53 protein-coding genes and 5 pseudogenes (2 of these 58 running past the window's edge) are annotated in these 57,671 nt (G+C 50.1%); 16 read left to right on the forward strand and 42 right to left on the reverse strand.

The genetic code is table 11. The features are described from left to right. The 4 genes and pseudogenes from ACMGG5_RS18675 to ACMGG5_RS18690 form a co-directional block, all read right to left on the reverse strand. A protein-coding gene (locus ACMGG5_RS18675; RefSeq protein WP_420278339.1) for a hypothetical protein crosses the window boundary here: on the reverse strand, window positions 1-1,757 show its 5' portion. 340 nt of this gene lie to the left of the window's left edge; only the first 1,757 of its 2,097 coding nucleotides appear in the window; it begins with the start codon at window positions 1,755-1,757; the stop codon falls past the left edge of the window. Window positions 1,758-1,770: 13 nt separating this feature from the next. After that, on the reverse strand, window positions 1,771-2,403 hold the full coding sequence (locus ACMGG5_RS18680; protein ID WP_420278340.1) for a hypothetical protein: 633 nt from the start codon (window positions 2,401-2,403) through the stop codon (window positions 1,771-1,773). Beyond that, window positions 2,400-4,208 (reverse strand): hypothetical protein, encoded by a 1,809-nt coding sequence (locus ACMGG5_RS18685; protein WP_420278341.1) that lies wholly within the window; start codon window positions 4,206-4,208, stop codon window positions 2,400-2,402. The genes ACMGG5_RS18680 and ACMGG5_RS18685 overlap by 4 nt, the downstream gene beginning before the upstream one ends. Window positions 4,209-4,474: 266 nt before the next feature. Then, a pseudogene (locus tag ACMGG5_RS18690) lies at window positions 4,475-5,662 on the reverse strand (Y-family DNA polymerase); the annotation flags it as partial. Window positions 5,663-5,752: 90 nt separating this feature from the next. Here ACMGG5_RS18690 and ACMGG5_RS18695 point away from each other — a divergent pair. Continuing rightward, window positions 5,753-6,205 (forward strand): hypothetical protein, encoded by a 453-nt coding sequence (locus ACMGG5_RS18695; RefSeq protein WP_061715024.1) that lies wholly within the window; start codon window positions 5,753-5,755, stop codon window positions 6,203-6,205. 62 nt (window positions 6,206-6,267) lie between these two features. Here the strand turns inward: ACMGG5_RS18695 and ACMGG5_RS18700 are convergent, their stop codons facing one another. The 10 genes and pseudogenes from ACMGG5_RS18700 to ACMGG5_RS18745 form a co-directional block, all read right to left on the reverse strand. After that, window positions 6,268-6,876 (reverse strand): DUF2441 domain-containing protein, encoded by a 609-nt coding sequence (locus ACMGG5_RS18700; protein WP_420278342.1) that lies wholly within the window; start codon window positions 6,874-6,876, stop codon window positions 6,268-6,270. Between the two features lie 34 nt (window positions 6,877-6,910). Beyond that, entirely contained in the window at window positions 6,911-7,378 is a 468-nt protein-coding gene (locus ACMGG5_RS18705; RefSeq protein ID WP_061715022.1) for a lysis protein, read from the reverse strand. Next, window positions 7,375-7,869, reverse strand: coding sequence for a lysozyme (locus ACMGG5_RS18710; RefSeq protein ID WP_420278343.1), 495 nt, complete (start codon window positions 7,867-7,869; stop codon window positions 7,375-7,377). The genes ACMGG5_RS18705 and ACMGG5_RS18710 overlap by 4 nt, the downstream gene beginning before the upstream one ends. Then, a complete protein-coding gene (locus ACMGG5_RS18715; protein WP_061715020.1) occupies window positions 7,847-8,071 on the reverse strand; it encodes a class II holin family protein in 225 nt (74 codons plus the stop codon). The genes ACMGG5_RS18710 and ACMGG5_RS18715 overlap by 23 nt, the downstream gene beginning before the upstream one ends. A gap of 122 nt (window positions 8,072-8,193) precedes the next feature. Next, entirely contained in the window at window positions 8,194-8,916 is a 723-nt protein-coding gene (locus tag ACMGG5_RS18720) for a hypothetical protein (RefSeq protein ID WP_420278344.1), read from the reverse strand. Between the two features lie 144 nt (window positions 8,917-9,060). Next, a pseudogene (locus tag ACMGG5_RS18725) lies at window positions 9,061-9,894 on the reverse strand (antitermination protein). Then, window positions 9,891-10,253 (reverse strand): crossover junction endodeoxyribonuclease RusA, encoded by a 363-nt coding sequence (gene rusA, locus ACMGG5_RS18730; protein WP_420278345.1) that lies wholly within the window; start codon window positions 10,251-10,253, stop codon window positions 9,891-9,893. The pseudogene ACMGG5_RS18725 and the gene rusA overlap by 4 nt, the downstream one beginning before the upstream one ends. After that, the gene (locus tag ACMGG5_RS18735) at window positions 10,210-10,455 is read right to left on the reverse strand and encodes a hypothetical protein (RefSeq protein ID WP_420278346.1); all 246 of its coding nucleotides are present in this window, start codon (window positions 10,453-10,455) and stop codon (window positions 10,210-10,212) included. Before ACMGG5_RS18735 ends, rusA begins: the two co-directional genes overlap by 44 nt. Window positions 10,456-10,459: 4 nt before the next feature. After that, window positions 10,460-11,062, reverse strand: a complete 603-nt coding sequence (locus ACMGG5_RS18740; RefSeq protein WP_420278347.1) for a DUF1367 family protein — start codon at window positions 11,060-11,062, stop codon at window positions 10,460-10,462. Window positions 11,063-11,362: 300 nt separating this feature from the next. Continuing rightward, window positions 11,363-11,674, reverse strand: coding sequence for a DinI-like family protein (locus ACMGG5_RS18745; RefSeq protein WP_420278348.1), 312 nt, complete (start codon window positions 11,672-11,674; stop codon window positions 11,363-11,365). A 463-nt stretch (window positions 11,675-12,137) separates the two neighbouring features. Here ACMGG5_RS18745 and ACMGG5_RS18750 point away from each other — a divergent pair, with 463 nt between their 5' ends. Both ACMGG5_RS18750 and ACMGG5_RS18755 read left to right on the forward strand, forming a co-directional pair. Then, window positions 12,138-13,091, forward strand: a complete 954-nt coding sequence (locus tag ACMGG5_RS18750; protein ID WP_061715017.1) for a lysozyme inhibitor LprI family protein — start codon at window positions 12,138-12,140, stop codon at window positions 13,089-13,091. A 390-nt stretch (window positions 13,092-13,481) separates the two neighbouring features. Next, entirely contained in the window at window positions 13,482-14,264 is a 783-nt protein-coding gene (locus tag ACMGG5_RS18755) for a hypothetical protein (RefSeq protein WP_420278349.1), read from the forward strand. 314 nt (window positions 14,265-14,578) lie between these two features. Here ACMGG5_RS18755 and ACMGG5_RS18760 read toward each other — a convergent pair whose 3' ends face one another. The 6 genes and pseudogenes from ACMGG5_RS18760 to ACMGG5_RS18785 form a co-directional block, all read right to left on the reverse strand. Further along, window positions 14,579-15,337 (reverse strand): HNH endonuclease, encoded by a 759-nt coding sequence (locus tag ACMGG5_RS18760; protein ID WP_061715015.1) that lies wholly within the window; start codon window positions 15,335-15,337, stop codon window positions 14,579-14,581. A 96-nt stretch (window positions 15,338-15,433) separates the two neighbouring features. Continuing rightward, window positions 15,434-16,384, reverse strand: a complete 951-nt coding sequence (locus ACMGG5_RS18765) for an FRG domain-containing protein (RefSeq protein WP_420278350.1) — start codon at window positions 16,382-16,384, stop codon at window positions 15,434-15,436. A gap of 1 nt (window position 16,385) precedes the next feature. Further along, window positions 16,386-17,522, reverse strand: a complete 1,137-nt coding sequence (locus ACMGG5_RS18770; protein WP_420278351.1) for a hypothetical protein — start codon at window positions 17,520-17,522, stop codon at window positions 16,386-16,388. Between the two features lie 324 nt (window positions 17,523-17,846). Continuing rightward, entirely contained in the window at window positions 17,847-18,074 is a 228-nt protein-coding gene (locus tag ACMGG5_RS18775) for a hypothetical protein (protein ID WP_061715012.1), read from the reverse strand. Continuing rightward, a complete protein-coding gene (locus tag ACMGG5_RS18780) occupies window positions 18,071-18,373 on the reverse strand; it encodes a hypothetical protein (protein ID WP_061715011.1) in 303 nt (100 codons plus the stop codon). Before ACMGG5_RS18780 ends, ACMGG5_RS18775 begins: the two co-directional genes overlap by 4 nt. 159 nt (window positions 18,374-18,532) lie before the next feature. Beyond that, window positions 18,533-19,156: pseudogene (locus ACMGG5_RS18785) on the reverse strand (replication protein P); the annotation flags it as partial. Here ACMGG5_RS18785 and ACMGG5_RS18790 point away from each other — a divergent pair. The 5 genes and pseudogenes from ACMGG5_RS18790 to ttcA form a co-directional block, all read left to right on the forward strand. Further along, window positions 19,156-19,479: pseudogene (locus ACMGG5_RS18790) on the forward strand (enterohemolysin); the annotation flags it as partial. The pseudogenes ACMGG5_RS18785 and ACMGG5_RS18790 sit on opposite strands and share 1 nt — an antisense overlap. Window positions 19,480-19,517: 38 nt before the next feature. Next, window positions 19,518-19,760 carry a DUF4060 family protein gene (locus tag ACMGG5_RS18795; protein ID WP_420278352.1) on the forward strand — a complete coding sequence of 81 codons (243 nt, stop codon included), beginning with the start codon at window positions 19,518-19,520 and terminating at the stop codon, window positions 19,758-19,760. A 70-nt stretch (window positions 19,761-19,830) separates the two neighbouring features. Continuing rightward, window positions 19,831-20,043, forward strand: a complete 213-nt coding sequence (xisR, locus tag ACMGG5_RS18800; RefSeq protein ID WP_073961537.1) for an excisionase family protein — start codon at window positions 19,831-19,833, stop codon at window positions 20,041-20,043. Window position 20,044: 1 nt separating this feature from the next. Then, window positions 20,045-21,124, forward strand: a pseudogene (locus ACMGG5_RS18805) (Arm DNA-binding domain-containing protein); the annotation flags it as partial. 35 nt (window positions 21,125-21,159) lie between these two features. Then, window positions 21,160-22,095 carry a tRNA 2-thiocytidine(32) synthetase TtcA gene (ttcA, locus tag ACMGG5_RS18810; protein WP_061715008.1) on the forward strand — a complete coding sequence of 312 codons (936 nt, stop codon included), beginning with the start codon at window positions 21,160-21,162 and terminating at the stop codon, window positions 22,093-22,095. Between the two features lie 42 nt (window positions 22,096-22,137). Here the strand turns inward: ttcA and dbpA are convergent, their stop codons facing one another. The 4 genes from dbpA to ACMGG5_RS18830 all read right to left on the reverse strand — a co-directional run bounded on the left by dbpA (window position 22,138) and on the right by ACMGG5_RS18830 (window position 26,276). Further along, complete coding sequence (gene dbpA, locus ACMGG5_RS18815) at window positions 22,138-23,511, reverse strand: ATP-dependent RNA helicase DbpA (protein ID WP_267214929.1); 1,374 nt, start codon at window positions 23,509-23,511, stop codon at window positions 22,138-22,140. Window positions 23,512-23,538: 27 nt separating this feature from the next. Then, the gene (locus ACMGG5_RS18820) at window positions 23,539-23,724 is read right to left on the reverse strand and encodes a hypothetical protein (protein ID WP_420095142.1); all 186 of its coding nucleotides are present in this window, start codon (window positions 23,722-23,724) and stop codon (window positions 23,539-23,541) included. 270 nt (window positions 23,725-23,994) lie between these two features. Further along, complete coding sequence (zntB, locus tag ACMGG5_RS18825) at window positions 23,995-24,978, reverse strand: zinc transporter ZntB (RefSeq protein ID WP_024907164.1); 984 nt, start codon at window positions 24,976-24,978, stop codon at window positions 23,995-23,997. A gap of 155 nt (window positions 24,979-25,133) precedes the next feature. Beyond that, a complete protein-coding gene (locus tag ACMGG5_RS18830) occupies window positions 25,134-26,276 on the reverse strand; it encodes a methyl-accepting chemotaxis protein (protein WP_148769246.1) in 1,143 nt (380 codons plus the stop codon). 456 nt (window positions 26,277-26,732) lie between these two features. Between ACMGG5_RS18830 and ACMGG5_RS18835 the strand changes: the two genes are divergently transcribed. The 4 genes from ACMGG5_RS18835 to ACMGG5_RS18850 all read left to right on the forward strand — a co-directional run bounded on the left by ACMGG5_RS18835 (window position 26,733) and on the right by ACMGG5_RS18850 (window position 31,186). After that, the gene (locus tag ACMGG5_RS18835; RefSeq protein ID WP_420278353.1) at window positions 26,733-28,862 is read left to right on the forward strand and encodes a putative bifunctional diguanylate cyclase/phosphodiesterase; all 2,130 of its coding nucleotides are present in this window, start codon (window positions 26,733-26,735) and stop codon (window positions 28,860-28,862) included. A gap of 92 nt (window positions 28,863-28,954) precedes the next feature. Then, complete coding sequence (locus ACMGG5_RS18840; RefSeq protein WP_024907161.1) at window positions 28,955-30,187, forward strand: sensor domain-containing diguanylate cyclase; 1,233 nt, start codon at window positions 28,955-28,957, stop codon at window positions 30,185-30,187. Between the two features lie 74 nt (window positions 30,188-30,261). Continuing rightward, window positions 30,262-30,402 carry an Ecr family regulatory small membrane protein gene (locus ACMGG5_RS18845; protein ID WP_032647852.1) on the forward strand — a complete coding sequence of 47 codons (141 nt, stop codon included), beginning with the start codon at window positions 30,262-30,264 and terminating at the stop codon, window positions 30,400-30,402. Window positions 30,403-30,619: 217 nt separating this feature from the next. Beyond that, window positions 30,620-31,186, forward strand: a complete 567-nt coding sequence (locus ACMGG5_RS18850) for a DJ-1/PfpI family protein (protein ID WP_032647513.1) — start codon at window positions 30,620-30,622, stop codon at window positions 31,184-31,186. Window positions 31,187-31,319: 133 nt separating this feature from the next. Here ACMGG5_RS18850 and ACMGG5_RS18855 read toward each other — a convergent pair whose 3' ends face one another. The 3 genes from ACMGG5_RS18855 to ACMGG5_RS18865 all read right to left on the reverse strand — a co-directional run bounded on the left by ACMGG5_RS18855 (window position 31,320) and on the right by ACMGG5_RS18865 (window position 36,042). After that, complete coding sequence (locus tag ACMGG5_RS18855; protein WP_061715005.1) at window positions 31,320-31,658, reverse strand: STAS domain-containing protein; 339 nt, start codon at window positions 31,656-31,658, stop codon at window positions 31,320-31,322. 89 nt (window positions 31,659-31,747) lie between these two features. After that, entirely contained in the window at window positions 31,748-34,165 is a 2,418-nt protein-coding gene (locus ACMGG5_RS18860) for a glycogen/starch/alpha-glucan phosphorylase (RefSeq protein WP_420278354.1), read from the reverse strand. Window positions 34,166-34,425: 260 nt separating this feature from the next. Further along, entirely contained in the window at window positions 34,426-36,042 is a 1,617-nt protein-coding gene (locus ACMGG5_RS18865; protein WP_248164827.1) for a peptide ABC transporter substrate-binding protein, read from the reverse strand. A 185-nt stretch (window positions 36,043-36,227) separates the two neighbouring features. Here ACMGG5_RS18865 and mpaA point away from each other — a divergent pair, with 185 nt between their 5' ends. Then, window positions 36,228-36,941: a murein tripeptide amidase MpaA gene (gene mpaA, locus ACMGG5_RS18870; RefSeq protein ID WP_024907156.1), complete on the forward strand. Its 714-nt coding sequence runs from the start codon at window positions 36,228-36,230 to the stop codon at window positions 36,939-36,941. On the opposite strand, the gene ycjG is transcribed toward mpaA, so the two are convergent. Continuing rightward, window positions 36,932-37,897 carry an L-Ala-D/L-Glu epimerase gene (gene ycjG / locus ACMGG5_RS18875; protein ID WP_024907155.1) on the reverse strand — a complete coding sequence of 322 codons (966 nt, stop codon included), beginning with the start codon at window positions 37,895-37,897 and terminating at the stop codon, window positions 36,932-36,934. The two genes, mpaA and ycjG, sit on opposite strands and share 10 nt — an antisense overlap. A gap of 107 nt (window positions 37,898-38,004) precedes the next feature. On the opposite strand from ycjG, the gene tpx reads away from it, so the two are divergent. Together tpx and ACMGG5_RS18885 are read left to right on the forward strand one after the other, a co-directional pair. After that, window positions 38,005-38,511: a thiol peroxidase gene (gene tpx, locus ACMGG5_RS18880; protein WP_023335907.1), complete on the forward strand. Its 507-nt coding sequence runs from the start codon at window positions 38,005-38,007 to the stop codon at window positions 38,509-38,511. Window positions 38,512-38,786: 275 nt separating this feature from the next. Beyond that, entirely contained in the window at window positions 38,787-39,995 is a 1,209-nt protein-coding gene (locus ACMGG5_RS18885; protein WP_420278355.1) for an aldose 1-epimerase family protein, read from the forward strand. A gap of 37 nt (window positions 39,996-40,032) precedes the next feature. On the opposite strand, the gene tyrR is transcribed toward ACMGG5_RS18885, so the two are convergent. The 3 genes from tyrR to ACMGG5_RS18900 form a co-directional block, all read right to left on the reverse strand. Then, window positions 40,033-41,574 (reverse strand): transcriptional regulator TyrR, encoded by a 1,542-nt coding sequence (gene tyrR, locus ACMGG5_RS18890; RefSeq protein ID WP_148768895.1) that lies wholly within the window; start codon window positions 41,572-41,574, stop codon window positions 40,033-40,035. Window positions 41,575-41,686: 112 nt separating this feature from the next. After that, a complete protein-coding gene (locus ACMGG5_RS18895) occupies window positions 41,687-42,739 on the reverse strand; it encodes a YcjF family protein (protein WP_024907153.1) in 1,053 nt (350 codons plus the stop codon). Further along, window positions 42,736-44,133 carry a YcjX family protein gene (locus ACMGG5_RS18900; protein WP_024907152.1) on the reverse strand — a complete coding sequence of 466 codons (1,398 nt, stop codon included), beginning with the start codon at window positions 44,131-44,133 and terminating at the stop codon, window positions 42,736-42,738. The genes ACMGG5_RS18895 and ACMGG5_RS18900 overlap by 4 nt, the downstream gene beginning before the upstream one ends. A gap of 155 nt (window positions 44,134-44,288) precedes the next feature. Between ACMGG5_RS18900 and ACMGG5_RS18905 the strand changes: the two genes are divergently transcribed. Continuing rightward, entirely contained in the window at window positions 44,289-45,299 is a 1,011-nt protein-coding gene (locus ACMGG5_RS18905; RefSeq protein WP_024907151.1) for a LacI family DNA-binding transcriptional regulator, read from the forward strand. 34 nt (window positions 45,300-45,333) lie between these two features. On the opposite strand, the gene ACMGG5_RS18910 is transcribed toward ACMGG5_RS18905, so the two are convergent. The 11 genes from ACMGG5_RS18910 to ACMGG5_RS18960 form a co-directional block, all read right to left on the reverse strand. Next, entirely contained in the window at window positions 45,334-46,248 is a 915-nt protein-coding gene (locus tag ACMGG5_RS18910; protein ID WP_032647530.1) for an OmpG family monomeric porin, read from the reverse strand. Window positions 46,249-46,314: 66 nt separating this feature from the next. Further along, window positions 46,315-47,397 carry an ABC transporter ATP-binding protein gene (locus ACMGG5_RS18915; RefSeq protein WP_267214934.1) on the reverse strand — a complete coding sequence of 361 codons (1,083 nt, stop codon included), beginning with the start codon at window positions 47,395-47,397 and terminating at the stop codon, window positions 46,315-46,317. A gap of 13 nt (window positions 47,398-47,410) precedes the next feature. After that, window positions 47,411-48,076: a beta-phosphoglucomutase gene (gene pgmB, locus ACMGG5_RS18920; protein ID WP_032647535.1), complete on the reverse strand. Its 666-nt coding sequence runs from the start codon at window positions 48,074-48,076 to the stop codon at window positions 47,411-47,413. Next, a complete protein-coding gene (locus ACMGG5_RS18925; RefSeq protein ID WP_420278356.1) occupies window positions 48,066-50,345 on the reverse strand; it encodes a glycoside hydrolase family 65 protein in 2,280 nt (759 codons plus the stop codon). The genes pgmB and ACMGG5_RS18925 overlap by 11 nt, the downstream gene beginning before the upstream one ends. Further along, window positions 50,339-51,397 carry a Gfo/Idh/MocA family protein gene (locus tag ACMGG5_RS18930; RefSeq protein ID WP_420278357.1) on the reverse strand — a complete coding sequence of 353 codons (1,059 nt, stop codon included), beginning with the start codon at window positions 51,395-51,397 and terminating at the stop codon, window positions 50,339-50,341. Before ACMGG5_RS18930 ends, ACMGG5_RS18925 begins: the two co-directional genes overlap by 7 nt. 11 nt (window positions 51,398-51,408) lie before the next feature. Next, window positions 51,409-52,197 (reverse strand): sugar phosphate isomerase/epimerase family protein, encoded by a 789-nt coding sequence (locus tag ACMGG5_RS18935; RefSeq protein WP_248271899.1) that lies wholly within the window; start codon window positions 52,195-52,197, stop codon window positions 51,409-51,411. 17 nt (window positions 52,198-52,214) lie between these two features. Then, complete coding sequence (locus ACMGG5_RS18940; protein ID WP_090416712.1) at window positions 52,215-53,267, reverse strand: zinc-dependent alcohol dehydrogenase; 1,053 nt, start codon at window positions 53,265-53,267, stop codon at window positions 52,215-52,217. A gap of 28 nt (window positions 53,268-53,295) precedes the next feature. Next, a complete protein-coding gene (locus tag ACMGG5_RS18945; RefSeq protein ID WP_023335920.1) occupies window positions 53,296-54,138 on the reverse strand; it encodes a carbohydrate ABC transporter permease in 843 nt (280 codons plus the stop codon). Then, window positions 54,125-55,006: a carbohydrate ABC transporter permease gene (locus ACMGG5_RS18950; protein WP_022648300.1), complete on the reverse strand. Its 882-nt coding sequence runs from the start codon at window positions 55,004-55,006 to the stop codon at window positions 54,125-54,127. Before ACMGG5_RS18950 ends, ACMGG5_RS18945 begins: the two co-directional genes overlap by 14 nt. 22 nt (window positions 55,007-55,028) lie before the next feature. Further along, window positions 55,029-56,321: an ABC transporter substrate-binding protein gene (locus tag ACMGG5_RS18955; RefSeq protein ID WP_024907143.1), complete on the reverse strand. Its 1,293-nt coding sequence runs from the start codon at window positions 56,319-56,321 to the stop codon at window positions 55,029-55,031. 14 nt (window positions 56,322-56,335) lie between these two features. After that, on the reverse strand, window positions 56,336-57,671 hold the 3' portion of the coding sequence (locus ACMGG5_RS18960; RefSeq protein WP_420278358.1) for a sugar phosphorylase. Its footprint extends 350 nt past the window's final position; only the last 1,336 of its 1,686 coding nucleotides appear in the window; the start codon falls outside the window, past its right edge — the gene reads right to left on this strand; it ends in the stop codon at window positions 56,336-56,338.

Raw genomic sequence — 57,671 nt, forward strand, 5'->3', positions numbered from 1 at the left:
CTCTCGTAGCTTTCTCCTCTAATTTCCCGACGGATTGCAGATCCAGGGGCATAACAGAGAGTGGATATGCAATGTGGTGTAAAATTCATACCAGGCATAAGATGAATCGGAAATCCCTCTGTAAGACTATTTTGACCATCAATGACATAGTCAATATCGATTGGCAGAGAAGATTTATTAGTCAGAACCCCTTCTAATGCCATTATTGCTTTTTCAGTCCTTCCCAATGCAAAATTGATATTTAAAGTATGTTCATTCATACCCAAAAGAAGATGCCTCCACGTAATTGAAGCATCAATCCCATATGGCTGCGCCAACCTAATCATTGTTTCAGTGAACCGAGCACTGTCAACAACCATATCAATTGAGACAGTATTATCACGTTGAATATGTACATCGATATTTTTTAGCGCAATGCCAATGCCTAAATTCAAGGTACTAAAGTCTATATTACTTGCAGTAGTGATTACTGTTTTAGTATCAGGAAATCTCTTTCGAACTAGCGCCATTAAACTAGGATCAGCACTCAGATGGCCCAATAAATTAATTTTAATATCATTATTATTTTTTGTCATTACTCCAACACGAGATATGCCATCATCATTAATAGCGCTTAAAAGTATTTGATTTGGAACAACTAATATATGTGTAGCTGCTACATCTCTGATTACCGTTGCATGTAAAGGAGGGCTGCCATCTATTGGGAAAGACAGCTCTTCTACGATGTACTCTTTAGTAAGTAAATTTTCATATGTTTGTAAATCGGAGAGAGCTTGCCTAAATTCTGGGGATGTGAATGCAGCTGTCGGAGCCGACTGAATAATTCGTCGAGTGTCAGCAATAATTTGATATGCTTGAGAATAATTTCTGACTCCAATTGCAACCTGAACCATTGCACTGTGCCTAACTATCATTGTCTCGTACCATGGGGCAAGCATTTTGGTTGAAATATATTTTGCTGCAGCCGATACAGGCCCAACTACATCGGGCATGTTACTTCCATCGTATGGGCTTAATCTCGTCGTAACAAGGTACAATTCGCGTTTGACACGATCAGTTAACGGTTCTTCGGCTAGCCAGCGCGAATATGCCTCCCCTAGTCCTCCCCAAATCACATCAGCTTGCCCATCGTTAGCCAGACGTTGTATGCTGTTTCCTTGAGAAAAACCATTACTAATAATTTGTATGAATCTCTTGGGGATGGGTTTATCCTCACTGACTCCGCTCAACGCAGTTGCTCTGGCATGATTATATTCATCATCGGAAATGATCGTGTTTGTAAAAATATGCGTTACTCCTTCTCGGCCTTTTTGATGTGATGTGTCGGAAGGATTATCACCGCCTTGCTGTAATACCTTTAACGGTGGTCTTAGTTGCCCATCTGAAAGACCATTCACGATGATAGTATCGGCAACTATATATAAATCCCCTCCCCTTAAAGAATCAAAATCCATCAATCCCCTCAAACCCTCTATATCAACGACGGTTTTGGGCCCAATCTTAAGAGTAGATGCTATTACAACAATATCTTTGGCTCGGTGATTTATTTCGCGTATCGTTGAAATGTTTTTATTCGATATATCCAAAGTATCACCATAAATTACTATGGTGTTAAGTCCTTCAGCATCAATGGTTTCAGGTAATGGCGAGTCAAATGCATCGACCTCATGAGCCTCAACATCAGGTTGAGCTTCCGTATTGAAAGAGCAACATAACAGGTTTAGAAGCAATATTAGAACATAAGATTTTGGAGTCATATCAACAGAGACCTCATTGCAATAATGCATTAATTTCAGAGAAAGTAATACTACTCCCTGTCGCTTGTATTATTACTGTGGCTTTTTTTATTTTTAAAACATCATTGACGTCTGTAAGATCAAGCAAATTTATCATCTGTTCGAACTGTCGATAAGCCTGAACGTCTGGGCGGTTGTTATAGTTAGATAAATAGGAGTTAATATCATCCTCCTTACAAGGCAGGGAAGGCATACCTTGAGGTGGAGGTGGGGGTGGAGGTGGAGAACCAATACCAACAGATGGGTTTTCACCACTACCTGGAGCAGGAGGAGGTGGTTCAATATAAGTTCCTGGTTTAGGTATGAGTTCGCATGTTAGTGGTTCAGCGGCCAAAGATTCAAAACAATCTCTGGATTGGCCTGTGACAGATATTGCTTCTATAAGTTTTGCAAGAGCATCCACCCCCTTATTTGAGTATTTTGCATTAATACTGAATCCTCCAATGAGAGTTCTGCAAGTTGCAAATGGTATAACCCCAGATGGATTGTCTGTTGCAGCACCACAAAATGGGAGAGCCATCGGAACCGAAAATTCACGTAGATTATCATCTGCTCTCAAAGAGTTTAAAAAAAACACGAGCATAAATAGGAATACTCGCCAGCTCATAGTGACCTCAAAATGTCATCAAGAGATACGTCATGCATTCCGTCTGCATTAATAGTGAGGACATGGCTATCAGTCGCTCCGTTGTTCCGAGTAGCTTTTACTGTTAATTCTATTGGCTCCTCAGCATCTGGAGTGAAGAAGTACTCATCTGCAGGCGCTTGCCATATCCCATTCGCATTCAATGCCTGGAAAGTATAAGCACGAGATTTTTTCCCTGATTTTGCTTGAACTTGAATACGAACAACATCCCCCCCCATCTTTTGGAAAACTATGTCCGAAGGTGACAAATGCACACCTAATAGCTCATCTTTAACTTGTAATGTGGCAGATCCTTGCCCTGTCTTTACCGCACTCATGATAGTTACACTATCCTGCGGGGTGCTAAGAGTTTTTGTTATGTCTAACTCAACATCCTTTAACCCTTCTTTACCGTACTTATTTTCTATGCCAGCTAATGAAAAGCTAATCCTATCTGCTGCTTTGTTAGTCTGAATATTTTTCCATGTATTAGTGGAACGCAGGTACTGATATTGACCATTCGAAAAATCCTCGCTTCGTGCACGCAATTGAATAGAAAGATCGACACGATCTACGCCTTGTGGCACGTCAGGAAAGCTCAGGTAAATTCCGGGATTGGTCACGCCATCAACGACTGAAACAAGCTGTTTTTGTATTTCTTCCGGATAGCTACCAATACCGATAAATCCCTGTGCAACAGTAGTTCTCTCAACAATCATGGACTGCTCAAAACTTACCGTTTCTTGCTGTTTACGAAGCTCTGATACGCTTTTTACTGCAACAGAATACCCCGCACCTCCAAAATAGCCTCCAGTAGACGGTGTTCCTGCATTCAGTGGATCGATATGTTCCGGTGGTTTAAATGTCTCGAGGACCTGATCGTTGATTCTCTTCAAAACGGGAACCATTAAGGTGTCAAGCCTATCCTGAGAACATTCATTCGACGCTAGCATTTCGATTTTAAGTGCACCGGCGTTGACCAGTGCGTCTCGGATATCCATTGTTTCATGCGAATACGAACCACCGAAGAGCCCAAAGTAACTAGCTCGGGCAGCAATTTTTTCATTTTTGCTGTAAAAATCCCGAGCCTGCTGATAGTCAGATGTCACTTTGTAACCACATTTGGGCGTCATACCATTGTATGTAAACTGAACAGCAGTACGAATTCCTGTCGTTTTTTTTACCATATCATTGAAAACTGCCGTACCAAGCTGAGTTAGTTGGATGCTGAATGCCATCGTTTGTGATGCAAAAGTTGGCGCAGTCCCTGTTCCCTCTGCAGATCCAATAAGCTTTCCATCATCCGAATAGACGGAGACAGTCGCTGAATTAATCGGGAGGGCTGCGACTCGAATATGCTCAGCAACACTACTCCCAAGTCGTTGTGCAATAGCATCTTTTACTGCTTTCCTCATCGACTCAATAGCCTCAGGCGGCAACGAAAGACGGGCTGAAAAGTTAAGCACACCAGCCCTGGAGATATTGCCAGAACCTGGTGGATCCTGATAGTCGTAGCTAATCAAAGAGAACTCAGGCAATGTTTTCCCCCCAACTTGTTTGGTGAGCAAAACAGGCCTGCTTGGGATATAAAACCATTGATCCTCCTCACGTTCATCCCTGACGACAGTGATGTCCTCCTTCTGTTCTGTTCCAGTAGCATCTATGTAAGAAAATGCCACGGTATCGATAATATTTTCCGCTGCAATGCTAGTCTGTGCAAACGTATAGGGTGTGGCTAAATAGAACAACGAAAATAATGAAGAGGTCGCGAAACGAGGAAGAATCATTGATTTTCTCCATATTACATTTAGCAATTTTTATTAATGGTAGAAAATAAAATCAAAAAAGTAATAGCACATAGTTATTATTTTTATATTCGTCAAGAAACCGAAGCGAAGCTGGATATTAAATACTATTAATTTTAGTACATTACGTTAACTGTAACAGTCAGGGTTGACTGCTGAGAATACGCATGAATATATACTATATTATTGGGTTATCGCATCTAACATGTCCGTTGTTGGCACAAAGCGGACCAAAACATCAGGAATACTTATCGGACTTTTAGCAGATCTGAATATCTCGTCGTATATCGAGGCGACAACATTTCTCGCTTCATCTGCCACCGCTGCTGAATGCCCTGCCCAGCAAAGTAGAGCGTTCCTTTCCCGTCTCTGGCATTGAGTTGATCAAGAACCTCCATCAGTTTATCACTACCGGCCCGCGGCGCGTTTTCATCGAACAAGTTGAGCTGGGCTACCCCCTGACTGAAGAAATCACCCAGCATAATGCCGGCTTTCTGGTACCTGTGGCCATCCTTCCAGATTTTGTCCAGGCACTTTACCGCGGCGTTAATGATGTCGCGTGAATCCTGAGTGGGGGTAAGAAGCTTCATGGACGCATTGTTACCGTAATACGGCTCGTTAAGCGCAAAGGGAGAGGTTTTCACGAATGCAGAAATAAAGCGACAATACTGATGCTCGCCGCGAAGCTTTTCGGCGCCACGCGCCGCATAGCTGCAAATAGCTTGGCGCATCTGTTCGTACTCGGTAACGCGTTCACCGAACAACCTGCTGCAGACGATTTCCTGCTTTGCCGGTGCAAACTCTTCAAGATCGAGACAAGGCTCGCTACGCAACTCCCGGACTGTCCGCTCGAGCACAACGTTAAAGTGCTTCCTGATTATCCACGTGCTCTGCTCTGAGAGGTCCAGAGCCGTTTTAATACTCATGGCGTTAAGCTTCTTACTGATGCGCCTTCCAACGCCCCATACATCCTCAACAGGTACAATAGCCAACAATCGACGCTGGCGATCAATATTGGACAGGTCCACTACCCCGCCCGTTTGCCGCTGCCATTTCTTCGCGGCGTGGTTAGCCAGCTTGACCAGTGTCTTCGTCTGGGCAATGCCAACCCCGACAGTCAGATGCGTACGCTTCAGCACCGTAGCGCGGATCTCTTTACCGAAGTCAGTCAGGTCCCGGCAATTGCGAACACCAGTCAGGTCGCAAAAAGCTTCGTCGATGCTGTAAATTTCGACGCGAGGGCTCATTTCCTCAAGCGTCGTCATTACCCGGTTCGACATGTCTGCGTACAGCTCGTAGTTACTACTAAAACAAACAACACCAGCGCGCCGGAAAAGCTCCTTTTGCTTGAAGAATGGCTCCCCCATAGTGATTCCGACCGCTTTTGCTTCTGCGCTGCGTGCGATTACACAGCCATCATTATTTGAGAGAACGACAGGAACCGTTGCTGAAGCTCGCCCCAGTCCGGTTTTGCCATTAGATAACCTTTCAGTAAGTTGTTATGCTCATAAAAAAGGAGGTATTAGATGGACCCATTAATCATCAGTGTTTTAAAAGATGTAATATTAAAAGGTGCTGGTCTTTCACTTGAAAATTCAGTCTCAATCCGTAATGATTCTTCGACACCTGAGCAAGAGGCTGTTAGCGCAGAGGCACTCCTCGCTTACGCCAAAATTGAACAGGAGCTCACTATTACCAGAAGAACTTTAATTTCAGAAGTTGTAGAAATTGAAGAGTACTATGGCAAATCCCTAAAAGGCGGGGCGGCGGCAAAGGTAAACCATTCTGGATTCAATATTGGTGCATGCGGAGAGGGTGAAAGAGTTACAAAGCGTGTTATTCGCTTTACAGGTTTTAACTCACAAGTTGAATCCATATTGAATTCATTAGAGGCCTCCCTTTTGACAAAGCTAAAATTAGAAGTTTCATCAGCCAGTCAGTCCCATCAAAAATCACAACATAGTAGTAAAAAAGATTGATATTTATGCCATCACGATGTGTCTGCCCATTGTGATGGCAATAAAAAACCGCCTGAAGGCGGTTAAGAAATCAGATTTCCAATCTTCAAACTTCCCTCAAACAAGACTTCTTTCGAATTCTGATTGGTAATAATACCGCTCCAGTACTGCCTTGCTTTAATCAGTGTTTCGTCATAGGGCTCTATATCGCTCAGCAATAGCTCTTCATCGGCTGAGTGCAAAATACCACTGGGAACAACTTTGAACACGTTAATATCTTTCAAAGATTTACCGATGCGACTTAGCCAAAACTGTAAATTTTCTTCACCTTGAGCCAACCAAATACATTTTTGCCTGGATGGCAAATTGTTAAATTCAGATTTGCGGACATTTTCCAAGATAAGTTCTCGCGCGTAGTTACTAAAGTATTTGGCGGTCTCAAATCCCATTTTAGCAACATATTGAGAGTCGGGGTTGTTCATTCTATTTTCTTTAATTTCTTGTAAAACATACAAGCGACTTAACTGTCGCTGCCCCTCCTGAAATTTAACTGTTTCTTTGGGGTAGTTCGATGTTAAGTAATAATTGAAGTAGGGATTGATCTCAGATGTAGTTATAACATCACCAGTCTTCAATGGTTCATGCGTTGACCAAGGCCGGCTTTTCTTATCAGCTATGTGGAAGTAGTCCATGCGAGTCCGTCTTTTAGTTTGTCAAAAAATTATTCTACCTCAAACACTGCTCAATAATGTACTGCTGGAGATATCTCACTTTGGTTTGATCGATAAGGATTCCGGATCGGATACCGAGAACGTTTCGTCCAGCAACTGCAGAGAGTTCGACGGTGGCATCATCGCCCATGCTGGCGGCGAAGGTGGTTTGGGTTGCGGCTGACAATGAACACTTGCCTTTGACGAGCACCCGACCGCCGTTATCAAGCTTGCGCTGTAGAGCATCATTTTCAGCTTTAGCATCGGCTAACTCCCTCGTGTATTTGGCATCCAGTGCAGCGACATCTCGCTGACGGGTATGCATGTCTTTGATGGTGGCGTTCGCCAGGCTGAGTTTCTCAGTGGCTTTATCGCGCTGGTCTTTATAAGCGATGGCGTTGTCGCGGTAGTGGTTAACCGCCCAGGCCATGAAACCCAGCAGACAGATAAAGACAGCGCAGATGATGGCTTTTAAACGGCTCATTTCTGGCCCCACTCACAAACTTCCCGCTCAATCTCTCGGCGGGTTACCAGTCCCTTCCACTGCTTTCCACCGGCATATGTCCAACGCTGAAGTTCTTTGCATGCCCCCGGAATATCACCGGCATTCAATTTCTTCAGCAGCGTCGATCTGCTAAACGCTCCAGCTCCTACGTTGTAGGTGAAAGAGTAAAGTGCGGCACGAGTGGTTTCGGGAACATGGACCTTAATCAGCGGGTCGATAACTGCAGCAACCTTGCGCAGGTCGGATTGAAGCAAAGCGTCACATTCTTTATCGGTGTAGCGGTGGCCGCGGCGAACGTCAGCGCCGGTGTGGCCATCGCAAACAGTCCAGACGCCGACCACATCCTGATAAGCGTAATAGCGACGTCTTTCAAGACCATCCGCATTGCCCAGCATGACTGCTGCTATAGAGATTGCGCTGGCTCCGCCAACAATGGCACCCACCAGCTTATTTCTGAGTGTCTGGTTCATCTCGGCTCCTACTACGGCGGTTGTCTTCGCGGATTTTGAAGTAGAGATTTGTCAGGTACGTCATCACTGCAATGATGATGCCCACCAGCACGCCGATAGCGCTCCACTGCTCGGGACTGTAGGCATTCAGCATGCCGTTTAGGATGCTACCGGCTGAAGCGCCGTAAGCAGCACCGGTGGTTAATTTGTCCATGCTATACATACTCTCACCTCGCTTTGTGCGGGTGCTCTTGCTTGAAATTAAAAAAGGCCGCCGAACGGCAGCCTTAGAGAGATATATCAGTGTCTGGGGGATAATATTGTGATGCTTAAAGTTAAAAGATATTATGTGTTTCTTTTAGCTTTCTCCCAATCTTCTTTCAAAAGGCGCTGCATGTCACTAACAAATTGATTTAAATATTTATTAGCCTCTTCCCCATCCAAATCATAAATATTTTTAACCATGTCTTCTGAGTGTGTTTTTAATTGATTCATGGCATTTATAACTCTTATGTGATCAGCCCTTTCAGGATTAAGCATCAACTGAATGCGCGTTGAATGAAGTACTAATTGTATCATTGCCGTATGCAATTCAATCTTAGTCTTAGCAATCGAACTTAGAAGATCCGCCTTCTCATTCTGGGTAATAGCGGGTTGATTACTGGATTTAATTTCAAGAACATACTTTTGGCTTATGGATAAATATGTAACGGCACTAGCTACAAACTCAGCGGAAACCTCTCGAAGATCTTTTATCCATACAAGCCTGTTAGAAGCAATTACTTGAGCCTTTCTACTTTCTTCCGCTAGTTTAATTTGTGTATCTCTGCCATGCTCAATATCCCTCAATTGCACCGCTCGATCTTCTCGAAGAGTTTTATTACTGTTTTTAATTGACCACCATGCAATTAAAGCTGGTATCGCGGCTGCGATGAATGCACCAGCAACACTTGCAACAATAGTATCCCAGCCAAACCCGCTATCGGTTGTTACATCAATGTGCGGTATCTTTTCAATTAATAAGCCCAGATTTCCGGCTACCGGATATGGAATACCTTGCCAAGCCATAACACCTCCTTTTTTGAGGCATCATAACAAAAAACCCCGCTAAGGCGAGGTTTAGAATTTTAACCATGAACATAAAAAGCCCATCATTGGAGCAAAATTACCACAGATTCGGGAAAAATAAATAGCTCACGATAAAATAACGCCCTATTTAATTATCTGCTTCAGCTGCGCATCAGCCCACGCCTCTTCGATATCAAACTTGGTGATGAGCTGGTCGTAGAATGGCTTAACAGACTTCTTCCAGGTATCGAGGCGGATTGCATCCGTTATCTGGCACACCGCGGCGTAAGCCTCAGTGGAAGGAATTCGTTCATACCCCCGCCCGCAGCAGCGCTTACAGTCAGCCAGAACCGGCACACCCTGCCGTTCTGTAAGAGCCTGATTAACGGCTTTCCCGCGTCCATGGCAATCTCTACAAGCACAACTTACAACCTTCTTGCCCTTACACTGAGGGCAGAGAACGCGCGCTACCTCCCTGACCTGACTGCGCACCTCATAGTCGGAGGGGTGAATATCATCGACGCCCATGTTAAAGACATCTTCACGAATTTCTTCTCTTTTACCGGAGTGTGAGACTTCATGCTGAAAACCTTAGCGTCAATAAACCCTTCCCCATTGCACCCATCGCACTGCTTCACGCTGGCGGCGCTGCGGGAATAGTCCTCAAACGCGAAGGTGGCCAGCTGATGCATCACCAGTGGTTTAACCCCGGCATCCAGTTTGCGAAGCGCAGCAACCCGGTCGCATCTGGTCAGAGCGTACTGGGCCAGCAGTTCGATCGCCATCTCCCGGTCATTGTTGCTGATACCCATCTTCCCGAGAAAGGCGCTGTAACCCAAGGCTGCCCGCTCCTGCGTCATGCCCATAGCAGCCATGATATCCGTTCCGGTTAATGAGTCTGACGCCGTAGCGCGCGGAGAGTCGCTAATCATTGTCGATTTGGCGAAGTGATATTTTGAGGGTATTTTCAAGATTCATGCGGTCTCCAGCTCGGTAATGGTGAGTTCTATTTTCCCGCCCTTAACGACAGGCATTTTCACAACGCGATAGTCGACAACCTGGCAGTCATCCAGCCAGAATCCCGCCTTGGTTAAAGCGTCAAATGCAGCTTTCTGCAGATTATCCAGATCGCGGTGCCGGCGGTCGGGCATGTGACATTCAATCCGGATTTTGAGTGGTGCGGCCGTCCGGATATTAAGCCGGGCGCTTCGAATGACACTTGCGACCGCATAACGGTACGCAACACCATCAGCGCTAATGTGTGTGCGCCCGCGGTTGTGCCGGTAATACCGGTTATTGCTCGGCGGCCAGGGCAAAGTGATTTGATTTGTCTTCACGTTCACCCCCTAACCGGTTTCGCCAGCGGCTATCCGGGCGCGCTGGTGTATTTGAGGTCGGCAAGAATGCACTGACAGTCCAGGTGACGTAATCCTGCTTTAGGCTGCGCTCAACTCGCACGCCGCGCGCTTTGTAACGCTTAACCAGTTCGTCGGCCTGTTCGGTGCTGCAGTCGGTATGATGGAACCATGTCTTCTTCATTCCATCACCCCGCGAAGCCAAGCAGCTGCGCGGCGACATTTTCTGCCTCATCACGACTGCGGAATGAACGGGACAGGACCCAGCGCCAGAGTACATCGAGTGCTGCTTTATAGAGTTGCTGGAACTCGAGTTCGTCCATGTTGGCGAATGAAATGCTACGAGGATGCTTTTTGAGTGTGCCGTCTGGCAGCTGAATGGCATCAAAGTGCCCTGCCTCAAAGATCACCCATGAGCGGTAAGCATCGAAGGATTTGCACAGGCTAATACCATTCGTGACGCGCCGGTAAGCAACCTGCTCAAGATACTGCTCAGCAGCATCGATCAGCGCGCCCTCATTCCCGCCATAAGAAGCCAGGAATTTTGCGTAGCCGGTGATTAGCTTCCGCTCGTTACTCGAGATAGCCCCGCCGGTTGGTTCCCAGTATTCAAAACCGAGATTGAGAAGCGCGAAAAAGCGCCGATGGAATGCCGGGTTACGTACCCGCCTGAACTCGGCAACTAGAACATCGCCGAGCCGGGTTTTGGATTGCAGGATATCGCTGGTCTCGGGTGTGGCCGGGATCAGTATTCCTGAGTGGTGTTTAATAAGTTGTAATTCTAGCGCCATGGTTCTCTCCGTGGCGCATCAGGTATAGGGTGTTCAGGCCTATGAAAGAATAATATCAGACGGTGGTGTAACTCGGTACCCCAGTTGTTTTGCAAATTGCATAAACCCGTTGAGAGTGAATATTTCTTCCTCTTCGAGTAACGGTCTTAATGAAACTATTCCATTTACTCGATAAACCAGATATCTCCCTTCCGCCGGGAAGCTATAGATAACTGCTTTATCGGCCCTTCTGACCACGTCGTACCATTGATCATCTGCATTAAAGGCATCTGCACTACACACTATTTCCCCCAGAGCGACTTATTGACGAGGTAAACAGTAATCGGGAACAGCCAGGGGAACGCAAACAGCGATACTCTTTGAAACTGCTCCAGTGAAATTCACGCGATTAATAAAACCACTCGTCCGCGCTTTCCCAAGTCTCCTGCAGGACGTGTTCGACTTCTTTCTTGTCGCCCCCAAAACAGTCAAACCATCATTACTGGCACGCCTAATCGTAAACTGGCAATCATCGAACTCTTTACTGAGCCTTTTCAGCAGTTCTGACACTAGTGCAGGTATAGCTCCATCAGGAAGTTTCTTCATGCAATCAATGGTTAACTCAATTTTCATTTTCCCTCCGCAATGAATTGCTGTATTTATATACAGTACATTTATAAACTTATGTAGCGGATTTTGCAACGTTCTTAGAGCTCACAAAGTAGCCTACTCAGATGGTGTACCCCTAAACAAACAACAGGTTACTCCTTGAGCAAAGACTTGTTGCTTCTGTGGATTGCATGTTTTGTATTGGAAATAAGACTGATCGATTGGATACTCAGCACAGCTCACTAGCACCATTTCATGCCCTAACTCTATGGTGAGAACCTTACTTGCAGGCCCTCGCTTCGGGATCATCATCAAAGTCTCCGTTGCGTAATGTTCTCATTATTTGAATTAAAGATTTCGCAGTCTTTGCCGATACTACTCTGGTCTTTGCTTGTGACGCGTTCAGTGTTCAGTGCTGTTTGCTTTGGCCATCCGGACTGATTACATACCGCCTCATAAAAGCCAATCCTTAATATAAAGGGAACTTATGAGATTAAAATACGCAGCACTCATACTCGCCGTTGCCATTACAGGCTGTGATAACAAAAAAGATGTAATCGGTTGTTCTTCTGAAATGACCCAGTCAGCTCTTATGGATTTATTAAAAAAATCTGCATATGAAGGGCTCTCTGAACAGGTCGACAAATACCCTGACGTCACTAATCAGACAAAACGAAGCGCCTTGGACAAGATCAAACTGGTCATATCTGAAATCTCCACAACTTCAAGTGACACGGGTAGCACAATGAAAACGTGTGAAGGTACTGTGACGATGACCCTACCTGCAAATGATTACGCTCAGCTTTCTGATGCTTACAGAAAAAATTTTAACCGTAATCTCGACAAGCAAATGGAAAGCCTGTCTTTAGATAACAACGCAAATAGCTTTTCAAAACGCATCTCCTACACAGCACAGGCGACCGACGATCAGAAAAACGTTTTCGTAAAAGCCTCCTCTGATAATCCGATATCTGTGGGTGCTGCTGCACTTACATCGCTTTCAATCATCAACCCGATCGTTGAACAGCAAAAGATCCAGCAGGTTAAGGATGCCCAACAGAGCCAAATTGAAGCGCAACAGCAGGCTCAACTCAGGGCGCAGCAACAGGCCCAGTATGAGGCAGAGCAGCAAAGTGAAAGACAGACACAGCTGCAGGCACAAGAAAAAGCGGAGCAGCAGGTTCAACAGCAAAACGCTGGCAGCCTTGATCAGTCCCGAATGGCGTTTGCAAATGCCGACTCTGATTTGAATACCGCCTGGAGCACATTAACTCCGGCGAAGAAAAAGGAGTTACTACCTTCTCAGCGCCAGTGGATCAAAACAAAGGATGCTATGTGTGGCAAAGTTTCAATGCAGGGAACTGATCCTGAACTTAAGAAAATGATCGACTGCCAGACGCAAATGACCCTTTCAAGGACTGCTTTCATCAGAACACAATAACTGAAGCTGGTGGCCAGTGCTGAGCTGGCTCCAGCGTAATGCTTGATAATTTCCGTCGTGTCCTCTGCCTTTTATAAGTATGACACGCAAGCGCTGCGTCAATACAGGAGTCTTTCAAATTCACCTTACGTCAGTTATAAAACTAACATTGGATGGAATGTCAGCTTTGTGTCATGAGCGGACGTTGCTAAGGCCTCCTAAGTAATTATTAAATTAACTCCCAAAAACGAAAAAAACATACACCTACAAATAAAAATTGTAAGATGTTAATCTACCGGAAGGAAAAGTAATGGGAGTCAAAACTATATCCCTGACATCAAAAAAAACCTAATAAACAATGGATTCAAGAAAGAATTTCAAGGCACTCTAAATATCATAGGAAGAAAATAAATGCTGAAAATGTCTAAAGCAAAACATGCCTTCTTACAAAGATTTTATCGATTCGACGAAGATATTCAGCTAGTAGATTATTTATCATGGCAGTCTTATTCCCGCTCTGGAGTTTTAAACACTTCTGACACACTTCTACCGGGAGATATCTCTAAGTATGAACGCTTACATAAGCGCAATTTAAAAGGAAAAGCTTTTAGAGAGAATCGCTCCGCTGTATTCACCCACCTTAAACAAACAATATTTTCATCATATATAAAAGAATCTTATGAAGAAGTTACAGAATACCTGAAGGTCATTTTGAAAAGTGCAGCACTTAGCAAAAGAGTATCTATACTACAATTTGTAGGTGGGCAGGCAAAATTAACAATCACGGCACTTGACATTTACCAAGCAGGTGATTTCACCACCATATCAAATTCTCTGATAGATAAAATATTTCAAGAGCTTGAAAAGGAACGAAGCACTTTAAAATTAATTAAAAGCGTGTGCGGTAAATTATCATTATCTGGCGAAGAGAAAGTAATAAACAGAGCTGTTCACTTCTTAAACATTAGGCACTACTTGGTTCATAGTGATGGAAAATTACCAGCTGAGTTTGTAAAAGAGCTTAAAGAAAACGAAATTGATATTTCATGTGACAAAAAAGGATACATCAAGCTTAATTATGAATTAATCAAAGACTTTAGATCTTCAGTATCTTCTCTCGTTGATCACATCGACAAACTTCTCATTGATAGTAACTTTCTATCCTCCGCTTTTATTCACCGAGGGAAAAGATAGAATCACACCAAAAGATGTGTATCATGTAACAGCCCTTTCGAGTAAAGGGCTGTTACATCATTATGATATCCATCACGTCACGATTCAAGCAACTATATACTGCTATAGCATTATAGTAATAGTTCACATTATGGCAGAACCAGCATAATCCATACCGCGTAGAAGATAATTTTGGATGTCATTGTCACTGCATTTACTAGTTCGTATTTCAGGGAAACCTACATAAAATTCACATAAGCGCACACAATGCCGGAACTAATTCTTGAAGCCCGAAAGTATTTTCTACAGTTTACAAACTTAAGTAGTTGTACACGCTAGCTATTCGGCAACCAAAAAGGTGCGTATTTATCTGAAGAGGTATACTTATCACCCCCTTTCTCGCTATTGCAATCACCACAAAGCATTTGCAAATTAGTCGGATCGTTTGTCCCTCCAAGATTGAGTGGTACAATGTGATCAATGGCAATACCTGCGTTATTTGCGAAGACGCCCGTAAGATTGTTTTGGCATATTGCGCAATGTCCATCCTCTCTTTTTAACAATCCTTTTCTTAACCATTCGGGCCAATATGTACAACGTTTCATTACACCATCTCGTTTAAGATAAAATGGGTAATCAAGCATCTTTAATGCTTTTATTTCATCAGAAACATGCAGATTAAATCGCCGCATAAGGTCCCGATTCCTGTAAAGTATAGTGAACGTACTCCACACCAACTTGAAATTTATTTGAGCGGCATAAATGTCATATAAATAATCGTTATAGTTAGCTTTTCGGTATTCCTCAAATCTCTGGAAAACCACCTGATAGCTTTCAAATTCCTTATAGATCTCTGAGTATATATCAGATCCCATTTTTTTTAAGGTATGTCTGTAATCATCAAGCAATCGATATGAAATATAGTCATGAAGTAATGTAAATCTTTGCGGTATGAATGTAGTTTTCAAAACGCTTTCACCCATATAAAATGCATCTTTGAAGGGTATGTGGTAAGTTTCACCGTAAATCTCTCCTTTTATTTGAACGGCGGCATTAATAGCGTATCGTTGCTGTTCTTCTATGAAAAATTCCATAATGGCTCCATCTCCATTAGTTTAAAAAATAGGTTGTCAGGTAAGCTCTGTGTTTAAAGCAACTAGATCGTATGGTTCGTATGCATGAGGTACCTACTAAAGTGTATCATCTTCAATAGGCTTCATTTCCGCATAATTACGAGAAATAAATTTCGCTGCTTTCTCAATCTCTGGGAAAAGTATACTTTCATACACACCTAAACGCTCCAGTTGTCCCCGTATTGCTTCTTTATGTTCAGCAGCTATGAACACACTTCGTGTAGGCAGAACTTCTTCAGTGGATTTTAACGAATTCGTTTTTGAACCATAGAGCATAAAAGCACCGGACTGCGCAATTATCCTTTTATTACTTAACTTTGGTTTAACATAAATTGGCCTAAGCAAATCTTGAGGTTTCATTAACTGCCGAAAATGTGGTTTTTCCATACCTATGTGATAATAAAGCTCATCAAGAACATCTTTATCAACACCATTATTTCCCCTTACACTCTTGCTATTATCAATAAAACTTTGGTAATCACTGCTTTTTCGAGCTAAATCAAAGAGAATCTCTTTACTTTCACCACTTAAATTAGCAACATTTGCCATGCAACTTACTCGATCACTATCATAGTATCGCTGCCTAGAATCCGGAACAAAATATGCTGTGACAGTTCCACCCTGCGGTCCCTTTGAAATACTTTTGCTATTTTCTGTAAATACATAACTTTCTGTAGCGAACCATAGCGCTACAAGGGGATTAAGAGTAACGTCCATTAACCTTGTTGGCAAACCAAAGTGCTGCATCCGAACAAGACGATCAAACATCGTTTTATCAGACTCAAACTCAGACGGATGAAGTGAAACTATGTCTCTGATAGCTCGGTTCTCATTCTCGTAAATCCTGCCTTCGCCTCTAAATAATTTTGGTTTACTTATCCAACCATAAAATGCCTGCCCTCTAAATGCAGTTGGATAGTTTCCTTTGAGCTTCCATTCATTTACGTATTCAACAAACTGCATTACAGATTTTATGCTATCGTTCGGTTTTGCTTTCCTTAAGCTCATTCTACATATTATCCTTATTTAGTTCGTAAAGTTCAGATAGTCGCTGCTTTTCAATTTGAAACTCTTCATCAAGATTAGAGAAGTCAGGTAATGAATCAATCAAATCTTGTACGCGATGAATTATTTTCCATGCATCATAATGAATAAAGGGGTTCATACCAATAACATTTCCTGCATTGGGCATTATTGAATTATCGGCATTAGAAAGCATATTAAACTTTTCTATGGCCAGTCCTTCATCCCAGTCAGAAACAAAAAGAAGCAGCGCTGATAATGCAAGCAACTGATTATTTCCTGTTATTGAACGCGGAGTAGTAAACTTCCTCCTTAGTGAATCATACTGCTTAGTTATTGCTGTAGATAATTGCATTGCCGCCATATATTTATCATTTAATTCTCGCCTATCAAATACTTTCAGCCCTTTATCTCTTATTACTAGGCGATGCGCCTGACGCGCTAAAGTATTACTATACAATCTCATCAGTGAGTTATTTTCTTTGGCGTTTAAATCAATATTAAAGAAAGATGGATATTTGTATTTTAGCGATTTATACACCTCATCATTGATATTAAACCATGATTCGTTTTGTTTACCTTCTAGTACTTCATATTTAACGGAGTCACCCTGGCTATAAAAGGACGCTCTAATAAGATTAATAACGTGTGGGCTATAGCTGATAACAAAATCCCCCGACTCACGCAGATCAGAAAACCACTTTCTCATGTTTCTGATATCAGTCTGGTTAAAGACTTTATGTTCAATACCCCGGCAAACCAGTTCTCTGACTAATAGCGTAACTTCTGAACCATCCTTTCCGAACTTAATGAACGCGTCACCACCTGAATCTCTGATTTTATCTGGGCCATTATAATAGTCACAAAAAACCTTATGTGCATCCGAGCCGTCAGGCTTTCTAAATGCGAAGTGCGCTTGCTTAATTTTCTTATTAGTTAACTTAGAATAACCTTCAGATACATAATGTGCACCTGTAACACTGCACATCGGGCATTCTGCGTCTTCATTTACAAAAATTCGAAAACCATCTAAGTCGTTTGAAACCTTTTTAAGATATAAACGTTCTAATTGTTCTTTATCAAGTTCGCTTTTGAATCTCTTTGAATAAACAGTAATTGCCACTGACTCCCCCCTTTTTAACGGTTAAAGCTTGCAATGAATTATCAATAAGCAAATAATCTTAGAAATCTATACCTTAGGAAAATTCCGGTTCTGAATGATGTTTCATGATACTACCGCCATATGGGCTAAAGTGGAAGCATAGGTGCCGAAACTTTATCCTTTTCGTTTAAACTGGACTATTTCTCCCTATGCCCTCCCTTCAGCCTTCATGCGCTCATACTTCGCTTTGAGTAACTCACCTGGCGTTGGCCCCTTCGGAGCCAGTATCACTGTCGGGGGCACTGGCGGTTTCGGTTTACCTTCTCTCACACGTCTAGCAACATTTCAATTGACATATTTTTTGTATAAAAGCCATTCTTCCCAAGCATTCTCAGGATCGATGTCAAGGTATCCCCGTTCTTTAATCATTTCTTTTGCAACATCAACTGGCACTCGAACAGCTGTAGCGGAATCACGGATTGACTCAACCTCCTGCTGAGTTAACTCTCTTCCGATTTCTCTTTCTTCACTCAAAAGAACTGCTATCAAAGCAGGAATAAAAACAATAGTCATTTTTTATTAGCATCCGATTTTCGGCGAGCTTCGATCATATGTACGTAAAATGCGTGAAACTCTTCATCCTGGCTGACAACAAGCTCTGGAGGTAATGACTTCCTTTCCTTATCCCACTGAGCAAGAACGTCCTGACACTTATCGTATGCTTCATCAACTATCTCAATGGCGGGCCTATCCGTGTTGATGTACGGGATCGTATATTTATTGAGGCATACTGCTGTTGGAGGACCATAACTGTACTCCTTAGCTAAAACAGGAGCAGCGAGTACCACAAAAGCCATTGCTATCCATTTCATTTTTGATTCGCCTTCGCCATTTCCATGTTACGTGGACAGCTACTCTTGGGTAGTTCCACAATTTCACCGATAATACTGCAACCACGAAAGGAAGTAATCTGGGACTGGGACAAATTATTCAAGGTTCAGTTTCACCGGTTCTATATGCACCAAGCATACTTAAACCCTTCCACAATTTTTCAAGCGCTCGTATTTCGCTTTCAAAATCTCGGCTGGTGTCGATCCCTTCGACGATACTGGAGCTGCCAGCGCGCGACGAACAGGCGGAATAGGCTTACCGGCTATAACCCGTTTTTCCCACATATCCAAAATATCGCTTGCCTCGCGCTCGAGCTCTTTCTGACACAACTGGCCATCGGTTCCGCGGCGAAGCAACTCGAGGCAGATGTGGTAATAAACCGGCTTCGGCCACGGATACTGCTCACTGCTCGGGTACCGAAACACTAACTTGCGCCACTTCCAGTATTCAGCCATCACGTCAGCAGCGGTGATCCCCAGCACACAGCGCCCTTCCCTGCACCAATTGATGAACTGGCCAGGTGACGGTAGGAACGGACGCTCCTGACGGCGTACCATGCGCATACCGGCTTCAACTTGCTCCAGAGTGGTGATTCCGTTTTCTTTGAACGCCAGCACCCACTGCCGGCGGATCTCATTCACGTCTTCCTGACTGCGGCTAACCAGGCTTGCCGGAAACGCAGCCGCCAGCTGTACGAATAGCCCGTTGATAATCTGCGCCACCTGCTGCGTATGCTCGCGCTCGGTGTACTGCTCAGGCAGGTTTCCGTGATCGCATCGAGGCGGCTCAGGATGTGGATAGCGCTAAAGCTCTGCGCGCAGATATTGAAACCGTGAAAGCAACGCTGGGTTCTGCCCTGTTCACTGAGCTGAAAAACAAGGCCGTGAAGCGTTATTACCTGGTTGATGCACGGAACAAAGTCGAAGCAGCCATCAATTCCTTGCCACCTTCAGATGAACCCGATGCAGCTGCGCGGTTCGCAGAGGTAGAGCGCGTTCTTGCGTCGTCTAAACGTCATCTGGGCGATGAATTGCATGGTCAGTTCAGCATCACCCTGGCGGATATGAAACCGGAATACGTGGACTAACGAGATCGGGAGGGGAAACCCTCCCTCAAGGAGAAGAAATGCGACTGATTAATCGAGGCAGTAAGCAATCCCCTTTGGCTCGCCAGGCATGTGAAATCGCACTCGCAGCCCACCAGCAAAGATACGGCGATTATGTGCGCAGCAAGATGAAAGAGACCTATACGGTGAGAGTGGAAGGCGTGAAGGTCTGGGTTGAAGTGGTCAACTGCAAGGCAAGCTACGTGGCCACAGCAATGACCGGCATGCGCCGACTGCGTACCCTGCCCGGCCAGGCAAACTGAAACTGAAACTGAAATATCAACGACTGCAGACCGGCATATCTATACTCATGCCGGTTACCTGAGGTGAACCATGTCGCAGGTAATTTTTAACGAAGAATGGGTTGTTGGCGCAAGGCTCACAGAAAAAACAGGCCTGACCGAACGACAGATTGGGAAGTATCGCCAGGGCTGTTGGGTGGAAGGTATCCATTTTAAACGGGTTTCTCCTTCCGGAGAAAAAACCTTGCGTGGCACAACCTGGTACAACTATCCGAGAATTAATCAGTTAATAAGGGATGCGTAAGATGGCAGCTTTGCCTACAGGTGTCGAAATCAGAAACAATAAGATTTGTATCTGGTTTATGTACCGGGGAAAGCGTTGCCGCGAAATTCTCAAAGGTTGGATTAACACCCCGGCGAACATCAAAAAAGCCGGGAATCTTCGGGCTGTGATCGTAAGTGAGATCAACCTTGGAGAGTTTGATTACAACCAGCGCTTTCCTTCATCATCCAGAGCAAAAAAAACCGTAACCACTGTTTCAGTTCAAACCTTTTCAGAGCTGTGTGAACTGTGGACGAGCATTAAAGAAACCGAAATTAGCGCGAATACCATGCGTAAGACGCGCTCACAACTCGGTACGTTAATGCACATCATTAACGGAGATACGCCTGTTTCAACTATACGCCACAGCGACATTCTGAAATACAGAAAGGAGCTGTTGAACGGTGAGACACTTTACCTGGCAAATCCCAGAAGTAACAAACAGGGACGCACTGTGCGTACCGTGAACAACTATATATCGCTTCTGTGCTCCCTTCTTCGGTTTGCACACAAATCTGGCTTTATCAGTGGCAAACCCTTTGAAGGGATCAAGAAACTACACAAAGGGAAAGTAAAACCGGATCCTTTAACGAAGCAGGAGTTTAGTTTGCTTGCGGAATCCGAGCGTGGCCAAAGCCTCAATATGTGGACGTTCGCAGTTTATACTGGTGTCCGTCATGGAGAGCTTGCAGCTCTTGCCTGGGAAGATATCGACTGGGAAAAAGGTACGGCTCATATACAGCGCAACCTTAATGCGCTAGGAATGTTCGTCCCACCAAAAACCGATGCAGGTGATCGAGTTATCACGCTATTAGAGCCAGCACTAGAGGCCTTGAAGGCACAGCGTACACTGACTTCGTTACAGCCCAAAACCGAGATTGTTTTTCATCACCGTGAGTATGGTGCGATGGAATATCAAAACCTACGATTTGTTTTCATGCCCAGGATGCGCAAGGGCATACAGAAGGCCTACTACTCTTTATCGAGTATCGGCTCCAGATTTAACGCAGCTGCAAAACGTGCTGGCATTCGCCGCCGGAATCCGTACCATACGCGGCATACAATTTTTGCCCCTGCTGGCTCCGAAGGTAGTACTCAATGCAAGAGAATCAAGAGATTAACAAAAAAGAGCAATACAACCTGAACAAACTGCAAAAGCGACTGCGCCGTAACGTGGGCGAAGCCATTGCAGACTTCAACATGATTGAAGAAGGCGATCGCATCATGGTTTGCCTGTCAGGGGGTAAAGACAGCTACACCATGCTGGAGATCCTGCGTAATCTTCAGCAAAGTGCGCCGGTGAAATTTTCCCTGGTGGCGGTCAACCTTGATCAGAAGCAGCCGGGTTTCCCGGAACACATTCTGCCGGAATACCTCGAGAAGCTGGGCGTTGAGTACAAAATCGTCGAAGAAAATACCTACGGTATTGTGAAAGAGAAAATCCCGGAAGGGAAAACCACCTGCTCTCTGTGCTCTCGCCTGCGCCGCGGCATTCTGTATCGTACCGCGACGGAGCTGGGCGCGACCAAAATTGCGCTGGGCCATCACCGCGACGATATCCTGCAAACGCTGTTCCTCAATATGTTCTACGGCGGCAAAATGAAAGGCATGCCGCCTAAACTGATGAGCGATGACGGTAAACACATTGTGATCCGCCCGCTTGCCTACTGTCGTGAAAAAGACATTGAGCGTTTTTCTCAGGCTAAAGGGTTCCCGATAATTCCATGTAACCTTTGCGGCTCTCAGCCGAACCTGCAGCGTCAGGTGATTGGCGACATGCTGCGCGACTGGGATAAGCGTTATCCGGGTCGTATCGAAACCATGTTTAGCGCGATGCAGAACGTTGTCCCTTCCCATCTCGCGGATGTAGAACTGTTCGACTTCAAAGGCATTAACCATGACTCAGACGTGGTGAATGGCGGCGATCTGGCGTTTGACCGGGAAGATATTCCCATGCAGCCAGCCGGCTGGCAGCCGGAAGAAGATGACAATCAGTTTGAAGAGTTGCGTCTGAACGTGCTTGAAGTGAAGTAAGCGATTAGCGTCTCAGAAACATCTTCTGAGACGCTTGATGCTTTATTTCAGCAGACGTACGCGACAGGTTTTACCCTTGATTTTCCCGTTCTGCAGCTGCTTCCATGCCTTATGGGCCACCGCCTGGCGAACCGCTACGTAGACATGCGCCGGATGAACTGCAATCTTACCGATATCCGCTCCGTCCAGACCCACATCCCCGGTCAGCGCGCCTAATACGTCACCTGGACGCATCTTGGCTTTTTTACCGCCATCAATACACAGCGTCGCCATTTCGGCTTCCAGCGGTACCAGGCTGACGCCAACTGGGGCATTCATCCAGTTCAGCTTAATCTGCAGCATCTCAGAGAGAATATTGGCGCGCTGCGCCTCTTCCGGTGCGCAGAGGCTGATCGCCAGACCGCTGTTTCCTGCACGTGCGGTACGGCCAATACGGTGCACGTGCACTTCAGGATCCCACGCCAGCTCAAAGTTCACCACCAGCTCAAGGGATTTAATATCCAGACCGCGCGCAGCGACGTCGGTTGCGACAAGAACACGGGCGCTGCCGTTAGCGAAACGGACCAGCGTCTGATCGCGATCGCGCTGTTCCAGATCGCCATGCAGCGACAGTGCGCTCTGCCCGGCGGCATTGAGGGTATCACAGACCGACTGACAGTCTTTTTTGGTATTACAGAACACCACGCAGGAGGCCGGCTGATGCTGGCTCAGCAACTTCTGCAGGAGCGGAATTTTCCCCTGCTGCGAGGTTTCAAAGAACTGCTGTTCGATAGCGGGCAGCGCATCTACGCTGTCGATTTCAATGGTGAGTGGATTTTTCTGCACGCGGCCACTGATGGCGGCGATAGCGTCCGGCCAGGTTGCGGAGAACAGCAGCGTCTGGCGATCGGCAGGTGCGAAACGGATCACCTCGTCAATCGCATCGCTGAAGCCCATATCCAGCATCCTGTCTGCCTCATCCATCACCAGCGTTTGTAACGCATCCAGCGAGACGGTGCCTTTTTGCAGATGATCGAGCAGGCGGCCAGGTGTGGCGACAATAATGTGCGGCGCATGCTGGAGTGAATCACGCTGCGCGCCGAACGGCTGTCCGCCGCAGAGGGTTAAAATCTTGGTATTGGGCAGGAAACGCGCCAGGCGACGCAGTTCACCCGCAACCTGATCTGCCAGTTCGCGGGTCGGGCACAGCACCAGAGACTGGGTCTGAAAAAGCGCCGCATCGATATGCTGCAACAGGCCGAGGCCGAATGCCGCCGTTTTCCCGCTGCCCGTTTTCGCCTGTACGCGCACGTCACGGCCCTCGAGGATGGCAGGCAACGCGGCCGCCTGAACAGGCGTCATCGTGAGGTATCCCAGCTCGTTGAGGTTATCGAGCTGGGCAGCGGGCAAAACATTCAGGGTAGAAAAAGCGGTCACAATAGTCTCTCGTGGTCATCTTTGCAGTCAGATGGCGCGTATCCTCGCAGATCTCGCGGTTCGATGCGACAATTTAATCGGTTCTTCATCGGGCGGCGGGTCGGGCATTGGCTGTGGGCGCGGGATGGGATCGGGCATGGGCACCGGATCGCTGGGGATAGGATCGGATTGACGCGATTGTTGCAGTAGCAGAGCGTTCAGGATGCTCATCATTCCCTCCAGAATTTACTGTCGTCCCTTTTAGGGTAGACGTTGAGAATCAGGAGGCAAAAAAAAGCCGACTATGAAGTCGGCGTCGTACGAATCAATTGTGCTATGCAGTAATTCAAAAAAGGAAGTAAGACAATATGGAGCGCAACGCCCATCGCTTGACGTTGCATTCACCTGCGGGAGTAATATTGCACCTTACGGGGTAGATGTTTATTGACTTCGCTCAATTAAAAGAGCGTTTTGATCCCGGTAAAAGCTGGAAAAAGCGTAAATTTACAGCCATTTACTACGATGCAACCACCATGCAACACCGCCTATCAAAACAACTAACATGACGCAAAACGCGGTAAAACCATAGCGATAGGCATTGCCCGGGATACCGCCCAGGTTTACGCCAAACAGCCCGGTAAGAAACGTGCTGGGCAAAAAGACCATCGCCATCAGGGACATCGTGTAGGTTCTTCTCGCCAGCGACTCCTGCATCACCTGCGCGATCTCGTCCGCCATCACCGCCGTTCTGGCAATACAGGAATCAATCTCGTCCAGCCCGCGCCCCAGCCTGTCGGCAATATCCTGCATTCTGCGTCGCTGATCGTCATTCATCCAGGCAAGTCTTTCGCTGGCCAGACGCGCGTACACGTCGCGCTGCGGCGTCATATAGCGGCGCATCACAATTAGCTGCTTACGCAACAGGGCCAGAAAACCGCGCGGCGGGATCTGCTGATCGAGCAGGTTATCTTCCAGGTCGATGATTTTGTCGTGCAGTTCTTCGATAAATTCGCTCGCGTGATCGGTAAGCGCGTCACAGACGTCCACCAGCCAGCTGCCGCAATCGATCGGCCCGGTGCCCTCTTTCAGATCGTTGACGATGTCATCCAGCGCCAGGACTTTACGCTGTCGGGTGGAGACAATCAGTCCATCGTCCATATATACCCGCATCGCAACCAGCTGATCCGGACGTTCATCCGTGCTGCCGTTAATGCAGCGCAAGGTGATCAGCGTACCGTCCCCCATTCGGCTCACGCGCGGCCGCAGGCTTTCACCCGCCAGCGCATCGCGCACGTTATTAGGCAAGAGCGGGGTCGAAGCGAGCCAGTCAGCGCTGTCCGGGTGGGTATAGTTCAGATGTAGCCAGCAGGGATGCGCACTGTCGATCACATCATTATCTTCCAGCGGTCGCGCACCGCCGCGGCCGTCCAGCACCCACGCAAAAACTGCGTCAGGAACGTTAAGTTCAGATCCTTTAATGCTTTCCACAGCGCCTCCACCTTTTTAGCTCTTTTGGTGTCAGTCTAGCTTCCATCAGGGGTTAAGCAACAACTATGTCTCCCATCGCGCTGATATCGCTCAGGAAATGTACATACTGGCCAGAGGCGTAAAAAAAGCCTGGCATGCCAGGCTTTGAGATTCAGTCAGAGTGAGTGCTCTGGCCGCTGGAGGAAGGATGGCGAGCCGCCTGGTAATGAGGAAGAAGAGCCCTGGTCAAGTCTGAAATTACGCGTGCGGGCCTGCAGCTCAATGACCTGATTGCGCAGGACATCAGAGGATCCGTTGAGTTCCTCTGCCATCGCCACGTTGCTTTGCGTGACCCGCTCCAGCTCCGAAAGCGCCAGCGTGATCTGAGAAATGCCTTTTTCCTGCTCTGATGTCGACGCGGAAATATCGTCCATTAAGCGACTGACATTCCCCGAGCCCGTCACGATTTCATGCATATTCTTCTCTGCCTGCGACACAACGGTAGCGCCCTGCGTGACGTTACTGCTGGTGACTTCAATCAGCGCTTTGATATTCTTCGCGGCCTCTGCGCTGCGGTGCGCCAGGTTTCTGACCTCTTCCGCAACGACAGAAAAACCTTTTCCATGATCGCCCGCCCTTGCCGCCTCAACGGCCGCGTTGAGCGCCAGAATATTGGTCTGGAACGCAATGCCGTCAATCAACGAAATAATCTCCGTCATCTGCTGGGCGCATTCGGTAATGGACTGCATATTGTTGGCGACCTGCCCCATCAGCTCCCCGCCCTTGCGCGCCTGCAGCGTCGCCACATTAGCCTGTTCGCTCGCCAGGCGGGTGTTATCGGCATTGTTTTTGGTACTCGCAGCCATTTGCTCCATGCTGGCTGCGGTTTGCACTAAAGACGCAGACTGCTGCTCGGTTTTCACCGAAAGCTGAGCGCTACGTGCCGAGAGTTGATCCGATAAGGTCATCGCGGTTTGCGACGACGCCCTGATCTCGCGCACCAGCGTCGCAATGTTGCCGGAGAGGCTGTTTATCCCCGGGATGAGTCGGCCGGCACAGTTATTGCCAAATTCAGGGATAGAGACACCAAGATTACCTGCTGTCACCTCTTCAATACTCTTCTTCACCGTATTGATCGGCGTCACAAGATACTTCGTCATATAGACCCAGAGCAAAAATAGCGCAATGAAGTTGATGACATTAAGCGAAATAAAGAGAGAAGGATTGCTGGAAAATAGAACAATGACACCTGCATCCACCAAAAAAAGAGATAAAAGGAACCCAATAATAAAGGTCCTGACACTAATATTTTTTAGCATGATAATACCCACGTTTTATATTTTGGTCGGCATTAAGACTTATAGCATTGGCTCAGACGTTTTTCCTCGCAAACTTCACGGGTTTGTTTTTTCGCCGTTAGCATCCTGAGATTTGTCTTAAGTCAGACAAAAAGAGTGTATTAGTGAAAATGTTATGCGCAGGATGCTGTGATACTGGTCTCTCGCCATCTTAAGCGATAGTATCGCCCGCGGTGAGACGATACGATCGCCCTCATATTTAAGGAGCTTTGCTACTTTTATCCGTTTTTGTTTAGCAATGCTTAATACATTAACAATGGAATATATTTTATATTCTTAATAAGTTTTAGAGTATTAATATGACTGGTCATTTTTCACGATAAATAACTAATATGGTTTGAATGCGCATGTTCGTTGCCCGATAAAGATGTACCCGGCAGGCGAAATCGGTAACCCTCTCAGGCGTGGGATTGCATAATGCTCAATATATCGTGGGACCCTGTGTTAATCGCTATCTCTTATCTGGTGGCGTTTATCGCCTCCTTTGTGGCGCTGGACAGCGCCGGAAAGATCCCCCTTTCCAGCCGAAAGGCTGCCCTGTTCTGGCGTATTGCCGGTGGGGTTACGCTGGGCATTGGCATTTGGTCGATGCACTTTATCGGCATGCTGTCGATGCAAATGCCCATGATGATGAGCTACGACCTCTGGTTAACCCTTGCATCGCTAGGCGTCGCGGTTATTGCGTCGACCACGGCCCTTGATATTGCCGTCGCGGGAAAAAAACGGTCTCTTTTTCGCCCCATCGTTGCCACCGCGATCCTGAGCGCAGGCGTAGTATCCATGCACTATATCGGTATGGCGGCCCTGATGCTGGATGGCAGCATCATCTGGGATCGCCGTATTGTGGGGTTGTCCGTAGTCATTGCCGTGGTGGCTTCCGGCACGGCGCTGCGGCTGGCTTTCCGTCTGCGAGATAAACACAAAGGCGTCTTTATCGATCGTCTTCTCGCGGCCCTGGTCATGGCCGCCGCCATTTGTGCGATGCACTATACCGGCATGAGTGCCGCGCATTACCCGGAAATGTCGCATACCCTCCCCGGCGGGATCGGCGAACTGGGGTTATCCATCTGGGTTTCGGTCACCACGCTCTGCCTGCTTGGCGTGATGTTAATTATTTCCCTTGTCGATTCTCACCGACGTACCGGCCGGCTGACGGACAATCTGCGGCAGCTCAATCGTCAGCTTGAGCTACAGGCGCGCTTTGACGCGCTCACCGGACTCGCGAATCGCCACCAGATGGATCTCCGTATGCAGGACTGCCTGCGCAGCGCGTTGCTGAGTAACAGGCAATTTGCCGTCATTTTCCTGAACGTCGATCATTTCAAACGCGTCAACGATACCTGGGGTCACAGCGTCGGCGATGAGTTATTGATCACCGTCGCACAGCGCATCACGGCCCGACTCACGCGTGAGATGACCCTGGCAAGACTGGGAGGAGACGCCTTTATCCTGCTGGTGCCGGAATGTGATGACGACAAGCTCAACGCCCTGCTCACTTCACTGCTCGGGGATGTACGACGCCCTCTGTCTGTTTGCGGACATACGTTGAGCACGACGATCAGCGCGGGCGTCAGCCTCTATCCTCAGGATGGCGAAACGCTGCACGAGCTCAAACTTAAGGCGGATGCAGCCTTACATCATGTCAAAGACGATGGGCGCAACGGCTGGGCGATTTATCAGTCCGAGATGTCAACAGCGATCCCGGCGAAACCCGGTTTCCTGAAGGAACTCTCTCAGGCGCTTGAACGCGATCAGTTTGAACTGTGGTACCAGCCCACCTGGCATGCGGGAGAGAAAACCATTCATGGTTTTGAAGCCCTTCTGCGCTGGCGGCATCCTGAGCAAGGCGTTGTACTGCCAGGTCTGTTTATCCCCTCGCTCGAGCAAACAGGCTTAATTATCCCGGTGGGCAACTGGGCCATTGAAGCGGCATGCCGGCAGCTGCATTTCTGGACTGAACAAGGGTTCAGCCAGTGGACGTTGTCGCTTAACCTATCCCCCGTCCAGTTCGAACAGCCGGACATTTTCCCTATCATCTCGTCGATGCTGGAAAAATATAACTTGTCTCCGTCCCGGCTGATCCTTGAGGTAACTGAGAGCACCGCACTTAAAAATCTCGACCGCAGCATTGAGTTGCTCAATACGTTTAATCACGCAGGGATCACCGTCTCGATTGATGATTTCGGTACGGGCTATTCCAACCTGCTGATGCTGAGCGTGCTTCCGGCTAAAGAACTTAAGATCGACAGAAGCTTCGTAACCTCGATGCTGGAAAATGAAAAAAGCTACAAGCTGGTTGAAACCATCATCAGTATCGCCCGGACCATGGAAATGAATGTGGTGGCAGAAGGGATCGAAACGGAAGAACAGGAGGCGGTCCTCACCCGTCTCGGCTGCGATTATCTGCAGGGGTACCTTTTCTCCCGCCCCTTACCTGCCGAACAGGTACCGTGGCTGCTGCTGCAAATAAACTCGGACAAACAAATTATACCAATTGGTAAAATTCATTCGGAAAACGCATTTGCTTCACAAAAAAATCATGCCTGACGGGATGAAGTGGAGTATGTTTCAAAGCAGTACACGCGAGTCAATTCTGTCATACATGTCAGCCACAGTGTGCCAATGAACAGGAAATGCCTATGTCGCAACCTTGTTTTGATGCGTTGAATGTAATTAAAACACCCGTGTGGCTCATTTCACCCGTGTCGGAACAGATCATTTTTGCGAATGTGGCCGCAACGCAGGTCATGGGGGATAAAACGCTCGATGACCTGCGCAAAGGCACCTATTCTGCGAATGCGCAACCCCTCCTGTCGATGTATGTACCTGAACTGAAAACAGATCAGGAGATCGTCGAAATCTGGACAATCAGCTGGGATGGCCAGGATACGCCGTTAAGCTGTCGTCTCTCGCTTGCCCACTACGCCCCCTGGGGTGACGTGATTGTTTTCGAGGGGACCTCACCACAATTACTCTCAGGATTGAAGGCCAGCCGTTCCGCCACCTACCGGCGGAAAAAACAGGGATTTTATGCGCGCTTTTTTCTGACCAACAGCGCCCCGATGCTGCTGATCGATCCTGCCCGCGATGGTCAAATCGTCGATGCGAATCTGGCTGCACTCAATTTTTATGGCTATTCACACGACGACATGTGCAGTAAGCATACCTGGGAAATTAATACCCTGGGGCGGGATGTGATGCCCATTATGACGGCGATTGCCGCGCTGCCCGGTGGTCATAAGCCTCTCAATTTTGTTCACCGCCTGGCCGATGGATCCACCCGCCACGTTCAGACGTATGCCGGGCCCATTGAGATCTACGGCGACAAGCTGATGCTGTGCATCATTCACGATATCACCGAGCAGAAAAGGCTGGAGCAGGAGCTGGAGCATGCGGCGTTACGTGACTCCATGACCGGGCTACTCAACCGGCGCCAGTTCTATGCCATTACCGATCAAAACAGCCTCAATTATCTTCCAGCGCAACAGCAATTTAGCCTGCTGCTGGTGGATACCGACCATTTCAAAAATATTAACGATCTGTTCGGTCATCTGAAAGGTGATGAGGTGCTTATCGCCCTCTCGCGAACGCTCGAAGCCTGTAGTCGGGAGGGCGACATGGTGTTCCGCTGGGGTGGCGAAGAGTTCGTAATTCTGCTGCCGCGCACTTCTCTCGACACCGCGTTGCAGATTGCCGAGTCGATCCGTGCAGCCGTAGCCCGCATTACGATTCCGGGCTTACCGCGGTTTACCGTCAGCATTGGCGTGGCGCGGCACGATCAGGGGGAGAGTATTGATGAGCTGTTTAAGCGTGTGGACGATGCCCTGTATCGCGCTAAAAATGACGGACGCAATAAAGTCCTTGCTGCATGAAACTGGAGTATCCAGTAAAGCCCCGCTACAATGCCCACCTCGAATCAATTAGCTTCAGGTGGGTTAAAGCTGCAATGGAAAAAACAGAAATAATACTCACCTTAATTATTTTACTCCTTATTATATTTGGTTTCTGGTTTATTTTTAGCGGCGAGATCTGGTATCTCGTCGAATTTCTTGAAAATATTCTTTACCCGACCTTTGACGCACCGTAACGCACGTTTAATCGCTTGTTTCACCTACCGAATATGTCAGGTATCTGCTTCCCTTACAGCCGCGTAAAATACGCGGCGTTATCCTCCAACAACGTTGATAACGAATCACTTATTCATTTGCTTATGTTGCCCGTGCTCTGACGGGCTTTTTTATTTCCGGCAATTCAGCCACGCCAGGCTATATCTTAATCATCTTTATTGAAAAAGGTGAGGAATGATGAGCAAGAAGATCCTGATGCTGGTTGGCGACTACGCCGAAGATTACGAGACCATGGTGCCTTTTCAGGCTTTGCAGATGATTGGCCATCAGGTGGATGCGGTCTGTCCCGATAAACCAAAGGGCGACTACATCATGACGGCAATCCATGATTTCGACGGCGCCCAGACCTATAGCGAAAAACCCGGTCACCGCTTTACCCTCAATGCCGACTTTTCCACCGTCAAGGAACAGGATTACGACGCGCTGCTCATCCCCGGCGGGAGAGCGCCCGAGTATCTGCGGCTAAATGAGGACGTGTTAAAGCTGGTGCAGGCATTTGACGCCGCGCGTAAGCCGATTGCGGCAGTGTGCCACGGCCCGCAGCTGCTCGCTGCCGCAGGTATCCTGAAAGGGCGAACCTGTAGCGCCTACCCGGCCTGCGCGCCTGAGGTGCGCCTCGCCGGAGGACACTACGCCACTATCGGCATCGATCAGGCCCACGTAGACGGCAACCTGGTGACGGCTCCCGCCTGGCCCGCGCATCCGCAGTGGCTGGCGAAGTTTAGTGCGTTATTAGCACAATAGCGCGCCGGTATCAGCCCGAGCGAATACCGTGCGGGTGGAGCGGAGCCATGTTTTCAGGACTGGCGCGAGAATGCGTCAGTTCTCGTTTTAACCGTTGGCAAATCCCGCTTTCTCCCCGAAGAGCGCTGTGATATTAGCCCATCAACACCTGCAGGGCATCCTGCCGATTGGCCTTAATAGAAAAAATACGATCCATCCTGGTCAGCTTAAAGAGATCGTTTGTATTGCTGTTAAGCGAACACAGCACCAGCTCACCCTTGCCGTTTAAACTCTTGAGTATGGATACCAGCGCGCCGAGACAGCTGCTGTCAATAAAATCTACGTGGCTGAAATCCAGCAATATCTTTTTATTGCTTTTTTCAATCACCTCCAGCACCTGCTGCTTAAAGGTCTGCTCGACAGAAGCATCCAGCCTGCGAACCAGCGGAACGACAATCTGTACGTCATTTTCACTCTGTATTTCAAAGTTCATAATCACCCTCACATCAGGCGTAACGTGTTCCCGAATGCAGATCTTAGTGCACCGGCATCGCTCCCGGAAGGCAACCGGAAGCATGACCCTCAGCAATTTATTCCCCAAATATCCCTTGCATATCCCTGAATGGTTCTGTCACTCGAAAACTCCCCCATTCGGCTAATATTTAGCAACGCTTTTCGATGCCACTGGCGCGGATGTTCAAAATCCGCCATTGCCTGACGTTGGGTTTGACTGTAGCTGTCAAAATCCAGCAGATGACAATAATGATCGGCTGTTGTCAACATATGGTGTAGCTGTGCAAAAATTTCACGATCGGCGGTAAATTCGCCAGAAATAAGCGTATCCACTATACGCATCATTCGAGGATCGCTCTGACGATAGAAACGATTATTATCGCCATTTGAACGCATTTCATTGATTTCTTCAGCCGTCGCGCCGAAAAGATAGAAGTTTTCTACCCCAACAGCATTAAGAATTTCTATGTTGGCACCATCATACGTACCCATTGTTAACGCACCATTCAGCGCGAACTTCATATTACTGGTTCCAGATGCCTCCGTACCTGCTGTGGATATCTGTTCAGACAGGTCTGTTGCCGGTATTATGCTTTCGGCTAAGGAGACTTTGTAATCCTCAAGAAAAATGACTTTCAGCTGTCCGGCAATACGCGCATCGCTGTTGATTTTATTCGCAACAGCATTAATTAACTGAATAATAAGCTTTGCCATTCGATAACCGGGTGCCGCTTTACCTGCAAAAAGATGCACCTTAGGCGCTATGGTTCTCCCATTCTCTTTAATATCAATATAGAGAGAAATGACGTGAAGAATATTCAGAAGCTGGCGCTTGTATTCGTGAATGCGTTTTACCTGACAATCAAACATTGCCATAGGGTCCAACATAATCCCATAACGTTGTGAAACAATCTGGCTCAGCGCGGATTTATTTTTGAATTTAATGCCGCGGATATGATCGATCACCCCCGTATCATCCGCATGCTTCTCCAGCTGTCGAAGCATATGTAAATCCGTCGGCCATCGGGTACCCAATTGCTGATTCAGAAACGCGGCAAGATTTGGGTTAGCCTGCTGCAACCATCTGCGCGGCGTAATGCCGTTGGTCTGATTAATGAATTTATCTGGCGTAATAAAATAAAAATCGGGAACCAGGTGCGTTTTGATAAGCTCGGAATGGAGCATCGCCACCCCATTTACACAATGACTCCCGACGATGGCCAAATTTGCCATCCTGATACTTTTCTCGTTGTCCCCCGAAAACAGAGACAAGGAGGTCAACAAATGCGGTTTGTCGGGCCAACGGGAGGCGACATCCTCAAGAAAACGGTGGTTAATCTCAAAAATAATCTGCAAGTGCCGCGGCAACAGTTTTTCAAACAACGCCACTGGCCAGGTTTCCAGGGCCTCAGGCATCAGCGTGTGGTTCGTGTATGCACAAGTTCTTTGGGTGATATCCCAGGCCTGGTGCCAGGGAAGGTTATGTTCATCTACAAGTATTCGCATCAACTCGACAACAGCCAGCGCGGGATGCGTATCATTAAGCTGGATAGCAACATGCTTCGGCAATAAAGAAATATCCGTTTCAATTTCAGTATATTCACGAAAAATATCACGCAAAGTACATGCCACAAGAAAATACTCCTGAGTAAGTCTGAGCTCCTTACCTGAGAGAATTTCATCAGAAGGATAGAGTATTTTTGAGATATTTTCAGAAGCTATTTTTTCACTAACTGCTTTTATATAATCGCCATGATTGAAAATATGAATATTGAAAGAGTTAGAAGCTACGGCACTGTATAAACGAAGTTTATTAGTGGTGTTACCTCTGTAACCAGAAACGAAATGATCATTAGGAATGCCTACTATTGTATTCCATCCCATCCACATTGGATTGTAATTACCATTAACATCATCTGAATGTTCAATGAAACCACCAATGGGGATCAGCATAGCCTGGCTATGGTGTTCAACTAGCCAGGGGGAGTGCATGGAATGCCAGTCATCTGGATGTTCGACTTGCTGACCATTCTCAAACGTCTGCCTGAATAAACCATACTCGTATTTGATACCATGCCCTGAAGCAGCAATATCTAACGTAGCCATAGAATCGATGAAGCAGGCGGCCAGGCGCCCTAACCCCCCATTCCCTAGTGCCGCATCGGGTTCTTCATCAAAAATATTATCAAAATCAAATCCGAGCTCATTGACAACCTGACGCATATCATCTAGCAAATTCATATTCATCAGGTTGTTACGCAATGACTGCCCGAGTAAAAATTCCATTGAGAGATAATAAACGCGTTTTTTCTTTTCAGCGCGCTGCCGGGCCTGACTATCGAGAAAGCGATCTTGCTGAAAATACCGCACTGCCAGCGCCACAGCATTGAATATATCGCCGTTGGTAGCCTTGTCCAGGCTAACGCATAACGTATATTTTAATTGTGTTTCGACAAGTTCACGCAACTCTCTGTTAGTGAAAGACATATTGACCTCACTGGAGTTACTGCATGTTTTTAATATGCAGAACACAAGATATTATTTTGTTCAAGTGTAGATGGCGATTTTCAACACATGCAATTTTTACCCACAATTACGTATTGTGTTTTTTGAATCGCCTGATAAATATCAGCGCGAGTATCGTCAGGAAAGTGTTATTTTCTGCTGTGGCGGGAGAGGATCAGAAGGAGCAACTGGCGCTGTACTCCGCGCCAGTTCTGGATTTTGTAGTAGTTAAGTCCTGGGCGTCAGTGTTTCTCAATATACATTGTCCGGCTATACGCCACGTCTTCCGGGTTATCGATGGGGTAGCCTTTCACCCAGGGCTTAATCAGACGACCATTGGTGTACTGATAAATTGGCGCGATGGGCGCTTTCTCCATGAGGATTTTCTCCGCCATGTTGTAGTCCGTATTACGCGCTTTCGCCGTGGTTTCCAGCGTCGCCTGATGGATAATTTTATCGTAGGCTGGCTCATTGAAACGCGAGATATTGCCGCTGTGGGTTGAGGTCAGCAGGGACAGGAAGGTCGATGGCTCGTTGTAATCGCCTACCCATGACGCGCGGATCACATCAAAATTACCGGTATTACGGCTGTCGATATAGGTTTTCCACTCCTGGTTTTGCAGCTTGACGTCCACACCGAGATTTTTCTTCCACATTGACGCCACCGCAATGGCGATTTTCTGGTGGTTTTCCGAGGTGTTGTACAGCAGGGTCAACTTCAGCGGACGCTGAGGACCGTAGCCTGCGGCCTGGAGCAAGGTTTTCGCCTGAGCATTCAGCTCCTGCTGCGACATCTGCTCGAACGGTGAAGGTTCAGGCGTGAAGCCCGCCGTCACGTCAGGCGTGAAATGCCAGGCCGGCTTCTCACCGGTACCTAATACCTTCTCCGCCATAATGCGGCGATCGATGGTCATGCTCAGGGCAAGACGAACCCGTGCATCGGCCGTCGGGCCCTTTTGCGTGTTAAACGCGTAGTAATAGGTTCCGAGCTGAGGCGGCGTATACACCTGTCCCGGAATGTCCTTCAGGAGCTTCTGATACATGTTTTTCGGGAACGACTCGGTGATATCAATATCCCCCGCCAGATAGCGTTTGGTGGCGGATGATTCCTGATTGATCGGAATGAAGGTCACTTTTTGCAGGACTGTTTTCGCATTGTCCCAGTAGTGAGTATTCGGAACGACAACCAGTTTTTCATTCACCACGCGGTCGTTCAGGACGTATGCGCCATTGCCCACCAGGGCACCCGGACGCGTCCACTCTTTACCGCTTTCAACGTTCGCTTTTTGTACCGGATAGAAGGCAAAGTTTGCCGTCAGGTTGCTGAACCACGGTAGCGGTTTGTCCAGCTGGACGCGTAAGGTTCTGGCATCCACCGCCGTCACGCCCAGGGTGTCAGGCGCCGCTTTACCATCGATAATGGCCTGCGCGTTGTTGATACCCGCCAGCGCCGCAAACCAGGCAAACGGAGACGTGGTTTTCGGGTCAACCAGACGCTGCCAGCTGTAGACAAAATCCTGCGCGGTGACGGGCGTACCGTCAGACCATTTCGCGTTGTCACGCAGGGTGAACGTCCAGATACGGTTATCGTTGCTCTGCCAGCGCGTCGCCACGCCCGGAGTGAGTTCCCCCTTCTCGTTCTGATTCACCAGCCCTTCGAAAAGATCGCGAATCACCTGAATCTCGGGCAACCCCACCGCTTTTGCCGGATCGAGCGAGGCAGGTTCGTCTTTAATATGCCTGACCAGCTCCTGTTTTTGCGCCAGTACCGTGCCCTGCGGCACATCAGCAGCGTATGAGAGTGTAGAGAGCCCGCACAGACACAGTGCGGTAAAAAGACGCGAAACAGGATGCTTCATAAGATCCCCTTTAATAAATTCAGGTAACAAGCAGATGCGTAATTATTTGTTTCGACAATAAGAAATGCAAATAACTTACGCCTGAATAGTGATTTAAGGCAATTCTCAGCCGTTACGGAAACTATTTGATTAACAGCGGCTTTTGCACAACACTGCCAGTAGAGACTTTTTTATCAGGATTTCGTATGGCAACCACCCGACCACGCGCGGAACGCGGCGCCTTTCCTCCGGGCGCTGAACAATATGGCCGCTCATTTTTAGGCGCATCGCTGATCTGGTTCCCGGCACCCGATGCCGATCGCGACAGCGGTTTAATCATTGCCGGCACGCACGGTGATGAGAACTCGTCTGTCGTCACGCTCTCGTGCGCGCTGCGGACGCTGACGCCGTCATTACGACGCCATCATGTGATTCTTGCCGTGAATCCGGATGGCTGCCAGCTTGGCTTACGGGCAAATGCGAGGGGGGTCGACCTGAACCGTAACTTCCCGGCGGCAAACTGGCGCGCCGGAGAAACGGTGTATCGCTGGAACAGCTCAGCCGAGGAGCGGGACGTGGTGCTGCTGACGGGAGACAAGCCCGGCTCGGAGCCAGAAACGCAGGCGCTGTGCCAGCTTATCCATAAGATCCACCCCGCCTGGGTTGTCTCCTTCCACGATCCGCTGGCCTGCATTGAAGATCCGCGTCACTCCGACCTGGGCGCGTGGCTGGCACAGGCTTTCGCCCTGCCGCTCGTCACCAGCGTGGGGTATGAAACACCCGGATCATTCGGAAGCTGGTGCGCCGATTTGAGCCTGCCCTGCATCACCGCTGAATTCCCGCCGATATCCTCCGACGAAGCCAGCGAAATTTACCTAAAAGCGATGATGGAGCTTCTGCGCTGGCAGCCTCAGAGATGAAGCACGCCGCTGGTAAATTTAAGGGCCGGTGAAACGTCAACCGCCAGCCACGTCGGGCCATCCAGATCGGCGAAACGAACCTGGTTGACCAGCGGCAGCGCCGCGCCGATCGCCCGGGAGGTGCAAAGCATGCATCCCAGCATCAGGGCGAACCCCTGCGCCCGGGCTTCCGCTGCCAGGGCCAGGGCTTCTGTCAGTCCGCCTGCCTTGTCGAGCTTGATATTGACCATCTCATAGCAGCCCTTAAGCTCGCTCAAATTTTCGCGGGTGTGGCAGCTTTCATCTGCGCACACGGGCAACGGATGGATAAAATTCTTCAGAGCTGCATCCTCTTTTACCGGCAGAGGCTGCTCCAGCATCGCTACGCCCAGATCGGCCAGCAGCTGGCATCGCGCGGCCAGCCCCTCGGGATGCCACGACTCGTTGGCGTCAACAATCAGCGTGGCTGAGGGTACCGCCGAGCGAATAGCGACCATCCGCTCGCTGATCAGACGATCGTCGAGCTTCACTTTTAACAGCGTGGCCCCGGCGTCATAGAGCGCTTTTGCGCTGGCGGCCATTTGCTCCGGCTCACCAATCACGACCGTCTGCGCCGTCACGACGGTCTCCGGCACGACCACACTCAGCAAGGACGTCAACGATTTTTGCTGCTTAGCGGCTTCAAGGCTCCAGAGCGCACAGTCGATGGCGTTGCGCGCCGCCCCGGCGGGTAAACGCTGCTGTAACGCCTCGCGCGTGAGCCCTTTTTGCAGGTCAGGCACCAGGGTCATGATCTGCGCCATCACCGACGCAGGACTTTCTCCGTAGCGCGGGTAAGGCGTACATTCCCCGACGCCTTTCATACCCTCTTCTTCGATTTCAACTACGACCACGCTGGCTTCACTTCGGCTGCCGCGGGAGATCACAAACGGGGTATGCAATGGCCAGGCTTCTTCATAGACCTTAACGCTTCTCATCACTGACTCCTTGCGGCCCGGTAAGGCGAAAAATTTGGTTTGCCGTGTTATCCGCTGATGGCATACACTAGCCCCGACGTTAACTATATGTAAACAGGAAGATATCTATGTCACAACTCGTTCATTTCCAGGGCAACCCGGTTGCTGTAGCAGGTTCCATTCCGCAGGCTGGCAGCAAAGCGCAGGCTTTTACTCTGGTGGCTAAAGATCTGTCTGACGTCACACTGGCTCAGTTTGCGGGCAAACGCAAAGTACTGAACATTTTCCCAAGCATTGATACCGGCGTTTGTGCCGCATCCGTGCGTAAATTCAACCAGCTGGCGACTGAAATGGACAACACCGTTGTGCTGTGCATTTCCGCTGACCTGCCGTTTGCCCAGTCCCGTTTCTGCGGTGCCGAAGGCCTGAGCAACGTTATTACCCTCTCCACCCTGCGCAGCGCAGATTTCCTCGAGAAATATGGCGTCAGCATTGCTGAAGGCCCATTGAAGGGTCTGGCAGCACGTGCTGTACTGGTTCTGGATGAAAACGACACCGTCGTCTTCAGCGAACTGGTTAACGAAATCACCACCGAGCCGGACTACACTGCCGCGCTGGACGTGCTGAAAGCATAATAAGTCCTTAGCATTCTATACAACTTATTCTCAACCTCGCGACGGCGGGGTTTTTTATTACTTCAGAGCTGAATCGTTAAAGCTTAAATGCTCGTAAGTCACATTAATCATGCAATAACTTAGGCAATATGTAACATGAGCGTGATCAATAACGCATAATAATCGTTAAAATTCCCTATTTTCATCCCCAGTGAAGCACATCACATTTCCCTTTTTGTCTAAACATTAGATTTGCTTACGAAAGAAAATAATCGTTTCAGCAAAAAGGATAATATATGAAGATTAAATTCGCTTTTACGCTCCTTGCGGTCCTGATTTCTGGTCATGCTGCGGCTAAAACCTGGGTGCTGACAAGCGCTGAAAGCAGCGTAGAGAAAGGAAACTGGAAGATTTCCAGTGACGAGCTGAAAGTTAAGGATCAAACGTTCAGCATTGAGCAAAAAGTCTTACATGGCGGCAAGCAGGAAGGCAGCAAAGTCATCATTATTAGCAGCAAAGATGGCCTCACCATCACCCTGAGCCCGACCCGCGGGATGAACCTTCTGCACGTAGAAGGCTTTGGCACCAGACTGGGTTGGAATTCCCCCGTCAAAGAGGTCGTTAATCCGGCTTATATCAATCTTGAAAGCCGCAACGGTCTCGGCTGGCTGGATGGTTTCAACGAGATGATGGTGCGCTGTGGCTATGAGTGGACAGGGCACCCGGTCACCGCGGACGGGCAAATTTACACCCTGCATGGCAGAGCCGGTAATACACCGGTATCGCAGGTAGAGGTCGAGGTTGCGGATGCCGCTCCGCATGAGATCCGCGTTCGGGGTTTGATCAAAGAGAGCACGTTTAAAAAAGCGGATCTGCAAACCATGACCGAACTGCGCTACGTCCCCGGAATCAACCAGTTCAGCCTGCATGATGTTCTGACCAACCATGCAGATTACCCTCATGATTACCAAATCATCTATCACAGCAACTTCGGCACGCCAATCCTCGAAGAAGGCGCCCGATTCCTTGCGCCTGCGGTGAGCGTGAGCCCATTCAATGACTACGCCAAAGCGGGCGTTAACGACTGGCAAACCTACGCCGGGCCGACAAAAGGCTTTGATGAGATGGTCTTTAACATTAAACCGCTCGCAGACAATAACCACGAAACGCTCGCGGCAGTGGTCAATAAAGCCGGAGATAAAGGCGCATCAATCCAGTTTGATACGCGCCAGCTGCCCGTGCTGACCTTATGGAAAAATACCGACACGCTGAAGCAGGGTTATGTCACGGGCATCGAACCGGGTACCAGCTACGCCTACCCCGTGACGATTGAACGCGAGCAGAAGCGGGTTAAGCAGCTGGAGCCAGGCGCCAGCGCGCAGTTCGATCTGACCTATACCCTGCTGCACAGCCCGCAGCAGGTGAAAGACGTCGAAAGCAGGATTGTGTCGATTCAGGGAGAGACAAAAACAGAAATCGTTAACACGCCGATGGCGAAGGAATAAACGTAAAGTAAAAAGCCTCTTTGCAGAGGCTTTTTTGTTATTCGTCACCTTTCTTATGATTCAAACCGTACTCACGCAGCTTATTCGCGATCGCGGTGTGCGAGACGCCAAGACGTTTTGCCAGCTTGCGGGTGCTGGGATAGCTGCGGTACAGCTGCGTCAGCACAGAACGCTCGAAACGGCTGGTGATATCGTCCAGCGACCCTTCCATCGCCTCTTCGCCTACCGATACCGTTCCGGCATCGTAATCCGGCAGCAGGATATCCTGCGGGCGCAGCTCATACCCTTCAAGCTGGGTAAGCGCGCGATATACGGCGTTTTTGAGCTGACGAATGTTGCCCGGCCAGCCGTAGCGCATGAGCACCGTGCCAAGATCGGCAGACAGTTTCGGACGCGGCACCCCCTGCTCGTCGGCAAAGCGGGCGACGAACAGCTCCGTAAGCGGCATGATGTCCTGGGGGCAATCGCGCAGCGGCGGAATATTCAGCGTCAGGACGTTGAGGCGGTAATAGAGATCTTCGCGGAAGATCCCCTTTTGCACCAGTTCAACCAGGTTTTTCTGGGTGGCGCAAATGACGCGCACGTCCACATGCACTTCGTGATCCTCACCGACGCGGCGGAACGTTCCGTCGTTCAGGAAACGCAGCAGCTTAGCCTGCATACGCGGCGACATTTCGCCGATTTCGTCCAGCAGCACCGAGCCGCCGTTAGCCTGCTCGAAGAACCCTTTCTTGCCTTCCGGCGCGTGACCAAACAGCTCGCTTTCAACGGCATCTTCCGGAATAGAGGCGCAGTTAAGTGCCAGATAAGGTTTGGCTGCACGCGGACTCGCCTGATGCACGGCGTGAGCCAGCAGGTCTTTCCCGGTGCCGGTATCCCCGGTAATCAGCAGCGGCGCGGTCAGGCTTGCAAGCTTGCGCGCCTGATCAACCACATGGCGCATTTTCGGGCTGACGGCGATAATCTGGCTGAATGCGCCAACGTCCTGACTGGAGAGGTTTTGCAGCTGGCGACCCATGCGTAACGTCGAGCGCAGCATGATCACTGCCCCGGTCAACACGCGAGTATTCCCTTCCCCTTTCAGATAGACCGGCGTGATCTCCATCAGGAAATTCTGTCCGTTAATCACCACATGCTCGCTAAGCGTGTTCTGCGGATTGCTGTCCAGCCAGCGCTGGAAGTTAAAGCCGGGGATCAGCTGCGCGGCGTTATGATTGCTGAGCTTCTCCTGACTCTGCGCGAACAGCTGGCAGCTCGCGTGGTTAACGCGCTCAACTTTGCTCTTCAAATCCAGGGAGAGGAACGGCTCGGGCATGGCTTCCAGCAGCGCGCTCAGGGCCAGGTGCTCACGCTCAGAGGGCATCCAGGGAATGGTGCGTACATCCGTAACGCCAGCGATACGGCGGATTTCCGCCATCAGGCTGCTGAAGGTATTAAATTCAATTTCGGCAAAATTGAGGTAAATTCGCCCGACAGGATCGATCTCAATGCCACGTAAATCAATGCTACGTAAAACAAGAAGATCGAGTAATTCGCGGGTCAGACCGAGACGGTCTTCACAGAAGACTTCAAGACGCATGGGAAATTCACCGTTTTAAGCCAATAACAGTAAAATGATATGTCAGAACACGGTGATCCGGAAGATGGCTGTCAACAAATATTGACAGCCAGCACGATTAGTGAACAAAACCTCACGGAGTCGGTTTTTTATTGAGCGTCTCTTTGAGCTGGCCGATCAGCTCACGCCTGAAATCCCCCAGCCGGGGCTTATCGCCATCAATCCACGGCAGCGGACGGCAGACCTCCATCGCTTTAATTCCCAAACGCGCCGTTAATAATCCCGCGCCGATACCCTGAGCGGCACGGGCAGAAAGACGCGCCGCCAGATCCTGCGACATCCAGTCCATGCCCACTTCGCGCACCAGTTCACTCGCTCCGGCAAACGCGATATTGAGCAGGACCAGTTTGAACAGTCTCAGCCGACTGTAGTAACCCAGCTCTATGCCGTAAAGGTTCGCAATACGGTTGATCAGGCGCAGGTTGCGCCAGGCGATAAAGGCCATATCGACCAGCGCCAGCGGGCTGACGGCAATCATCAGGGTAGATTCCGCCGCAGAGCGGCTGATCTCGCGTCGCGCCTGGGCATCCAGCACCGGCTGAACCATATGGGAGTAGAGCGTCACCACTTCCCGGTCATTCTGGGTTTCATGGATGGCGGCATACCAGCGCTGAAGCGCCGGATGCGACTGATCGATGCCGGCCTGGCTGGCCAGCTTTTCACAGAACGCGCGACCTTTCCCGGTGCCGTGGCTGTGAAGCAGATCCCGCGCTTCATCACGCTCATGCGCGCGCTGGCGCAAACGCCAGAGCCGACGCCACTCGGTGGCAACCGACCCGATGCCCGCCCCCACAATCAGCGCGCCCGCGGCACATCCGCCCAGCGCGACCCAGTCCTGAGTATGCCAGGCATTCATCGTCCACTGCACGCCCTGCCCAACCACGCTTACGCCAAACAGCGCCAGACCGGCGGTGACCATCTTGCGCCACAGACTGCGTTTTGGACGCAGAGCAGCTTCCACAACCGCCTCCGCCGGTCCTTCTTCGACGCCAGGCTCCTCAGTCAGGGCCGGGGCAAAGTTATCCGCCTGCGTGCCGCTGAACGTCTGCGAGGTTTTGAACGCCTCCTGAGGATCCTTCTCAAGCGTTCCGGTAAAGTCTATGCGCGGTTTTAACGGTTCCGTCATCGCAATTTATCTCCAATCAAAAACTCCAGCGCCGCATCCAGACGGATGTGTGGTAATGGCCTGTCGACGCTCATTGCCTGCGGGCGGAAGGCTTCAAACTGGAAGCCCTGGTTCTGCCAGAAGGCCTGACCCGGCAGCCGCGCAGGCACTTCGCCCGGATACACGGTAAGCGGTTCACCGTCGCTGAGCCGGTTCCCGCGTAATGCCGGTATTTTCTCACCGTTAAGGTCAATCAGCCCGCTTTGCGTCGCCTGCACGGACGCGAGACCAAGGCAATCCATGCCGATCCCTTCGAAGGCGGCGTTTTGCCAGGCGTCCTGCACCAGCTGCTGCAGCAGCGACACCATATTGGCATGCTGGTCGACCGTGACGTGATCGGCCTTCGTGGCCGCAAAGAGCAGTTTATCGATTACCGGTGAGAACAGACGGCGAAACAGCGTCCGCTGCCCGTAGTGAAAACTTTGCATCAGCTGCGTCAGCGCAAGGCGCATATCGTTGAAGGCCTGTGGCCCGCTGTTAAGCGGCTGCAGACAATCCACCAGCACAATCTGGCGGTCAAATCGCAAAAAGTGGTTTTTATAGAATCCCTTGACCACTTTTTCACAGTAGTAATGGTAACGCTCACGCAGCATCCCGGCGTTAGTGTGCTTATCCGCCTGCGCCAGCGTCGACTCGCCCACCCCGTCCACATCCGGCCAGGGGAAGAACTGAAGCGCAGGCGCGCCCGCTAAATCACCCGGCAGAACAAATCGCCCCGGCTGAATGAAGTGTAACCCTTCCTGCTTGCACTGGTGCAAATACGCCGTCCAGGCGTCGGCAATGGCCGCCAGGCGGTTTTCATCGGCCGGCGCAAGCGGGTCCAGACCTTCGCACAGCTGTCGCCATTTGGCCGACCACCCGGCGCGCTGCCCCTGCAACAGGCCCGTCATCTGGCGGGACCAGCTAAGGTAATCCTGCGCCAGCATCGGCAGGTCGAGCAGCCATTCGCCAGGGTAATCGACGATTTCCAGGTACAGCGTGGAGGTATCCTTGAAGTGGCGCATCAGGGATTCATTCGAGCGAAAACGCAGCGCGAGGCGAATTTCACTGACCCCTCGCGTCGGCGTCGGCCAGGTGGGCGGATCGCCATAGAGCTGCGCCAGCCCTTCGTCATAGGTAAAACGTGGAATACCAAAATCCCGCTGTGGGACGCGCTTCACGCCCAGCAGGCGTTCTTCCCGCACCGCGCTAAGCAACGGCAGACGCGCCCCGGCGTGCAGGTTCAGGAGCTGGTTTACCATCGCGGTGATAAACGCTGTCTTACCGCTGCGGCTCAGCCCCGTCACGGCCAGACGCAGATGACGGTCAACGCCACGGTTCACCAGTGAATTGATTTCGTTCTTAAGTCGCTTCATCGCCGTCCTTCGTTGCCTGGAAGCCTTGAATGCATGGCTTCAGAATACAATAAATGGGGGCAGATCGTTGATTATCAATTCTTATTTATTGCTATTGCCGTTTTCTCTCCAGTAAGATGAACGGCATTGCTGTCAGTCCGGAGTGAGTAAGGTGTATGTCACCCACCATCTATGATATCGCACGGGTTGCGGGCGTATCGAAATCAACCGTTTCCCGCGTTCTGAATAAACAAACGAATATTTCTCCCGAAGCACGTGACAAAGTGCTGAAGGCGATTGACGAATTAAATTATCAACCCAACAAACTGGCTCGCGCCCTGACCTCTTCAGGCTTCGATGCCATTATGGTTATTTCGACCCGTTCAACCAAAACCACTGCCGGTAATCCCTTTTTCTCCGATGTCCTTCATGCCATTACGGCTAAAGCGGAAGAAGAAGGGTTTGACGTTATTTTGCAAACCTCAAAAAGCAGCGAAGACGATCTGCTGAAATGTGTAAGTAAAATAAAGCAGAAAATGATCAAAGGGATCATTATGCTGAGTTCACCCGCAAATGAATCCTTTTTCACCACGCTGGATGCATATGGCGTACCGGTAGTAGTTATCGGCAAAGTGGAAGGTGAGTATCAGAATATTTATTCCGTCGACACGGATAATTTTCATGACAGCGCCACGCTGACCGAAACCTTTATAAAAAACGGTCGGCAAAAAATTGCCTGTCTGCATGCGCCGCTTGATTATCATGTTTCGATCGATCGTCTGGCGGGTTATAAAGCCAGTCTGGAAAAGCACCGTATTGCCATTAACCCGGACTGGATCAGGGATGGCGGTTATACCCATGAGAGTGCGCTCGCGGCGGCTCTGGAACTGTTGTCGTCACCCACGCCGCCTGATGCGGTATTTGCGACCGACAGCATGAAGTTGCTCAGCCTCTATCGTGCGGCGGATGAGTTGAATCTGATGATCCCGGAACAGGTGGTGATAGCCGGATACAGCGACCCGATGCTGTCTCTCATTTTAACGCCCGCACCTGGCGGCTTTGATATCCCCACACGAAAACTGGGGGAAGAGAGCTGCGATCTTCTTTTCAGGCGTATTGCCGGTCAGCCCGCCCCGCAAAAAGTGCTGGTTGATACCCACTTTTTGTTGGCTGCTTCCCTTCGCTAAAACCAGGGGCTTAGTGCCCCTGGCGTGTCGTCGGTCAGAACGCGTAGTTTACGCCAACCCCCGCATAGTGGAAGCGGTCGTTTTCACCCTCGTCATGATTTTCCCACTCATAGGCGTATTCCAGCGTCATGGATAAACCGTTGTTGAAGTCATAGGCGTACTGCATACCCAGTCGGTTGAAATTATGCCCTTCACGCTCAGGATCGTCCTGCCAGTCCCAGTTCGTCCAGCGATCAAGTCCCAGTCGAGTGTAAGGCGTTAGGGTCGTCTGGCCCAATGAAATAGGCAGATAGGCGCGAATTTCCTGGGTGGAGAATTCACCGTTATTACGGGTACTGTCCATATTGAAGCCGCGCTCTAAATAGTAATTCACTTTAGCCGCAAAGGTTTCGTTAATGGTCCATGTAAAGCCCGTTTCGGTTTCGACGCGGCTGTCAGCATAGCCGGTTTTTTCCAGATCGTTGGCAAACTGATACATGGCAAACCAGCCGCTAAAGCGCCAGTCATCGGTTAATTTAATGTCCCAGTCAGGCTGAATTTTGTAGCGCTGCATATTCGCGCTGCCGTCTTTGGCACCGTGTTCATCTTTAAAATGATAACTATAATTTCGGAAACCACCGGTCAGACCGAAAGTAAAATCATCGGTTGCGATAAAGCGATAGCGTAATTCAAATTCAGGACGGTCAAAATAGGTTCCACGGGTCATACTGCTGTAATCAACCGGCCCCTCCTGATACATCGCCAGAGAAATAGTCCACGCATCCCAGGTTGCATTAAACCACACGGAGGGCTCATATAATCCATCTTTATCGTCGGCCTGACCTTCAACGTTTTCTATTTCATACATCGCGCCAATATTAAATTCCCACTGTTTAGCTGTTTCTGATGCTTGTGCGCAGCTAACCCCTGCGCACAGAACGAGCGCAGCACTTCTTAGTAGAGTACCCATTAAATATTCCCTTTATAATTTACAAACAAAAAAACCGGAAATTTGCATTTCCGGCAAACACCTTTCTTATCTAATAGCCGCTTCGGTTTCAGCGTCGAAGAAATGGCACTTACTCATATCGAACTGGATGTCGATATTATCCCCAGCGGCATAGTCATTCGCGGCGCCTGCGCGAACCACCAGTTCATGGCCGCCAACGGTGGCATAGAGCATGAACTCCGCGCCGGTCAGTTCGGCGACGCTGACTTTCGCCGCGATGTTTTCACCGCAGCTCTGCAGAGTGAGAATATCTTCCGGGCGGATGCCAAAGACCACGGCTTTACGCTGATACCCTGCGGCATTCAGTGAAGCGAGCGTGTCTTCCGGGATCGCCAGACGCAGCGTTTCCGTGACGAAATAGCGGTCATCGATAGCGCCGCGAATGAAGTTCATGGCTGGGGAGCCAATAAACCCTGCGACAAACATGTTCGCCGGTTCGTTGTACACCTGCTTCGGGGCACCGACCTGCTGAATAATGCCGTCTTTTAAGATCACGATGCGGGTTGCCATCGTCATGGCTTCCGTCTGATCGTGGGTCACATAAATCATGGTGGTATTAAGCTTCTGGTGCAGCTTGCTGATTTCAGCCCGCATCTGCACGCGAAGCTTGGCATCGAGGTTGGAGAGCGGTTCATCCATCAGGAACACGCCCGCTTCGCGCACGATCGCCCTGCCCAACGCCACGCGCTGACGCTGTCCGCCGGACAGCGCGCCGGGTTTACGCTTGAGGTACTCGCGCAAGCCGAGGATCTGTGCCGCCCAGTGAACGCGCTCTTCGATAACCGCCGGGGCGATTTTCTGCATCTTCAGGCCAAACGCCATGTTGTCGTAGACCGTCATATGCGGGTAAAGCGCATAGTTCTGGAACACCATCGCGATATCGCGAGACTTGGCGGGCACGTCGTTCATGCAAACGCCGTCAATGACCAGTTCACCCGCGCTGATCTCCTCCAGACCGGCAATCATACGCAGCGTCGTGGATTTACCGCAGCCCGAAGGCCCGACGAAGACGATGAACTCCTTATCTTCGATTTCGAGATTGAAATCCTTAACCACGTGGACCTGGTTATCGTAGATTTTCTGAATGTGTTTCAGAGACAGTTGAGCCATTGTTAATTCCTTATCAATACGTCCGGGATGCCCAAAACTCGGTCAGACATTTCCAGGTCAGTTCCCGCGTTGAATGAAGTTGTAATCCCGCATGGTCCAGGCCAGATCCAATCCCAACCGATAGCATTCCCGCCGCGTTGATCGCCTCAACGCCTGCAGGTGCATCTTCGATACCCATGGCCTCTTCAGGACGCACATTCAGGCCAGCACAGGCGGCGAGGAAGATCTCCGGGTCAGGCTTCGAACAGATAATGAGGGAAGCATCAGCGCAAAAATCAAAAGCGTGCTGAATGCCCAGGGCGCGCAAGATGCCAGGGGCATTCAGGGAAACGGAGGCGAGCCCAATTTTGACGTTCGCCGCACGGATATCCGCCAGCACGTCGCGAATACCGGGAAGCAGTGAATCTTCCGTCAGTGACGCCAGAGACTGGACATAGAACGCGTTTTTCTTCGTCGCCAGCGCCAGGCACTGCTCATCGCTAAACGTTCCCTCTTTCCCGCCATGCTTCAGGATGCGCTGAAGGGAATCCATGCGGCTAATACCCTTCAGCTGTTCGTTAAACACTTCATCGATGGTGATGCCGATTTCCTCCGCCACTGCACGCCAGGCCAAAAAATGGAGGTGTGCGGTATCGGTGATCACACCGTCCAGATCGAATACAACAGCCTTAAGCGTCATGGTGCACCTCCGTGGTAGCGGTCCCATTCACAGATGCAAGAAAGTCCTTACAGGCACAAACTTTATGCCCCGATACGTGTAGCGTTTTGCCCCACAGCGTCAGCGTGACAGGTGCCGAAGCTTCAATGGTTAAAACCTCGTTTTCGTACGTAAAGCGCAGCGTGGTGTTCCGCCAGCGCAGGGGGAAAGCAAGTCTTCGCCAGTGGGCTGGCACCCTGGGCGCAAGGTGCAGCTCCCCTTCCACTATCTGCATGCCGGCAAAGCCCTGAATGACGCCGGACCAGATAGCACCCGTGGCCGCGGCATGAATGCCGTCGTCGCTGCTGTGCGGATCGTCGCCCAGATCGATAGCCACGCCGGCGCGCCAGAAGGCGTAGGCCCCTTCCGTATCGCCACAGCGGGCGGTCACAATGCCGTGGATGGCCTTGCTCAGCGAAGAGTCATGGATTGTGCGGGGTTCGTAGAACGCCAGATTGGCGGCACACTGCTGCGGGGTAAACCGCTCCGGTAGTAGATAATTAAGCATCACCACATCGGCCTGCTTAAGAATCTGCATCTCGTTCACTTCCGCGCGGGAATAATCGAGCAGAATGGTCTGCTTACCCGCTTTGGCTTTATAGCGGCTCAGATCGATAGCAGGTTTTGCCATGAAGGTATCATCCTGGGGGAGCACACCGTCCGCGTCAGCCTCTGGTAGCCATAAGCGCGCCAGGAACCGTGAGGCATTCTGCGTAAAACCTTCATCCTCGCGCCCAAACATCGCCATAAACTGGCGAGCGCAGGCGACGTTGTGCCAGGCCAGATAGTTGGTATAAGCGTTGTTGTTCACATGCTCGGTGTATTCGTCCGGTCCGATGACGTCATGGATTTCGAGACGACCATTGATTTCCGTTGCGCGGCCCATCCAGAACGCAGCGGTTTCCATCAGCAGCGTCAGGCCTTCATTTCGCATAAAGGCATCATCGTGTGTCGCCTGCCAGTAAGCGACGACGGCCCAGGCAATGTCCGCCACGATGTGGTGTTCCGCCAGCGCAGAGGCCACCTTCTGGCGCGTGCCGGTTCGGATGTTGATAGCCGCGAACTCCGGCGTCTCCTCTTTGCCGCTCGCGGCGCTCTCCCATGGGAACAGCGCGCCTGGCCAGCCGTTGCGACGGGCTTTTTCCCGCGCCCCGGCCAGGTTCAGCCAACGATAGCGCAACAGGCTGCGGGCGGTTCGGGGCCGCGTGAAGAGATGGAAAGGCAGCAGGAAAATTTCGGTATCCCAGAAGACGTGGCCTTTATACCCCTCGCCCGTCAGCCCTTTGGCGGCGATACTGCTTCGCTCATCATGGGCAGGTGTCATGGTCGTCAAATGCCAGACGGCGTAATCCAGCGCCATCTGATCCTGATACTCCGTAGAGTCCACTTCCACCCGAGCGTCACGCCAGACCTCTTCCCAGGCATACGATGAGCTCTCAAGCAACGCGTCGTAGCCTCTTGCCGCACAGACCTTAAGATCGGCCAGCGCGTTGCGAGCGAAAGAGGCCTGCGACAGTGCTTTATCACTGCGATGCGTCACCCAGACGATCTTTTCTAACGTGACAGTGTCACCCTTCGCAACCGTCAGCGAATGATGAACGCTGAGACGACGATTTTTGGCGGTGAAGCAGCTGTCGCTCTTCGCAGAGAGCTGACAAAACGCCGAAACAACAACTTCTGACGCACGGTCCTGCGTTTCATACACGCCCTGCATGTATTGCTGGTCAAACACTCTGACCGACATTTCATCCAAATGCTGTCTGCCGCTGTTCGTTTGCGTTGCATCAATGCCGGTTTTCAGCACGGCCTGCGTGACATCATCAAGCGGTGTGATCGAAAGCTGCATGGCCACAAGCGGCAGCTGATCCAGAGAGACAAAACGACGACTCTCCAGGCGATAGCGCTTTCCGTTGGGGGAGCGCCAGACGACGCGGCGATGAAGTTCGCCGTTGGCAAACGCCAGCTCGCGCTGCCACTCGAGAATTTCGCCTGACAGGAGCGTGAAATTGACGCCATCCAGCTCAACATCAATACCGGTGATATCCGGCAGATTGATCAGCTCAGTGGTCTCGTTACGACCCGCCTGATGATAGAGACCCGCAAGATACATGCCTCGGGTTTGCTGGGTGTAATCTTCTTCATGCGCAGCGCGGATCCCCATGTAGCCATTACCGCAGGCCATGATGGAGGCGTATTTATTCAGGCTGTGTGGACAAAAGCCCGGGTCGGTTAATACAGACACGTTTAGCATAAGGTCACGCTTTCCCCTGTTTCTGCTGATTCATACAGCGCGGCGACAAGCTGCTGGATAACCAGCCCCTGCTCCGCATCAGCTATCGTAACGGGCTCTCCCAGCACATGCCGTACGAAGGCATCCATACTGCGCATATGACGCTGGTCGTCAGCTTCTTCACGCTGCGTGAGGGTGACTAAAACACCGCCTTCATCGTTGTAGATGTGCGCCGGGAACAGCGTAGCGCCCGCCTTTTCACCGCAGAATGCGACGTTCATGATCGATTGCTCCCGGATATTGAGCGCAAACGACGTGTCGAGGCGCAGAATGCCACCGTTGCAGAACTCAATCGTGCCAAACAGGGCATCCTCAACGGTAAACTGCGTGGGATCCCACTCGCCAAACTGGCCGCTGCTTTTACGGTTTCCCAGCTTCTGGAAGCCGTGTGCCGTCACCTTTTTTACCGCCGGGAACCCCAACACGTACATTGCGGCATCGAGCATATGGATACCGATATCAATCAGAGGCCCACCGCCCTGTAGCGCTTTGTTGGTAAAGACGCCCCAGCCTGGAACCCCGCAGCGGCGTAGCGCCTGGGCCGTGGTGTAATAAACTTCTCCCAGCGCCCCCTTCATCACAGCCTCACGCAGCAGCTGCGTATCGAGAGCAAAACGATGGTGAAAATCATACGCCAGCACTTTCCCCGCCTTGCGCGCGGCCATGCGCATCCTATCGGCCTCCTGCGGCGTCATAGCCGGCGGTTTTTCACACATTACGTGGCAGCCCGCTTCCAGCGCGGCCATGACGTGCTCGAAATGGAACCGGTTAGGCGAACAGACGCTCACCGCATCCGGCTTAACCGCCTCGAGCATCTCTCGCGTATCCTGCCACACCGAGGGAATACCATGACGTTCCGCAAACGCCCGAGCCTGTTCAGGGTGGCTGTCCATGACAGCCACCATCTGAACATCACTGCGCGTGGCGTAATACGAGGCATGCACTTTGTCCGCGACCTGCCCGGCGCCAATGATGGCGACGCGCAGAGGCGAAGGTGTAGAAGCACTCATCACGCTCGTCATCCTTAGCATTCACGCAAATAAGTGAGGGAGTCCTGATAAGCCTGCGCCGGATCCTCGGCGCGGACACGGCACTCATACACCACGTAACCCTGGTAATCATCCGCACGCAACTGATCGAACAGGCTGGCAAAATCGAGGCTGCCGCTGCCCGGCTGATAGCGGTGGTTATCTGCGATGTGCACATGGCCCAGCAGATCGCGGTGCTGATGCAGCGCATCCGTCAGCGAGTCTTCTTCGATGTTCATATGATAGAAATCGCCGATGATCTGCACGTGCTTCAGGCCGTTCTCTTCGATATATCGACGCGCGTCAGCAAGGGTGTTGATCATATGATCCTGATAGCGGTTCAGCGGCTCCAGGTAGACGGTCGTCCCTGTGCGCGCCGCGACCTCATCCAGCCAGCGCAAGGAGGCGCTTACCGCGTTGCGGTCTCCTTCCAGGCTGCGTGGGGAGGTCATTGGCGGGAGGCGGAAGGTAAACATTCCCCAGGCAGCAGGCACGATAATGCCCTTGCCGCCCACCTCAGCCAGCGCTTCCAGAATGCGTTCAATCTGCTTTAACCCGTTCAGACGACGTTCTTCGATGAAGTCGCCAATCCAGCCATCGTATCCACCGCAGGCCGTCGTCACCGGCAGACCGGTGGCTTTGATGGCCGCTTTTACCTCGGCGAGGTTTTCTACCAGCAGTCGGCCATCGATTTCATAGCCATCAAAACCCATCGCTTTAATGTACTCGAATTTTTCCATGATATTGGTCGGGAAAAAGGCCTGGTTTTGCGTTGCGATTTTCATGATTTGCTCTCCTTAGCTTAAAAAGTGACGCCCATTTTGATACTGAGTTCCGGGTGCTGATCGACATACGTCATATAGCTTTCCGGGCTGGTGGTGAAGGTCACGACCGGGTCGATCAGATCCTCACAATTCAGATAGCCGTTCATCAGCAGTTCCCAGCATGTCTCTTCAATACGTTTACGGCTCCAGCGCGGGTAGTCCGGGTTGGGTTCGCTGCAGGCGCGGGAGAAGACAATCTTCGCGTTGTTGAAATGCGCTTCGCGGCCAAGGTTAAAGCCTTCCGCGAACGGTTTTGCGAAGGCTACATAGGAGATGGTGCCGCCATAGGCAAGTCCGCGCAGCGCGGACTGCAGTGCATCTGCATAGCCGCTGGTTTCGATGATCACGTCCGCGCCCTGCTTCCCGGTCAGCTTTTTAATTTCCAGACCGACATCAGTGCCGATTGGGTTCAGACAGTGGTCGGCCCCATGACGACGGGCGATCTCGCAGCGGTGTTCAATAGGATCGACACCGATAACGACGGACGCCCCGGCTTTTTTGGCCAGCTGGACAGCAATCTGCCCAATCGCCCCCAGCCCCACCACGACTACAAAATCGCCGACCCGCACGTTGGCATCACGCACGCCGCTCATGGCGAACTGCGCCGGATCGTAGCAAACGGCGTTTTTCCAGGAGGCACCCTGCGGCATTTTGCGCAGCTTGTAGTTGTTCACCGCGTTAACGATCACCGTTTCCTGCAGCGGTGCGTAGCAGCAGACGCTGTCGCCGATCTGATATTCAGTGACGTCATCACCGCATTCGATAATGTCGCCAACAATCATGTTGCCCAGCTGGAACTTACCGAATTCGATCCCGCGGGCAGAACCCTCGTCACGCGGGGTAAACATCTGCCACTCCGCGTTGAACTCTTCATCGATAAACGGACTGGCGGCGCGGAAATCCACCACTTCGGTACCGTGTTTCGGCGCGCCAAAGCGAGCGCGAATTTTCACTTCATGAACCGCAACCGGACGATCTTCATATTCCACCAGCGCCGCCACACGAGGCGCTGTCGCAACTAATTTTTTCATGACTGACTCCTTGTTAAAATTGGCCGCCTCAGCCCTTCACGCCACCGGCGGTCAAACCACTTTTAATAAAACGTTCAGACAGGGCGTACATGATGACCACCGGAAGCGCCGTCACCAGCGATGCCGCCATCATGCGACCCCAGATATAATCTGGCGTGCTAAAGAGCGTGTTCAGCCCGACCGGCAAGGTGAAATTGCTGGCGCTGGACAGGAAAATGGACGCAAACAGGTAGTCGTTCCACGCCACCATGAAGCAGTAGACAAACACCGACACGAGCCCGGAAATCGCCAGCGGCACGGTGATGCGGAAGATGATTTGCAGGCGGTTCAGGCCGTCCATCATCGCGGCTTCTTCGATCTCGTCCGGGATGGTGTCGAAATAGCTGCGGAGCATGAACACCGCGGTCGGTAACGTTTGGGTCACCATGGTGATAATCAGCGCCAGCTCGGTGTCGTAGATCCCAAGGGCAGTGATGATTTTGAACAGCGGCACCACCAGCAATATTCCGGAGAACATATAGACGGTGTAAAAACTCGCATTGATCGTCGTGCGGCCCTTAAAACGCAGTTTGGACAGGGCGTAGGCCCCCAGCGTGCCGAGAAATACGGCAATCACCGATGAGGTCAGCGACACCACCATGCTATTTTTGAAGTAGTCCACAAACGGGAAAATCAGCGGGTTAAAGATGTCGACGTAATGCTGCAGCGTCCACGCCTGCGGCAATATGGTCGGGTTAAGCGATATTGCCTCTTTCGCACTCTTAAATGACGTCATTAGCATCACGAAGAACGGGAACAGCGTGATGACCAGAAACACCGCCAGCCCCAGATAAAAACCAATGCGGCTCAGTACGCGTTTATTTGTTGCCATTGAGGTTTACCCTTTTTCTGGTCAGCAGAATCACCGCGAAGATGATCACGAACAGCACGACGGAGATCGCCGCTGCTTTCCCCAAATCATTGAAAGCGAATGCCGTTTTGTAGAGGTAGACGCCCAAAATATCGACCTTGGTCGTCAACAGGTAGACATCCGCAAACATGTAGAACATCCAGATAGTGCGCAGCGTCACCACCGTTGCCAGCACCGGCATAATCGCGGGTAGCGTAACGATTCGAAAACGCTGCCAGGCATTCGCGCCGTCCATTTCCGCCGCTTCATACAGCGACTTATCAATGGTCTGCAAAATCGCCAGGAACGAAATGAACGCGTACGGGAAGTAACGCCAGATGGCGAACAGCACCACCAGTACAAAACTGCTGCCAGGATTGTCGAACCACAGCGGCGCCTGGTCATACAGATGCAGCAGGTCAACGCCCAGATAGTTCACAATGCCGTAGCCGTTGTTGAACATGTATTTCCATGCAAACACCAGCGAAATGGACGGCGTAACGTAGGACAGAATTACCAGTGAACGCGCCGTTTTCCGCATACGGAATTCACGGTTAAAGAAGATCGCAACAGCCAGCCCCAGCCCCGTGCTGCCAATCACCACCAGCGCGGTGTACCAGAAGGTCATCCACAGCGAGTGCCAGAAAGCAGCATCCCCGAGAATGCGGATGTAGTTATCGAGCCCGACGAACACCGCATCTATACGCGGGTTCAGCGGCAGACGTAAGAAACTGATTTCAATATTGGAAATCATTGGCCAGGCCACCAGGCCCCCCAGCAAAATCAGGCTGGGGGCCAACAGCAGCATGGCGAAAGGCATATCTGAACGACCAGAAAACAACGTCTTCATAATTTCCTTCCGCAGAGCGCTCCTATCGTTGTGAAATCAGATCAGTCAGTCGCTTCTGGCTGTCACTAAGCGTGTTGCTGAGATCTTGTTTACCTACCGTGACGTTATGCACCATAGAACTGATAATGCCGGACCCGGTTACATCGCCCATGCGGGTGAAGTTTTTGTCGCCCACGGCACCAAACACCTGCACATTTGGGAACTGCGCAATCAGTTCGTAAGGCAGTTGCCCAAACGCTTTAATCACATCGTTGTTTTTCCAGGTATCAGTACCCACCACCAGCTTGTTCACCGGCAGTGCCGCGCCAGGCGACATCATGACCCAGTCGGTTGCGTTTTGAGCCTGTTCCATCCAGGTCACAAACTTTTCAGCCGCCTGAGTTTCATCTTCGGTTTGACCGGTGGTAATCGTCAGCGACGTGACCATGCCGTAAACTGCAGAAGATGTTTCTGTTGGGACGACGAAGCCCAGGTTGGAAGGGTTTCCATCCTGGAATACCGCCGGCAGGATGTAGGTGGAGTAAACCGCCATCGGCGCAGAACCGTTCATGAAAGCATCTTTGATCTCCATGACGTCGTTTGAACCCGGCATGGTGGTCGCGGCCAGGGCTTTATAAAACGCCAGGGCCTTTGCCATTTCAGGGGTATCGATGTCGACGTTCCCTTTGGCATCAAAAACGTTCGCGCCGCCGGAAAGCGCAAACTGGGAGAATGCCTGCTCTGTCATCACGCTTTCCGCGGTGGGCAGCGCAATGCCGTAATGTTTTTTGGCCGGGTCGTTAAGGCTCTGGCTGGCTTTCAGCAGCTGTTCCCAGTTATGCGGCTCCTGGATACCCGCTGCAGCAAGTACATCTTTGTGATACCAGACGCCGGATAGCCAGGCACTGACTGGCACCCCCGTCCAGGCAGAACCATCTTCCGTACGCACAACACGCAAGATGCCGTCATAGAAGGTGTTCTCGCCTACCGCTTTAATGGCTTCACCAATAGCTTTGCGATCCAGCAGCTGTTCCTTGTCCATGACTTTCGCGTAGTCATGACTGACTTCAATTACCTCAGGCAGTGCGCCCGTTCTGGCGAGCGTAATAACCTTGGTGTTGTAGGCATCCTCTTCTACCGGCACCTGTTTCACCGTGATGCCGGGGTTCTCTTTCTCAAATTTTTCGATCAGCTTCGTGATAACCGCCTGACGCTCCTGCTCGACAGATGAGTGCATAAACTCAATGGTGACAGCAGACTTTTTGTCATCCTTGCAGCCTGATAACAGGGCGCACGAAACCAGTGCTGATATCAGCACAATTCTGGGCATTTTCATTTTTAAGGTCCTTTTTAGTTTTCTTTAATCCACAACACCTGCCATGGATATAGGGTCAGCGTTTTATCTGTAATATCTTTTCCGGCAATCAACTCCGTTCCGGATTGAATATCGGACTCCACCGTTTGAATGCCATCGCTGAAATTAAACAGCGCCGTTATTTTTTCGCCACAATCCGCCACGCGAACGATTTTTAATACATGCTCATCTGACGCACTAAAATAAGCTTCACTGTCAGGATGGAATGCTTTTTCCGCCCGACGCAGCGCGATTAACTGGCTTAATGCGCAATAGACCTGAGAGCGCAGGCTATTTTTATCTTCAAGCACGCTATCAATTTGTCCTGCAATGTATTTTTCACGATTTATCGCGCGGTTGTATCCCAGACGCTCAACACCTGCATAATCATTACGCGAGCCGAGAATACTCTGGATATAAACCGCGGGCACGCCGGGGAAACTTAAGAGGACGGCATGCGCCAGAATAAACCGGGCAATCCGATGGCTATCAAGACTGTCACGCGTACTTAATGCATCCAGATAGGTCACATTAATTTCATAAGGACTGCGTGTACCATCCGGGTTATTTTTCCAGTTAACCAACGCCCCTTCAGCCTGAAGTTTCTCCACAAGAGAGAGGATTTCCGACTCAGGTAAAATTCCGCGCAACGGATTCAGACCAATCCCATCATGCGAGGCCAGGAAGTTAAACCAGGTGGTTTTCGTCGAAGGCAGCCTCAGCGACGCTGCCCACTGGCTCAGCGTCCGGACGTCCTGACAATGCACCGCATGCAATACCAGCGGCGGCAAAGAGAACTGATAAACCATCTGCGCTTCATTTTCACCGTCACCGAAGTAAGCGACGTTATCTTTATGCGGAACGTTCGTCTCGGTGATAATCACCGTCCCCGGGGCGACTGCCTCAGTGATAGCGCGGAAAAGCTGGATGAGCTGGTGGGTTTGCTCAAGGTGGATGCAGTTTGTTCCGGGTATTTTCCACATGAAGCCCACAGCATCCAGACGAATGTATCGCGCCCCTTCAATCAGGTAATGCAGCAGCACGTCCACCATCGCGATCAGCACCTGCGGAGAGGCAAAGTTAAGATCAACCTGGTCCTCGCTGAAGGTGGTCCACAGGTGTCGCACGCTGCCATCATGCAGCGTGAAAGGCGTAAGAAGCGGTAAGGCTCGCGGACGCGTCACCGCGGATAAATCTGTTTCAGGATCGACAGAAATAAAGAAATCATCATAGCCAGGTGTTTGCTTCAGATAATTAGAGAACCATTTACTTTTGGCTGACATGTGGTTGCAGACGAAATCGAACATTAAGCTGGTGGACTGTTTTAATTCA

It is taken from the genome of Enterobacter sp. BNK-34 (assembly GCF_048684445.1).
Taxonomy (GTDB): domain Bacteria; phylum Pseudomonadota; class Gammaproteobacteria; order Enterobacterales; family Enterobacteriaceae; genus Enterobacter; species Enterobacter pseudoroggenkampii.

Coding starts and splice junctions, on each gene's coding strand:
- ACMGG5_RS18680 (WP_420278340.1), bottom strand. CDS start 2,403: ATGAGCTGGCGAGTATTCCTATTTATGCTCGTGTTTTTTTTAAACTCT.
- ACMGG5_RS18685 (WP_420278341.1), bottom strand. CDS start 4,208: ATGATTCTTCCTCGTTTCGCGACCTCTTCATTATTTTCGTTGTTCTAT.
- ACMGG5_RS18695 (WP_061715024.1), top strand. CDS start 5,753: ATGGACCCATTAATCATCAGTGTTTTAAAAGATGTAATATTAAAAGGT.
- ACMGG5_RS18700 (WP_420278342.1), bottom strand. CDS start 6,876: ATGGACTACTTCCACATAGCTGATAAGAAAAGCCGGCCTTGGTCAACG.
- ACMGG5_RS18705 (WP_061715022.1), bottom strand. CDS start 7,378: ATGAGCCGTTTAAAAGCCATCATCTGCGCTGTCTTTATCTGTCTGCTG.
- ACMGG5_RS18710 (WP_420278343.1), bottom strand. CDS start 7,869: ATGAACCAGACACTCAGAAATAAGCTGGTGGGTGCCATTGTTGGCGGA.
- ACMGG5_RS18715 (WP_061715020.1), bottom strand. CDS start 8,071: ATGTATAGCATGGACAAATTAACCACCGGTGCTGCTTACGGCGCTTCA.
- ACMGG5_RS18720 (WP_420278344.1), bottom strand. CDS start 8,916: ATGGCTTGGCAAGGTATTCCATATCCGGTAGCCGGAAATCTGGGCTTA.
- ACMGG5_RS18735 (WP_420278346.1), bottom strand. CDS start 10,455: ATGAAGAAGACATGGTTCCATCATACCGACTGCAGCACCGAACAGGCC.
- ACMGG5_RS18740 (WP_420278347.1), bottom strand. CDS start 11,062: ATGGCGCTAGAATTACAACTTATTAAACACCACTCAGGAATACTGATC.
- ACMGG5_RS18745 (WP_420278348.1), bottom strand. CDS start 11,674: ATGAAAATTGAGTTAACCATTGATTGCATGAAGAAACTTCCTGATGGA.
- ACMGG5_RS18750 (WP_061715017.1), top strand. CDS start 12,138: ATGAGATTAAAATACGCAGCACTCATACTCGCCGTTGCCATTACAGGC.
- ACMGG5_RS18755 (WP_420278349.1), top strand. CDS start 13,482: ATGCTGAAAATGTCTAAAGCAAAACATGCCTTCTTACAAAGATTTTAT.
- ACMGG5_RS18760 (WP_061715015.1), bottom strand. CDS start 15,337: ATGGAATTTTTCATAGAAGAACAGCAACGATACGCTATTAATGCCGCC.
- ACMGG5_RS18765 (WP_420278350.1), bottom strand. CDS start 16,384: ATGAGCTTAAGGAAAGCAAAACCGAACGATAGCATAAAATCTGTAATG.
- ACMGG5_RS18775 (WP_061715012.1), bottom strand. CDS start 18,074: ATGACTATTGTTTTTATTCCTGCTTTGATAGCAGTTCTTTTGAGTGAA.
- ACMGG5_RS18780 (WP_061715011.1), bottom strand. CDS start 18,373: ATGAAATGGATAGCAATGGCTTTTGTGGTACTCGCTGCTCCTGTTTTA.
- ACMGG5_RS18795 (WP_420278352.1), top strand. CDS start 19,518: ATGCGACTGATTAATCGAGGCAGTAAGCAATCCCCTTTGGCTCGCCAG.
- xisR (WP_073961537.1), top strand. CDS start 19,831: ATGTCGCAGGTAATTTTTAACGAAGAATGGGTTGTTGGCGCAAGGCTC.
- ttcA (WP_061715008.1), top strand. CDS start 21,160: ATGCAAGAGAATCAAGAGATTAACAAAAAAGAGCAATACAACCTGAAC.
- ACMGG5_RS18820 (WP_420095142.1), bottom strand. CDS start 23,724: ATGATGAGCATCCTGAACGCTCTGCTACTGCAACAATCGCGTCAATCC.
- ACMGG5_RS18830 (WP_148769246.1), bottom strand. CDS start 26,276: ATGCTAAAAAATATTAGTGTCAGGACCTTTATTATTGGGTTCCTTTTA.
- ACMGG5_RS18835 (WP_420278353.1), top strand. CDS start 26,733: ATGCTCAATATATCGTGGGACCCTGTGTTAATCGCTATCTCTTATCTG.
- ACMGG5_RS18840 (WP_024907161.1), top strand. CDS start 28,955: ATGTCGCAACCTTGTTTTGATGCGTTGAATGTAATTAAAACACCCGTG.
- ACMGG5_RS18845 (WP_032647852.1), top strand. CDS start 30,262: ATGGAAAAAACAGAAATAATACTCACCTTAATTATTTTACTCCTTATT.
- ACMGG5_RS18850 (WP_032647513.1), top strand. CDS start 30,620: ATGAGCAAGAAGATCCTGATGCTGGTTGGCGACTACGCCGAAGATTAC.
- ACMGG5_RS18855 (WP_061715005.1), bottom strand. CDS start 31,658: ATGAACTTTGAAATACAGAGTGAAAATGACGTACAGATTGTCGTTCCG.
- ACMGG5_RS18860 (WP_420278354.1), bottom strand. CDS start 34,165: ATGTCTTTCACTAACAGAGAGTTGCGTGAACTTGTCGAAACACAATTA.
- ACMGG5_RS18865 (WP_248164827.1), bottom strand. CDS start 36,042: ATGAAGCATCCTGTTTCGCGTCTTTTTACCGCACTGTGTCTGTGCGGG.
- mpaA (WP_024907156.1), top strand. CDS start 36,228: ATGGCAACCACCCGACCACGCGCGGAACGCGGCGCCTTTCCTCCGGGC.
- ycjG (WP_024907155.1), bottom strand. CDS start 37,897: ATGAGAAGCGTTAAGGTCTATGAAGAAGCCTGGCCATTGCATACCCCG.
- tpx (WP_023335907.1), top strand. CDS start 38,005: ATGTCACAACTCGTTCATTTCCAGGGCAACCCGGTTGCTGTAGCAGGT.
- ACMGG5_RS18885 (WP_420278355.1), top strand. CDS start 38,787: ATGAAGATTAAATTCGCTTTTACGCTCCTTGCGGTCCTGATTTCTGGT.
- tyrR (WP_148768895.1), bottom strand. CDS start 41,574: ATGCGTCTTGAAGTCTTCTGTGAAGACCGTCTCGGTCTGACCCGCGAA.
- ACMGG5_RS18895 (WP_024907153.1), bottom strand. CDS start 42,739: ATGACGGAACCGTTAAAACCGCGCATAGACTTTACCGGAACGCTTGAG.
- ACMGG5_RS18900 (WP_024907152.1), bottom strand. CDS start 44,133: ATGAAGCGACTTAAGAACGAAATCAATTCACTGGTGAACCGTGGCGTT.
- ACMGG5_RS18905 (WP_024907151.1), top strand. CDS start 44,289: ATGTCACCCACCATCTATGATATCGCACGGGTTGCGGGCGTATCGAAA.
- ACMGG5_RS18910 (WP_032647530.1), bottom strand. CDS start 46,248: ATGGGTACTCTACTAAGAAGTGCTGCGCTCGTTCTGTGCGCAGGGGTT.
- ACMGG5_RS18915 (WP_267214934.1), bottom strand. CDS start 47,397: ATGGCTCAACTGTCTCTGAAACACATTCAGAAAATCTACGATAACCAG.
- pgmB (WP_032647535.1), bottom strand. CDS start 48,076: ATGACGCTTAAGGCTGTTGTATTCGATCTGGACGGTGTGATCACCGAT.
- ACMGG5_RS18925 (WP_420278356.1), bottom strand. CDS start 50,345: ATGCTAAACGTGTCTGTATTAACCGACCCGGGCTTTTGTCCACACAGC.
- ACMGG5_RS18935 (WP_248271899.1), bottom strand. CDS start 52,197: ATGAAAATCGCAACGCAAAACCAGGCCTTTTTCCCGACCAATATCATG.
- ACMGG5_RS18940 (WP_090416712.1), bottom strand. CDS start 53,267: ATGAAAAAATTAGTTGCGACAGCGCCTCGTGTGGCGGCGCTGGTGGAA.
- ACMGG5_RS18945 (WP_023335920.1), bottom strand. CDS start 54,138: ATGGCAACAAATAAACGCGTACTGAGCCGCATTGGTTTTTATCTGGGG.
- ACMGG5_RS18950 (WP_022648300.1), bottom strand. CDS start 55,006: ATGAAGACGTTGTTTTCTGGTCGTTCAGATATGCCTTTCGCCATGCTG.
- ACMGG5_RS18955 (WP_024907143.1), bottom strand. CDS start 56,321: ATGAAAATGCCCAGAATTGTGCTGATATCAGCACTGGTTTCGTGCGCC.